42 protein-coding genes, 3 tRNA genes and 1 pseudogene are annotated in these 48379 nt (G+C 70.5%); 5 read left to right on the top strand and 41 right to left on the bottom strand.

Annotation, left to right across the window (positions count from 1 at the left end):
- Positions 1 to 119: 119 nt before the first annotated feature.
- Positions 120 to 305 carry a hypothetical protein gene (locus F8568_RS36685; RefSeq protein WP_151598230.1) on the bottom strand — a complete coding sequence of 62 codons (186 nt, stop codon included), beginning with the start codon at positions 303 to 305 and terminating at the stop codon, positions 120 to 122.
- Positions 306 to 948: 643 nt separating this feature from the next.
- Positions 949 to 1509, bottom strand: a pseudogene (locus F8568_RS36680) (aldo/keto reductase); the annotation flags it as partial.
- A 150-nt stretch (positions 1510 to 1659) separates the two neighbouring features.
- Here F8568_RS36680 and F8568_RS36675 point away from each other — a divergent pair.
- Complete coding sequence (locus F8568_RS36675) at positions 1660 to 2235, top strand: RNA polymerase sigma factor (RefSeq protein WP_151598229.1); 576 nt, start codon at positions 1660 to 1662, stop codon at positions 2233 to 2235.
- The gene (locus tag F8568_RS47210) at positions 2228 to 3433 is read left to right on the top strand and encodes a CU044_5270 family protein (RefSeq protein WP_151598228.1); all 1206 of its coding nucleotides are present in this window, start codon (positions 2228 to 2230) and stop codon (positions 3431 to 3433) included. Before F8568_RS36675 ends, F8568_RS47210 begins: the two co-directional genes overlap by 8 nt.
- 78 nt (positions 3434 to 3511) lie before the next feature.
- Here the strand turns inward: F8568_RS47210 and F8568_RS36670 are convergent, their stop codons facing one another.
- From F8568_RS36670 to F8568_RS36545, 26 genes are all read right to left on the bottom strand, one after another.
- A complete protein-coding gene (locus F8568_RS36670) occupies positions 3512 to 3754 on the bottom strand; it encodes a hypothetical protein (protein WP_151598227.1) in 243 nt (80 codons plus the stop codon).
- Positions 3755 to 3874: 120 nt separating this feature from the next.
- Positions 3875 to 4900, bottom strand: coding sequence for a DNA polymerase IV (locus tag F8568_RS36665; protein ID WP_151598226.1), 1026 nt, complete (start codon positions 4898 to 4900; stop codon positions 3875 to 3877).
- 204 nt (positions 4901 to 5104) lie between these two features.
- Positions 5105 to 8977, bottom strand: a complete 3873-nt coding sequence (locus F8568_RS36660) for a DNA-directed RNA polymerase subunit beta' (protein WP_151598225.1) — start codon at positions 8975 to 8977, stop codon at positions 5105 to 5107.
- A 20-nt stretch (positions 8978 to 8997) separates the two neighbouring features.
- A complete protein-coding gene (rpoB, locus tag F8568_RS36655) occupies positions 8998 to 12465 on the bottom strand; it encodes a DNA-directed RNA polymerase subunit beta (RefSeq protein ID WP_151598224.1) in 3468 nt (1155 codons plus the stop codon).
- Between the two features lie 474 nt (positions 12466 to 12939).
- Entirely contained in the window at positions 12940 to 14007 is a 1068-nt protein-coding gene (locus tag F8568_RS36650) for a hypothetical protein (protein ID WP_151598223.1), read from the bottom strand.
- Positions 14004 to 14492, bottom strand: a complete 489-nt coding sequence (locus tag F8568_RS36645; protein WP_151598222.1) for a hypothetical protein — start codon at positions 14490 to 14492, stop codon at positions 14004 to 14006. The genes F8568_RS36650 and F8568_RS36645 overlap by 4 nt, the downstream gene beginning before the upstream one ends.
- Positions 14493 to 14502: 10 nt before the next feature.
- On the bottom strand, positions 14503 to 15990 hold the full coding sequence (locus F8568_RS36640; protein WP_151598221.1) for an MCE family protein: 1488 nt from the start codon (positions 15988 to 15990) through the stop codon (positions 14503 to 14505).
- Positions 15987 to 17366, bottom strand: a complete 1380-nt coding sequence (locus F8568_RS36635) for an MCE family protein (protein ID WP_151598220.1) — start codon at positions 17364 to 17366, stop codon at positions 15987 to 15989. The genes F8568_RS36640 and F8568_RS36635 overlap by 4 nt, the downstream gene beginning before the upstream one ends.
- On the bottom strand, positions 17363 to 18658 hold the full coding sequence (locus F8568_RS36630; RefSeq protein ID WP_328601181.1) for an MCE family protein: 1296 nt from the start codon (positions 18656 to 18658) through the stop codon (positions 17363 to 17365). The genes F8568_RS36635 and F8568_RS36630 overlap by 4 nt, the downstream gene beginning before the upstream one ends.
- 15 nt (positions 18659 to 18673) lie before the next feature.
- On the bottom strand, positions 18674 to 19756 hold the full coding sequence (locus F8568_RS36625; RefSeq protein WP_151598219.1) for an MCE family protein: 1083 nt from the start codon (positions 19754 to 19756) through the stop codon (positions 18674 to 18676).
- Positions 19757 to 20788: an MCE family protein gene (locus F8568_RS36620; protein WP_151598218.1), complete on the bottom strand. Its 1032-nt coding sequence runs from the start codon at positions 20786 to 20788 to the stop codon at positions 19757 to 19759.
- Complete coding sequence (locus F8568_RS36615) at positions 20785 to 22089, bottom strand: MCE family protein (protein ID WP_236009851.1); 1305 nt, start codon at positions 22087 to 22089, stop codon at positions 20785 to 20787. The genes F8568_RS36620 and F8568_RS36615 overlap by 4 nt, the downstream gene beginning before the upstream one ends.
- A gap of 27 nt (positions 22090 to 22116) precedes the next feature.
- Positions 22117 to 22965: an MlaE family ABC transporter permease gene (locus tag F8568_RS36610; protein ID WP_151598217.1), complete on the bottom strand. Its 849-nt coding sequence runs from the start codon at positions 22963 to 22965 to the stop codon at positions 22117 to 22119.
- The gene (locus F8568_RS36605) at positions 22965 to 23816 is read right to left on the bottom strand and encodes an MlaE family ABC transporter permease (RefSeq protein WP_151598216.1); all 852 of its coding nucleotides are present in this window, start codon (positions 23814 to 23816) and stop codon (positions 22965 to 22967) included. Before F8568_RS36605 ends, F8568_RS36610 begins: the two co-directional genes overlap by 1 nt.
- A complete protein-coding gene (locus F8568_RS36600) occupies positions 23816 to 24934 on the bottom strand; it encodes an ABC transporter ATP-binding protein (protein ID WP_151598215.1) in 1119 nt (372 codons plus the stop codon). The genes F8568_RS36605 and F8568_RS36600 overlap by 1 nt, the downstream gene beginning before the upstream one ends.
- A gap of 599 nt (positions 24935 to 25533) precedes the next feature.
- Positions 25534 to 25926: a 50S ribosomal protein L7/L12 gene (rplL, locus tag F8568_RS36595; RefSeq protein WP_151540396.1), complete on the bottom strand. Its 393-nt coding sequence runs from the start codon at positions 25924 to 25926 to the stop codon at positions 25534 to 25536.
- A 57-nt stretch (positions 25927 to 25983) separates the two neighbouring features.
- The gene (rplJ, locus tag F8568_RS36590; RefSeq protein ID WP_151598214.1) at positions 25984 to 26571 is read right to left on the bottom strand and encodes a 50S ribosomal protein L10; all 588 of its coding nucleotides are present in this window, start codon (positions 26569 to 26571) and stop codon (positions 25984 to 25986) included.
- A gap of 310 nt (positions 26572 to 26881) precedes the next feature.
- Positions 26882 to 27766 carry a LolA-like protein gene (locus F8568_RS36585; RefSeq protein WP_151598213.1) on the bottom strand — a complete coding sequence of 295 codons (885 nt, stop codon included), beginning with the start codon at positions 27764 to 27766 and terminating at the stop codon, positions 26882 to 26884.
- A 120-nt stretch (positions 27767 to 27886) separates the two neighbouring features.
- Positions 27887 to 28738: a LolA-like protein gene (locus F8568_RS36580; protein ID WP_151598212.1), complete on the bottom strand. Its 852-nt coding sequence runs from the start codon at positions 28736 to 28738 to the stop codon at positions 27887 to 27889.
- 199 nt (positions 28739 to 28937) lie between these two features.
- The gene (locus F8568_RS36575; RefSeq protein WP_160573894.1) at positions 28938 to 29816 is read right to left on the bottom strand and encodes a hypothetical protein; all 879 of its coding nucleotides are present in this window, start codon (positions 29814 to 29816) and stop codon (positions 28938 to 28940) included.
- A 150-nt stretch (positions 29817 to 29966) separates the two neighbouring features.
- On the bottom strand, positions 29967 to 31499 hold the full coding sequence (locus F8568_RS36570) for a class I adenylate-forming enzyme family protein (RefSeq protein ID WP_151598211.1): 1533 nt from the start codon (positions 31497 to 31499) through the stop codon (positions 29967 to 29969).
- Between the two features lie 188 nt (positions 31500 to 31687).
- Complete coding sequence (gene rplA / locus F8568_RS36565; protein WP_151598210.1) at positions 31688 to 32404, bottom strand: 50S ribosomal protein L1; 717 nt, start codon at positions 32402 to 32404, stop codon at positions 31688 to 31690.
- 62 nt (positions 32405 to 32466) lie between these two features.
- On the bottom strand, positions 32467 to 32895 hold the full coding sequence (gene rplK, locus F8568_RS36560) for a 50S ribosomal protein L11 (RefSeq protein WP_151598209.1): 429 nt from the start codon (positions 32893 to 32895) through the stop codon (positions 32467 to 32469).
- A gap of 295 nt (positions 32896 to 33190) precedes the next feature.
- Positions 33191 to 34084, bottom strand: coding sequence for a transcription termination/antitermination protein NusG (gene nusG, locus F8568_RS36555; protein ID WP_151598208.1), 894 nt, complete (start codon positions 34082 to 34084; stop codon positions 33191 to 33193).
- A 101-nt stretch (positions 34085 to 34185) separates the two neighbouring features.
- A complete protein-coding gene (gene secE, locus F8568_RS36550; protein ID WP_151598207.1) occupies positions 34186 to 34434 on the bottom strand; it encodes a preprotein translocase subunit SecE in 249 nt (82 codons plus the stop codon).
- A 122-nt stretch (positions 34435 to 34556) separates the two neighbouring features.
- Positions 34557 to 34629: transfer RNA gene (locus F8568_RS36545), tRNA-Trp, on the bottom strand.
- 255 nt (positions 34630 to 34884) lie between these two features.
- On the opposite strand from F8568_RS36545, the gene F8568_RS36540 reads away from it, so the two are divergent.
- On the top strand, positions 34885 to 36090 hold the full coding sequence (locus F8568_RS36540; RefSeq protein WP_151598206.1) for a pyridoxal phosphate-dependent aminotransferase: 1206 nt from the start codon (positions 34885 to 34887) through the stop codon (positions 36088 to 36090).
- A gap of 123 nt (positions 36091 to 36213) precedes the next feature.
- Here F8568_RS36540 and F8568_RS36535 read toward each other — a convergent pair whose 3' ends face one another.
- The 3 genes from F8568_RS36535 to F8568_RS36525 form a co-directional block, all read right to left on the bottom strand.
- Positions 36214 to 36969: a hypothetical protein gene (locus F8568_RS36535; RefSeq protein ID WP_151598205.1), complete on the bottom strand. Its 756-nt coding sequence runs from the start codon at positions 36967 to 36969 to the stop codon at positions 36214 to 36216.
- 3 nt (positions 36970 to 36972) lie between these two features.
- Positions 36973 to 37482 carry a SigE family RNA polymerase sigma factor gene (locus tag F8568_RS36530; protein WP_151598204.1) on the bottom strand — a complete coding sequence of 170 codons (510 nt, stop codon included), beginning with the start codon at positions 37480 to 37482 and terminating at the stop codon, positions 36973 to 36975.
- Between the two features lie 79 nt (positions 37483 to 37561).
- Positions 37562 to 38542 (bottom strand): hypothetical protein, encoded by a 981-nt coding sequence (locus F8568_RS36525; protein WP_151598203.1) that lies wholly within the window; start codon positions 38540 to 38542, stop codon positions 37562 to 37564.
- A 209-nt stretch (positions 38543 to 38751) separates the two neighbouring features.
- On the opposite strand from F8568_RS36525, the gene F8568_RS36520 reads away from it, so the two are divergent.
- Positions 38752 to 39873, top strand: coding sequence for an adenosine deaminase (locus tag F8568_RS36520; RefSeq protein WP_151598202.1), 1122 nt, complete (start codon positions 38752 to 38754; stop codon positions 39871 to 39873).
- Between the two features lie 60 nt (positions 39874 to 39933).
- Here the strand turns inward: F8568_RS36520 and F8568_RS36515 are convergent, their stop codons facing one another.
- The 10 genes from F8568_RS36515 to F8568_RS36470 all read right to left on the bottom strand — a co-directional run bounded on the left by F8568_RS36515 (position 39934) and on the right by F8568_RS36470 (position 47203).
- On the bottom strand, positions 39934 to 41352 hold the full coding sequence (locus F8568_RS36515) for an MFS transporter (protein ID WP_151598201.1): 1419 nt from the start codon (positions 41350 to 41352) through the stop codon (positions 39934 to 39936).
- 63 nt (positions 41353 to 41415) lie between these two features.
- Positions 41416 to 41997 carry a TetR/AcrR family transcriptional regulator gene (locus F8568_RS36510; RefSeq protein ID WP_202125757.1) on the bottom strand — a complete coding sequence of 194 codons (582 nt, stop codon included), beginning with the start codon at positions 41995 to 41997 and terminating at the stop codon, positions 41416 to 41418.
- A 41-nt stretch (positions 41998 to 42038) separates the two neighbouring features.
- Entirely contained in the window at positions 42039 to 42623 is a 585-nt protein-coding gene (locus F8568_RS36505; protein ID WP_328601180.1) for a TMEM165/GDT1 family protein, read from the bottom strand.
- A gap of 231 nt (positions 42624 to 42854) precedes the next feature.
- Positions 42855 to 43922, bottom strand: a complete 1068-nt coding sequence (locus tag F8568_RS36500; RefSeq protein ID WP_151598234.1) for a UDP-N-acetylmuramate dehydrogenase — start codon at positions 43920 to 43922, stop codon at positions 42855 to 42857.
- 75 nt (positions 43923 to 43997) lie between these two features.
- Positions 43998 to 44423 (bottom strand): MaoC family dehydratase, encoded by a 426-nt coding sequence (locus F8568_RS36495; protein ID WP_151598199.1) that lies wholly within the window; start codon positions 44421 to 44423, stop codon positions 43998 to 44000.
- Positions 44423 to 44860 carry a MaoC family dehydratase N-terminal domain-containing protein gene (locus F8568_RS36490; protein WP_151598198.1) on the bottom strand — a complete coding sequence of 146 codons (438 nt, stop codon included), beginning with the start codon at positions 44858 to 44860 and terminating at the stop codon, positions 44423 to 44425. The genes F8568_RS36495 and F8568_RS36490 overlap by 1 nt, the downstream gene beginning before the upstream one ends.
- Positions 44861 to 45231: 371 nt before the next feature.
- Positions 45232 to 45396 carry a 50S ribosomal protein L33 gene (rpmG, locus tag F8568_RS36485; protein ID WP_026404241.1) on the bottom strand — a complete coding sequence of 55 codons (165 nt, stop codon included), beginning with the start codon at positions 45394 to 45396 and terminating at the stop codon, positions 45232 to 45234.
- 116 nt (positions 45397 to 45512) lie between these two features.
- Positions 45513 to 45586 (bottom strand) — tRNA-Met (locus F8568_RS36480).
- 324 nt (positions 45587 to 45910) lie between these two features.
- Positions 45911 to 45983 (bottom strand) — tRNA-Thr (locus F8568_RS36475).
- Between the two features lie 92 nt (positions 45984 to 46075).
- Positions 46076 to 47203, bottom strand: a complete 1128-nt coding sequence (locus F8568_RS36470) for an acyl-CoA dehydrogenase family protein (RefSeq protein WP_151598197.1) — start codon at positions 47201 to 47203, stop codon at positions 46076 to 46078.
- Positions 47204 to 47270: 67 nt separating this feature from the next.
- On the opposite strand from F8568_RS36470, the gene F8568_RS36465 reads away from it, so the two are divergent.
- Positions 47271 to 48305 carry a hypothetical protein gene (locus F8568_RS36465; protein WP_151598196.1) on the top strand — a complete coding sequence of 345 codons (1035 nt, stop codon included), beginning with the start codon at positions 47271 to 47273 and terminating at the stop codon, positions 48303 to 48305.
- Positions 48306 to 48379 lie beyond the last annotated feature (74 nt).

Genomic DNA, 48379 nt, shown 5'->3' with positions numbered 1-48379 from the left:
TGGCTGTTCGTGATCTGGCACTGCTGGCAGGACCGCGTCCCCTACGACCCCGCCCAACACCGAGCCCTCCAGACCCTCCTCAAACAAGATCAACCCACTGCTGCTTGACACAGGGCTACTCATGCCGCGTCCCGCATGGTCTGGTCGTCCTGGTCGTCGGCTTGGTCCCGCTCGGCGGGGAAGCCTTCGGGAGACAGCGCAACCCCGAAGATCGTCCCCACCTGTCGCCACTTGGCATCCGTCCAGCGCGGGGAGCGCTCGGCCTGGCGCCTGCCCCATGCGATGGCTTCCGGACTGGGTTCCAACCCTGGTCGCTCCTTCTCTCGGCGGAAGGAGCGCGCGGTGTACTCCGGGACCCGAAGCACCTGACGGCGGGCATGCTGACGCCAACCCGTTGGTCAGATGCTTCTCGGCGAGTGGCGTATCTGAGAGAAGTTGTAAGGGCTATCCGTTTGTGAGGCTCTTTATCAGCAGGAACGCCTTCCCGCCTGGGCGCCTGTTCCCGGTGCCGGGGCCCATCCGGCTGGCTGCTGCCTGTGCGTAGGTGCGATGTCGTACGGCTGCCTGTTTGGTGTGAGGTCACCTCACGGGGACCTCGGTGCCGGAGCCGACCCGGCATGCCACTTGCCCGTCACGAAGACGCTCGCGCGACTCCGTGATCAAGAGTGCCACGACGCGACGACAACCAAACCTCCACAAGTCCGCGCCCATAGGGCTTTCCGCGCTGTGAGGGGTTGTCCGTGAGTGACCGGTGGCGTCCGGTGGCGTCTGCTGATGACTGCTGATGACTGGCTGGACAAGTGAAAAATGTGATGCAGACCACACAAAGAAAAACGCCCCAGCGAGGGGCGGTCGGGGGTGCAGCGAGGTTGATCGTCCAGGCGGAGGCTCACTCTTCGTGGTCACGACGAATCTCGGGCTTTACCTGCATGAAGTGAAGTACTATTTGTAGTGGTTCTGCATGGTGACGAACTTTGTCCAGCCGTGCTTCTCGGCCACGTGCTGCGCCTTGGCGAACTGCCACGCGAACATGCTGGACGCGCCTATGTACCGCGCCTTGCCCGCGCGCACCACATCGTGGAGGGCCTCCATGGTCTCCTCGATGGGCGTGTCATAGTCCCAGCGGTGGATCTGGTAAAGGTCCACGTAGTCGGTGCCCAGCCGCCGTAGCGAGTCGTCGATCGCCGCCATGATGTGCTTGCGGGACAGGCCCCTGTCGTTGGGCCCGTCCCCCACGGGAAGGCACACCTTGGTGGCGAGGACGTAGTCCTCCCTGCGCGAGAACAGCTTCGCCAGCAGATGGCCGGTGATGATCTCGCTCACACCGCGCGAGTACATGTCCGCTGTGTCGAAGAACGTCACACCGGCCTCGACCGCTCTGCGGACGATCGGCTCCGCGGCCTCCTCGTCCAGCGCCCACGGGCGCTGCGCGGGGTCGCCGTAGCTCATCATGCCGAGGCAGATCCGCGACACCTTCGTGCCGGTCGTCCCGAGCCGCACCTGTTCCATCGTCGTCTCCTCTCGGTCAGCGCCCCTCCACGGTGCACCGCCGCGCGGACGACCACCAAACCCGCGCGGGCGCAACCGAAATTCGGGCTTCGGGATAGAGGAGGGTGTCAGTCCCCCAGAGTCACGGAGACCCACCATGAAGAGACGCCCATGGCGATGGTGAGCCAGGCCCCCGGCGAGCTGGACGACGCCGAGATCGTGGCGGCGTCGCTGCGCACCCCGGAGGCGTTCGGCGAGCTGTTCCGCCGGCACGCGCCGCGGCTGCACGCCTACGTCAAGCGGCGGCTCGGGTCGTCCCTCGCCGACGACGTCGTGTCGGAGGCGTTCGCGACCGCGTTCCGGCAGCGGGCGAGGTTCGACGGCGGCCGCGAGTTCGGCGCGTGGCTGTGGGGCATCGCCGCCAACCTGATCGCCAGGCACCACCGGCAGGAGACGCGCATGTACCGGGCGTTCGCCCGGACCGGCGCCGACCCCGCCGAGGACGGTGTCGCCGAGGCGGCGGGCGACCGCGCGGCGGCCGCCGCGCTCGGGCCCGCGCTGGCGAAGGCGCTCGCCTCGCTGAACGCGCAGGAACGCGACGCCGTCCTGCTGCTGGCGTGGGGCGAGATGTCCTACGCCGAGATCGCGTCCACGCTCGACCTGCCGCTCGGCACCGTCAAGGCCAAGATCCACCGGGCCCGGAAGAAGCTCCGCAAGGTCCTTCCCGAGGAGACGACGCATGAATGAGATCGACGCCCTGCGGCGGATGCGGACCGCGCTGGCCGAGCAGGAGCGCCCGGAGCGCCTCGCCCTTCGTGTGGACTGGCGGAACGACGCCGTCCGGGAACGCCGCCGGCGCGGGTTCAGGGTGCCGCTGCTGGCGGCGGCGACCGCCACGGCCGTCGCCGCCGGGACGGTCGGCGCCATCGCCCTGCGGCCGGGCGACGGCCGCTCGCCCACCCGGGGCGGGGAGCGGACGATCACGCCCGGCAACGCGCTGCTGGTCGCGGCGGCCAACGCGCAGAAGGCGCCGTCCGGGACGTACTGGCACACCAAGACCGTCATGGGCGAGGTCTACGCGGTCGGCGAGAGCACCGCGAACCATTACAAGATCGATTCGAGGCAGGCGACCGAGGTGTGGACCGACGGGAACGGCCTCAGGCGCGGGTCCCACATCGATATGGCCGACGTGCCCCTGACCCCTCAGGACAAGCAGAAGTGGCAGGCGGCGGGCTCGCCGGGATGGGTCGGCGTCCCGAACCCCGAGGGAGGAGGCGGCGAGGTCCATCTGGACGTCGCGAACCGCTACGGCGGACGGTCGCCCTTCCCGCCGTACACCGAGAAGTTCTACGGCATGACGGCCGGTGAGATCGCCGCGCTGCCCACGCGGCCGAAGGCGCTGGAGGACGTCCTGCTGGGCCTCAAGGGCCACTGGCACGCCGTGTCCGAGGACGGCGAGAAGGAGGAGCCGATCCGCGCCCTGCCGGGGCAGGAGCGGATCCGCGCTCTGACCGACGTCGCCGGTGGTCTGCTGTCCACCGCGCCGGCGCCGCCCAGGGTGCGCGCGGCGGTGTTCCGGATGCTCGCGGCCCAGCCCGGCGTCAGGGCCGAGGGCCCGGGGACCGACCCGCTCGGCCGCCCCGGGACGGTGGTGTCGCTGCCGCTGAAGACGACGGCGCCGCTCGGCATGTACACCGCACCCAAGCAGCTCGGCACCTACCGGCGCCAGTTCATCATCGACCCGGCGAACGGGTCCCTGCTGGCCATCCGCGACCTCACGGCGACCCCGCCCAAGGGGAGCAGGCCGTTGCCTCCCGGGGACGACGGCAAGCCGCGCTCGCTGAAGGCGCGGGACATGCCGGACCGGTTCAACCGTCCGGGCGACCTGGTCTCCTACCAGGCGTTCGAGACCGCCGAGTGGACCAACGCGAACCCCCCTCGCTGACCGCCTGAAGGGCCCGTCCTGCTGGACGGGCCCTTCAGGGTGCCGGGAGGGCGGCGGGAGTGCCGCCTCCGCGACGGCTCAGGCGAAGGCGGAGCACTCCACCGTGGCGCGGCGCTCGGTCATGCCCTGCTGGACCGCCGAGGCCACGCACGCGCGCTGCTTGTCGTTGAGCTGGACCTGGCCGCACCTGGTGACGCTGGAGTAGGTGCGGCAGTCCTGGCGCGCGTTCTGGTCATGGGACGGCTGGGCCGCGGAGGCGCTGCCCACTCCGGCGATCCCGACGACCGCGGCGATCAGCGTCCCGATCATGGCCTTCTTCATATGCCTTCTCCCCCGTCGCATGTATCAGGCAGTCGCATGTATCAGGCAACGACGGCGTACCTCCCCGTGCCCCACACCACAAAACCCGACAAACAGGTAAAAAGCCGATATAGCGGCCGGTCAAGCGCGGACGAACTCGGCGCGGACGCCCAGGAGCCGGACCGGGCGGCGTCCGGTGAAGCCGTCGAGCGCGGCGAGGGCGGCCCGCTCGATCTCCGCCCGTCCGGTCGCCGGCGGCTCCAGCGTCCGGCCGTGGGTCTGGGTAATGAACGGCGCATACCGGACCTTCACCACGACGCGGGCGACCTCCCGCCCATCGCCCGCGACCTCGTCGGCGACCTTCCGCGCCAGGCGGGAGACTTCGCGGCGCACATGCCCCCAATCGTCCAGGTCCTGCTGGTACGTCGTCTCCTGGCCGCGGGAGCGCGGGACGTGCGGCGCGTCGCTCACCGCAGAGTCGTCGAGCCCCCGGGCGAGCAGGACGAGCCAGGGGCCGATCGTCGGTCCCATCTCCGCGGCCAGCGCGGCGGGATCGGCCGCCGCGAGTCCGGCGACAGTGGCGATGCCGAGCCCCCTCAGCCGCTTCGCGGTCTTGGCCCCGATCCCCCAGAGCGCGTCGACCGGACGGTCGCCCAGCACGCCGAACCAGGTCTCGTGGGTGATCCGGAAGACCCCGGCCGGCTTCCCGAAGCCGGTCGCCAGCTTCGCCTGCAGCTTGTTCTCCCCGATGCCCACCGAGCATTCGAGCTTCGTCGCCGCCCTGACCCGGTCCTGGATCTCGCGGGCCACCGCTTCGGGGTCGTCGCCGTCCACCGCGAGGAACGCCTCGTCCCAGCCGAGCACCTCGACGACGGCGCCGAGACCCCGCAGCGCCTCCATCACCCGGCGCGAGACGGCTTCGTAGCGTTCCCTGTCCACGGGGAGGAAGACGGCGTCCGGGCACCGGCGCGCCGCCGTCCGCAACGGCAGCCCCGAGTGCACGCCGTGGGCGCGCGCCTCGTAGGACGCCGTGCTGACCACACCGCGCTTCGTCGGATCGCCGTCACCGCCGACGACGACCGGGCGCCCGCGCAGTTCCGGATGGCGCAGCACTTCGACGGCGGCGATGAACTGGTCCAGATCCACATGCAGGACCCACCGAGCCACACGTCCATTGTCACTCGCGCTTTCGTCCCACGCCGCACCACATGGGGAGCCGCCGGGCCGTGTCGGCGCTGCTCGCAGCCGTGCGGCCGCACCGCCGCCGGGAGCGGGCGCGCGCGCAGAGGCCCCTCCCGGAACGGGAGGGGCCTCTGCGGAGCGGGCGTCCGCGGGCCGGGACGCCGCGGGTGCGGCGTCCCGGGACGGACGTCAGCGGTTGTACTGGCCGAAGTCGTACTCCTCCAGCGGCACGGCCTCGCCGGAGCCCTGCCCGAAGGCGTACTCGGCGCCGTCGTCGTAGGAGCCGACGGAGTACACCGCCGCCTTCGCCTCCTCGGTCGGCTCGACCCGGACGTTGCGGTACTGCGGCATGCCGGTACCGGCCGGGATGAGCTTGCCGATGATGACGTTCTCCTTGAGGCCGAGCAGCGGGTCGCTCTTGGCGTGCATCGCGGCCTCGGTCAGCACCCGGGTCGTCTCCTGGAAGGACGCCGCCGACAGCCACGACTCGGTCGCGAGCGAGGCCTTGGTGATGCCCATCAGGACGGGGCGGCCGGCGGCGGGCGTACCGCCCTCGGCCACGACGTTCCGGTTCGTCTCCTCGAAGATCGGACGCTCCACCAGGTCGCCCGGGAGCAGCTCGGTGTCGCCCGACTCGAGGATGTTCACCCGCTTCAGCATCTGGCGGACGATGATCTCGATGTGCTTGTCGTGGATCGACACGCCCTGCGACCGGTAGACCTCCTGGACCTCCTGCACCAGGTGCAGCTGCACCGCGCGGGGGCCGAGGATGCGCAGCACCTCGTGCGGGTTGATCGCGCCCGCGATGAGCTGCTGGCCGACGTCGACGTGCTCGCCCTCCTTGACCAGCAGCCGGGACCGCATGGGCACCTGGTAGCCGATCTCGTCGGAGCCGTCGTCGGGGACGACGACGACCTTGCGGGTCTTCTCCGTCTCGTCGATCTTGATCCGGCCGGCGACCTCGCTGATCGGGGCCACGCCCTTGGGGATGCGGGCCTCGAACAGCTCCTGGACGCGGGGCAGACCGTGCGTGATGTCACCGCCGGCGACGCCGCCGGTGTGGAACGTCCGCATGGTCAGCTGCGTGCCGGGCTCACCGATGGACTGCGCGGCGATGATGCCGACGGCCTCGCCGACGTCCACCCGCTTGCCGGTCGCCAGCGAGCGGCCGTAGCAGGCGGCGCAGACACCGATCTTCGCCTCGCAGACGAGGGCGCTGCGGGTCCGCACCGACTCCACGCCCGCCTCGACCAGCCGGGTCACCACCGCGTCGGACAGGTCGGTGTCGGCCGGGAAGATGACCGTCCCGTCGACCTCGACGTCCTCGGCGATCGTGCGGCCGATCAGCGCGGTCTCCGAGGTGGCCAGCTTGACCAGCGTGCCGTCCGGCAGCTTCTCGGCGACCTCGAACGGGATCGTCCGGTCGGTGCCGCAGTCCACCTCGCGGACGATGACGTCCTGCGCGACGTCCACCAGGCGCCGGGTCAGGTAACCCGAGTCGGCGGTGCGCAGCGCGGTGTCCGCGAGGCCCTTCCGGGCGCCGTGCGTCGAGATGAAGTACTCGACGACCGACAGCCCCTCGCGGAAGGACGACTTGATCGGCCGCGGGATGGTCTCGCCCTTGGGGTTGGAGACCAGGCCGCGCATGCCGGCGATCTGGCGCAGCTGGAGCGGGTTGCCGCGGGCGCCCGACTGGATCATCATCCAGATCGGGTTGGCCTTCGGGAACGCCTTCTCCATGTCCACCGCGACGTCCGCGGTGGCCTTGTTCCAGATCTCGATGAGCTCCTGCTTGCGCTCGTCGTCGGTGATCAGACCGCGGTTGAACTCGCGCTGCACCTTCTCCGCGCGCGCCTCGTAGCCGCTCAGGATGTCCTGCTTGTTGGGCGGCGTGACGACGTCGTCGATGGAGATGGTCACACCGGACCGGGTGGCCCAGTGGAACCCGGTGCTCTTCAGCGCGTCCAGCGCGCCCGCCACCGCGACCTTCGGGTAGGTCTCGGCCAGCTCGTTCACGATCGCCGACAGCTGCTTCTTGCCGATCTCGTCGTCGACGAACGGGAAGTCGTCCGGCAGCGCCTCGTTGAACAGCGCGCGGCCGAGCGTGGTCTCCAGCCGGTACGGCTGGCCGGGCTCGTAGCCCTCGGGCGCCTGCCAGCCGCGCGGCGGCGGGACGTCCTTCAGCCGGATCTGGATCTTGGCCTGCAGGTCCAGCTCGTGCCGGTCGTAGGCCATGATCGCCTCGGCGATCGAGCCGAACGCGCGGCCCTCGCCGTCGGCGCCGTCCTTCTGCGTCGTCAGCCAGTACAGGCCGATGACCATGTCCTGGGTGGGCATGGTGACGGGCTTGCCGTCCGACGGCTTCAGGATGTTGTTGGTCGACAGCATCAGGATCCGCGCCTCGGCCTGCGCCTCGGCGGACAGCGGCAGGTGCACCGCCATCTGGTCGCCGTCGAAGTCCGCGTTGAACGCGGTGCAGACGAGCGGGTGGATCTGGATCGCCTTGCCCTCGACCAGCTGCGGCTCGAACGCCTGGATGCCGAGGCGGTGCAGGGTCGGCGCCCGGTTCAGCAGCACCGGGTGCTCGGTGATGACCTCTTCCAGCACGTCCCACACGACCGGGCGCGCGCGCTCGACCATCCGCTTGGCGGACTTGATGTTCTGCGCGTGGTTGAGGTCGACCAGCCGCTTCATCACGAACGGCTTGAACAGCTCCAGCGCCATCTGCTTGGGCAGGCCGCACTGGTGCAGCTTCAGCTGCGGGCCGACGACGATGACCGAGCGGCCGGAGTAGTCGACGCGCTTGCCCAGCAGGTTCTGCCGGAACCGGCCCTGCTTGCCCTTGAGCATGTCGGACAGCGACTTCAGCGGACGGTTGCCGGGCCCGGTGACCGGGCGGCCGCGGCGGCCGTTGTCGAACAGCGCGTCGACGGCCTCCTGCAGCATCCGCTTCTCGTTGTTGACGATGATCTCGGGCGCGCCGAGGTCGAGCAGGCGCTTGAGCCGGTTGTTGCGGTTGATGACCCGGCGGTACAGGTCGTTCAGGTCGGAGGTCGCGAAGCGGCCGCCGTCCAGCTGCACCATCGGACGCAGGTCCGGCGGGATCACCGGGATGCAGTCCAGCACCATGCCGAGCGGGCTGTTGCGGGTGTTGAGGAACGCCGAGACGACCTTCAGCCGCTTGAGGGCGCGGGCCTTCTTCTGGCCCTTGCCGGTGCGGATGATGTCGCGCAGCTTCTCGGCCTCGGCGTCGAGGTCGAAGTTCTGCAGCCGCGCCTGGATGGCCGCGGCGCCCATGCCGCCCTCGAAGTACTTGCCGAACCGGTCGCGCATCTCGCGGTAGAGCAGCTCGTCGCCCTCCAGGTCCTGGACCTTGAGGTTCTTGAACCGGCTCCACACCTCGTCGAGGCGGTCGAGCTCGCGCTGCGCGCGGTCGCGCAGCTGCTTCATCTCCCGCTCGGCGCCGTCGCGCACCTTGCGCTTCTGGTCGGCCTTCGCGCCGGCCTCCTCCAGCTCCGCCAGGTCGCCCTCCAGCTTCTGCTGGCGGGCCTCGACCTGCGCGTCGCGGGCCTGCTCGATCTGCTGGCGCTCCACGGAGATGTGGGCCTCCAGCGTCGGCAGGTCGCGGTCGCGGCGCTCGGCGTCCACGCTGGTGATCATGTAGGCCGCGAAGTAGATGATCTTCTCGAGATCCTTCGGGGCCAGGTCCAGCAGGTAGCCGAGGCGCGACGGGACGCCCTTGAAGTACCAGATGTGCGTGACGGGCGCGGCCAGCTCGATGTGGCCCATCCGCTCACGGCGCACCTTGGCGCGGGTCACCTCGACGCCGCAGCGCTCGCAGATGATGCCCTTGAACCGGACGCGCTTGTACTTGCCGCAGTAGCACTCCCAGTCCCGGGTCGGGCCGAAGATCTTCTCGCAGAAGAGCCCGTCCTTCTCCGGCTTGAGGGTCCGGTAGTTGATCGTCTCCGGCTTCTTCACCTCGCCGTGGGACCACTGGCGGATGTCGTCGGCGGTCGCCAGGCCGATGCGAAGCTCGTCGAAGAAGTTGACGTCAAGCAACTGTTTTCCCCTTGAGTTGATCAGACCTCTTCGACACTGCTCGGCTCGCGCCGGGACAGGTCGATGCCGAGCTCCTCCGCGGCGCGGAAGACGTCCTCGTCGGTGTCGCGCATCTCGATGGACATGCCGTCGCTGGAGAGCACCTCGACGTTGAGGCAGAGCGACTGCATCTCCTTGATGAGCACCTTGAAGGACTCGGGAATGCCGGGCTCGGGGATGTTCTCGCCCTTGACGATGGCCTCGTACACCTTCACGCGGCCGAGCACGTCGTCGGACTTGATGGTCAGCAGCTCCTGGAGGGCGTAGGCGGCGCCGTACGCCTCCAGCGCCCACACCTCCATCTCACCGAAGCGCTGGCCGCCGAACTGGGCCTTACCGCCGAGCGGCTGCTGGGTGATCATGGAGTAGGGGCCGGTCGAGCGGGCGTGGATCTTGTCGTCGACCAGGTGGAGCAGCTTGAGGATGTAGATGTAGCCGACCGACAGCGCGTCCTTGTAGGGCTCGCCGGTGCGGCCGTCGAACAGCCTCGCCTTGCCGCCGGGGCCCACCATCCGGTTGCCGTCGCGGTTGGGCAGCGTGCTCTCGATCAGCCCGGTGACGTCGGTCTCGCGCGCGCCGTCGAACACCGGCGTCGCGGTGTTCGTCCACGGCGGAGCCTCGTCCGCGCCGATCTCCTTGAGCGCCCGCTTCCACTCGGCGTCGTCGCCCTCGACCTTCCAGCCGCGGGAGGCGACCCAGCCGAGGTGGGTCTCCAGCACCTGGCCGACGTTCATCCGGCCGGGCACGCCCAGCGGGTTGAGCACGATGTCGACCGGCGTCCCGTCCTCCAGGAACGGCATGTCCTCGACCGGGAGGATCTTGGAGATGACGCCCTTGTTGCCGTGCCGGCCGGCCAGCTTGTCGCCGTCGGTGATCTTGCGCTTCTGCGCCACGTACACCCGGACCAGCTCGTTCACGCCGGGCGGGAGCTCGTCGCCCTCGTCGCGGGAGAACACCCGGACGCCGATGACCTTGCCCTCTTCACCGTGCGGCACCTTCAGCGAGGTGTCGCGGACCTCGCGGGCCTTCTCGCCGAAGATCGCGCGCAGCAGCCGCTCCTCGGGGGTCAGCTCCGTCTCGCCCTTCGGCGTGACCTTGCCGACCAGGATGTCGCCGGGGACGACGTCCGCGCCGATGCGGATGATGCCGCGCTCGTCGAGGTCGGCCAGGACCTCCTCGGAGACGTTCGGGATGTCCCGGGTGATCTCCTCGGGGCCGAGCTTGGTGTCGCGGGCGTCGACCTCGTGCTCCTCGATGTGGATCGAGGAGAGGACGTCGTCCTGCACCAGCCGCTGGCTGAGGATGATCGCGTCCTCGTAGTTGTGGCCCTCCCACGGCATGAACGCCACGAGCAGGTTCTTACCGAGCGCCATCTCGCCGTTGTCGGTGCACGGGCCGTCGGCGATGACCTGCCCGAACTCGACCCGCTGGCCCTCGTCCACGATCGGCTTCTGGTTGAAGCAGGTGCCCTGGTTGGAGCGCTTGAACTTGGACACGCGGTAGGTCGTGCGGGTGCCGTCGTCGTTCATGACGGTCACGTAGTCGGCCGAGACCTCCTCGACGACGCCGGCCTTCTCTGCCGTGATCACGTCGCCGGCGTCAGTCGCCGCGCGGTACTCCATGCCGGTGCCGACCAGCGGCGCCTCGCTGCGCAGCAGCGGGACGGACTGGCGCTGCATGTTGGAGCCCATCAGCGCGCGGTTGGCGTCGTCGTGCTCCAGGAACGGGATCATCGCGGTCGCGACCGAGGTCATCTGTCGGGCCGAGACGTCCATGTACTGGACCTCGCGGGCCGGGACGAGCTCGATCTCGCCGCCCTTGCGGCGGACCAGGACGCGCTCGTCCTGGAAGGTGTTGTCCTCGTTGAGCAGGGAGTTGGCCTGCGCGATGACGAAGCGGTCCTCCTCGTCGGCGGTCAGGTAGTCGATCTGCTCGGTGACCCGGCCTTCCTCGACCTTGCGGTACGGGGTCTCGACGAACCCGAACGGGTTGACCCGGCCGAACGCGGCGAGCGAGCCGATCAGGCCGATGTTCGGGCCTTCCGGCGTCTCGATCGGGCACATGCGGCCGTAGTGCGACGGGTGGACGTCGCGGACCTCCATGCCGGCGCGCTCGCGGGACAGGCCGCCGGGGCCGAGGGCGTTCAGGCGGCGCTTGTGCGTCAGCCCGGCCAGCGGGTTGGTCTGGTCCATGAACTGCGACAGCTGGCTGGTGCCGAAGAACTCCTTGATGGAGGCGACGACCGGCCGGATGTTGATCAGCGTCTGCGGCGTGATCGCCTCGACGTCCTGGGTGGTCATCCGCTCGCGGACGACGCGCTCCATGCGGGCCAGGCCCAGCCGGACCTGGTTCTGGATGAGCTCGCCGACCGTGCGCAGGCGCCGGTTGCCGAAGTGGTCGATGTCGTCGACCTCGATCGGCACGGCGACGGCCCCGAGGGTGGCCTCCTCCTCGCCGGCGTGCAGCCGGACGAGGTACTCGATCGTGGCGACGATGTCGTCCTCGGTCAGGGTGCCCTGGCGCATGTCCAGGTCGAGGCCGAGCTTCTTGTTGATCTTGTAGCGGCCGACCTTGGCGACGTCGTACCGCTTGGGGTTGAAGTACAGGTTCTCCAGCAGGGTCTGCGCCGACTCGCGGGTCGGCGGCTCGCCCGGCCGCAGCTTGCGGTAGATGTCGAGGAGCGCGTCGTCCTGGCCGGAGGTGTGGTCCTTCTCCAGGGTGACGTTGATCGACTCGTAGGCGCCGAAGTGCTCGCGGATGCGGGCCTCATCCCAGCCGAGGGCCTTGAGCAGCACGGTGACCGGCTGCTTGCGCTTGCGGTCGATGCGCACGCCGACGTTGTCGCGCTTGTCGATCTCGAACTCGAGCCAGGCGCCGCGGCTCGGGATGACCCGGCAGCCGTAGATGTCCTTGTCGGACGCCTTGTCGAGGGCGCGGTCGAAGTACACGCCGGGCGAGCGGGTCAGCTGCGAGACCACGACGCGCTCGGTGCCGTTGATGATGAAGGTGCCCTTCGGGGTCATGAGCGGGAAGTCGCCCATGAAGACCGTCTGGCTCTTGATCTCACCGGTGGTGTTGTTGATGAACTCCGCCGTGACGAACAGCGGGGCGGAGTAGGTCATGTCCTTGTCCTTGCACTCCTCGACGGAGTACTTGGGCGGCTCGAACCGGTGGTCGCGGAACGACAGGGACATGGTCCCGGAGAAGTCCTCGATCGGACTGATCTCTTCGAAGATCTCCTCCAGCCCCGACTGGGTCGGGACGCTCTTACTTCCGGCCTTCTGGGCCGCCTCGACCCGGGCCTTCCACCTCTCATTGCCCAGCAGCCAGTCAACGGAGTTGGTCTGCAGAGCAAGGAGGTCCGGGACTTCGAGCGGCTCCTTGATGCGCGCGAAGGAGACGCGGTTCGGACCGGTTGCGGTATTCGAGGCGTTGCGCGAGGCTGCCAAGAGTGGTCCTTCCGAGGGCTCGCGGCGTAACTGACGACACGCACGCCAGACGATCCACGTCCAAGACCCGTGCGTTAGGGTCCAAAACGGACCCGCTCGGGAGTGCTCTCACACGTGGATAGTCAGAGGGCAGCGCAAAGGGGCAGTGTAGCCGACTGGTACACCGCTCGCAACTCTAGCGCCGCAGTATGCATCACGTTGCCATGGAGCATCGCCCCTCAGGGCCGCGCAGTCAAGAGCGGACTTGGACTTTTCGGGCTCTGACCTGCAGTGAGGAAGGCCATAGTTTAGGGGCCTGCGCAGCCCGTCGCGAAGCACCGGCACCTCGGGCACCGGCGCGCCCTCGGGCCCCGCCCGCCGCACCCCCGGGCACCCACGGGGGCGGCCACCCGGCGCTGGGGGGCCGCCCGAGGCTCCGTTCGCTCCGTTCGCTCCGTTCAGGTGCCGGCGGGGCCGCCGGCGGACGCCGTGCCGTCAGGAGATGACGTCGACCCTCTCGGCCAGCCACTTGCCGTGGACCTTGACCATGGTCATCTTCAGCCGCAGCGACTCCGGGAGCTGCTGCGTCTTGTCGTTCTTGGTGGCGGACGAGCGGTCGGCGTAGACCAGCGCCACGACCTTGTCGGGGGTCGCGCTGATCGCGCCCGTCTTCATCACCGTGGTCGTCCCGACGAGCTGCTGCGCGGTCGCCTGCGCCTTGAAGGACGGGATCTGCTTGACGTAGTCGTCGTGCAGCTTGCCCGTCGTCATCGCGGCGGCGGCCTTCGTGTCGGTGTCGATCGTCCGGTAGTCGTAGGACGACAGCTCCTGGGCGGCCTTGGACGCGGCCCACAGGCCGTTCTTGCGGGCGTCGTCGGTGGCGCTCTGCTTCTGCTGCTTGAGGAACAGCAGCGTCGACGCGGTGCCGAACGCCAGGACCAGGACGACCAGCACGGCGAGGAGGGCGAACCCGCCGGTGCCGAAGCGGCGGCGGGGCTCGTCGTCCTCGTCGTCCTCGTCCTCGTCGTCCTCGTCGTCTTCGTCGTCTTCGTCGTCGGCCTCCGCCTTGGAGTCCTCGTCGGTGTCGTCCTCGGTCGCGGGCTTCACGCCCGTCTCGACCTCGTCGACGTCGGCGGATGCCTCAGTGGGCGCTGAGTCGTCCACTGAGGGCTCGTCATCCTCAGGGGCGACTTCGGGAGCCTTCTTGGTGCGACGGGGCTTCACAGCCGTTTTGACGGCGCTCTGCGCCTTCGCGGGAGCCTCGTCGGCGTCCTCGACGCCCTCCGCGTCGTCGATGGTGTCCTCCGCGTCGTCGGCGGCGGCCGCCGCGTCGGCGGCGATCTGCGCCAGCCGCGCGGCCTCGCGGGCGCGCTCGGCCGCCTCCTCGGCGAGGCGCGCCGCCTCAGCGGCCTCCTCGGCCTTGGCGGCCTGCTCGGCGGCCGTGCGGGTGCGGCCCTCCCCGCCGCCCTTGCCCGACGCGCCGTTCTTGCCGGCGGCGCCGTCCTTGCGGGGGCCCTTGCCCTTCTCCGGTGCGGAGCGCTTGCCCCGGCCGAGCATGGTCACGGGACCACCTCCAGATCGGAAACGAGCCAGCGGTCACCGACCCGGCTGAGTTCCATCAGGTACCGGTAGGCGCGCGGGGCACCGTCCTTCACCTTGGGGTTGGTGACGGTCCCGTTGAGGGAGACCATCACCTCGGCGGAGTCGCCGTCCATGGACACGACCCCCGCCTCGACCTGGCTGACGGTCGACTTCGCCTGCGTCTGGCTCAGCGTGCCGAGCAGCGTCTTGGACTGCGAGGACAGCTTGTTCTTCAGGTTGCCGGTGGTGCCCGCGACGATCCGGTCGAGGTCCTTCTGCGCCGACGAGGCGCTGATCGTCATCAGGTTGACGCCCATCTGGCGGGCCGACTGCGTCGCCTTGGCGCGCTGGTCGGCGGCGTCCTCGCCGTGGTACACGCGGACGGAGTAGACGCCGGTGAATACGGCGAGGGCGGCGGCGAGCACGCCGAGGACGAGCGTGGCGATCTGCGGCGAGAGGCGTCTCATCGGCCCCGCCTCACTGGCTCAGGGGTCCGAGCATGAGCCACTTCCACGAGGAATCTCCCAACTCACGATTGCCGGCGGTCCGTGGCATGACGTACTTCTTGCCGTCCGGGCCGTAGACCGCGCCCGTCGACGGATCGTATCCAGCGAATTCCACTGAATTGGCCGGATACGACAGGTACAGCCGACCATTCGACAGCTCGCCGGTCGGGGCGGCCGCGGCAGCGGCGGCCTTGCCGTTCGCGGAGCCGTCGCCGGAGCTCCCGCCCTTGCCCTTCGCCTCGGACGAGCCGGAGCCGGAACCCGAGCCCGTCCCGTTCGCGCCGCCCGCGGGGAACCCCGCGCCGGCGGTGGCGCCCGGGGGCAGCTGCGGGACGGGCGTGAGCTCGTCCTGCGGGAAGTTGCGGGCGCCGCGCACGGCGGTGGACGCGTTGTGCGGCGCCTTGCAGCCGACGTTCAGCGGCGGGTTGCGCAGCGAGGTGTCCTGCGGCCAGCGGTGCTTCACGCCCTCGTAGCCCTTGGTGCACGCGGGCGGCGAGCTGAAGTTCAGGTCGAGGCCGAGGTGCTGGGTGCCGTCGCCGGGGGTGACGGTGAACGCGCCCGCCACCTCGACCGGGTAGAGGATGAACAGCGACCGCAGGCCCGCCTGCCGGGAGGTGAGGACCTGCCCGGTGGTGGACAGGTTCGCCAGCAGCGTCGGCAGCGTCGGGGCCAGCTGGTCGATGGCCTTGTGGGTCTGGTCGACGGCGGCCGGGGCGTTGTCGATCGTCTTGCGCAGGGCCGGGTCGTCCTTGCGCAGCGAGGCGGTGAAGTCGTTGAGGTTGCGGGCGAAGCCGCGGATGTTGGCGGCCTCGCTGCGCTGGGTGTCCAGCACCGTCACGCTGTTGTCGAGCAGCTGCTTGGTGTCGGGGTAGGCCTGGTTCGCGGTCTGCAGCAGCCGGTGCGTGTCGTCCAGGATCGACTGCAGGTCCGACGCGGAGCCGTTGAACGCCTTGTCCAGCTCGTCGACGATGGTGCCGAGATCCTTGGTGTTCACCGACCCGACGAGCTGGTCGACGTTGCGCAGCAGCTCCTCGGTGCGGACCGGCAGCGAGGTCATGCTCGCCGGGATGGTGTACGGGCTGCCCTGGTCGAGGTAGGGGCCGGTCTTCTTGGTCGGCTCCAGGTCGATGTACTGCTCGCCGACCGCGGACCGGTTCGCGACGATCGCCTTGGTTCCGTCGCGCGGGATCCGCTTGCCGCGGTCGAGCTGCAGCTTGACCCTGATGCCGTCCTTGGTGAGCGACATCGGGCCGACCCGGCCGACGGGGACGCCGCGGTAGGTGACCTCCGCGTTGGTGAACACGCCGCCGGAGTCGGTGAGGTCGACGTAGGCGGTGTACTGCTTGCCGAGCACCTGCCGGCCGACGCCGATGTAGTTCACCAGCACGATCGTCACGCCGACGATCGTGATCACCGCGAAGGCGATCAGCTGGATGATGACGCCGCGCTTGAGGATCACCAGAGGCCCCCCATCAGGGTCCGCAGACCGTCGTCGCCCGGGGCCGGGGCCAGCGCACCGGTCTTCGTGCCGCCGGCGCCCGCGGTCCCGGTCTTCTTGGCGCCCTTGGTCGGCGTCGGCGTGGGCGTGGTCGCGCCGGGCAGGCCCGGCAGCCCGCCGGTGCCGCCGCCGGACGACTGCGGCAGCGAACCGAGCGGCGAGTCGGGAAGGGTCACGTTGGGCACCTGCAGCATGTTGCGCATCTGCTTGCCGCTGCCGAGCTGGCTCTCCAGGTCGGTGCCGCCGAGCAGGTTCTGGGCGAGGTCGTTGAAGTCGAGGTCGACGGTGAGCTTCACGTTGCCGTAGTCGCCCTGGATGACGTTGGCGAAGGTCGGCGGGAACGGGAAGGTGATCAGCGACTGCAGCGCGTTCGGCAGGTCGGAGCCGGCCTTGTTCAGGTTGGCGAGGATCTTGTTCAGGTCCTTCAGGTTCGCCACGAGGTTCGCCTGCGACTTGTCGATCACGTCGGTGGTGGTGCGGCTGAGCTTGTCCAGCGCGACCAGCATCTTCGTCAGGTCGGCCCGGTTGCGCTTGAGGATCGTGATGGCCGGGCCGGTCTCGTCGATCGTGTCGGTGATCGTCTTGCGCTCGTCGGACAGCTTGCCGGTGAGCCGGTCGAGGCTGTCCAGCGCCCGGGTGATCGCGGCGCGGTTGGTGTCCAGCGTCCCGGCGAAGGTGTCGACCTGCTGCAGCACCGCGCGGATGGAGCCCTCGCGACCGCTCATCGCGGCCTGCAGCTCGTGGCTGATCGTGGCGACCTGCTGGATGCCGCCGCCGTTCAGCAGCATCGACATCGCCGACAGCACCTCTTCGATCTCGGTGCCCTGACTGGTGCGCGCCAGCGGGATCACGTCGCCGGACCCGAGCCGCCCGGTCGGCGCCTCCGTCGTCGGCGGCGACAGCTGGACGAACTTCTCGCCGAGCAGGCTCGTCTGGCTGATGGTCGCGGTCGCGTTGTCGGGCAGGTTCACGTCGCCGCGGACCTTGACGGTGACGACGGCGTGCCAGCCGGCGCTGCCGCCCGCGAGGTCGACCTTGGTGACCTTGCCGACGGACACGTCGTTGACCTTCACCACCGACTGCGGCACGAGGTCCAGCACGTTCGCGAACTCGATCTTCACGGTGCGGGGGTTCGAGCCGAGGTCGGGGCCGCCGGGCAGCGGCAGCGACGAGACGCCGTTGAACGAGCAGCCCGACAGCGCCGTGACGCCCGCGAGGGCGGCGGCGCCGAGCAGCTTCGTGCGCCGCGGCAGCGCCCGGCCCTTGCCCGCCGCGCCGGCCCTGCCAGCGGTGCCGGTCGCGGCCGTCGTAGCGCGCCTGCGGGGTGTCCTGCTCATCCGGCACCTCCGGGCAGCAGCGAGGTGATGCTCTTCGGGGCGTGCGCGTTCGCCGTGCTCGTCCCGGTCGTCTTCGAGGTCTTGGACGTCTTGGACGTCCCGGTGCTCTTCGACCCGCCGCGGCCACCCGGACCGTAGGCGTCCGGCGGGATCGGTACGGGGTCGTAGTGCGTGGTCAGCGCCGTGATCCAGGACAGGTCCAGGCTGACCCCGGCGAGCGCCTTGCCGATGCCGTTGTACGGCTTGACGAAGTCCAGGCACTGCTTGGCGGGCGTCCCGACCGAGTACGCCAGCGAGCACACCCAGTCGGCCAGGTCGTTGAACTGGCGGAAGTTGTCGCGGGTGTGGATCGTGCCGCTGATCGGGTCGTAGGCGCGGGCCAGGTTGTTGATGGCGAGCGGGCCCGCGGTCAGCACCTCGGCGAGCGCGTCCTTCTCCTTCACCAGCACGCCGGTGACCTGCGCGAGCTGCCGCACGTTCGACGACAGCTCGGTGCGGTTGTCCTTGATGAACTTCTGCACGTTCCGCAGCGTCGGGGCGAGGGTGTTGAGGGCCGCGCTCAGCTCCTCCTTCTCCCCGTCCAGCTGCCCTGACACCCCGTTCAGATGGGTGCTGAACGACCGGATCTGCTGGTCGTTGGCCTTCATCGTGTCGGTGATGACCCGCAGGTTCTTGATCGTCGTGGCGATGTCGCCGCGGTCGGTGCTGAGCGTGCTCAGCATCTGCGAGGTGTCGGCGATCGTCTGCCGGATGTCGTCGCCCTGCCCCTGCAGGTTCGCCGCGCCGACCTGCAGCAGCCGCGACAGCGATCCCTGCTGCTTGTCGGGGGTGGTGGCGTTGGCGCCCTGCGGGCCGAGGGCCTTGGTGAGGTCGTTCAGGCTGCCGCTGACCTCGTCCACCTCGACCGGCACCTGGGTGCGGCTGGTCATCAGCGTCGCGCCGTCCGCCAGCACGGGCCCGCCGGTGTAGGCGGGGGTCAGCTGGATGTAGCGGTCGGCGACCAGCGTCTGGTTGACGATGACGGCCTTGGCGTCCGCCGGGACCTTGTACTTGGCGTCCCACTTCAGCTCGACCTTCACCGCGTCGCCGACCGGCTTGACGCTGGTGACCTCGCCGACGGGGATGCCGAGGATGCGGACCTCGGCGCCCTTGTAGAGGCCGACGGTCTTGGTGAAGTACGCCGTCATGTGCCGCTGCTTGGGTTCCTGCAGGAGCAGGACGAGCGCGGCCGCAAGCACCGCGACGGCGAGGATCGCGCCGCCCAGGCGGAGTATCAAAGCGGAGTTACGCACGAGGGACCTGCCTGCTCACGGGAGGAAGGGCAACGGGTTGTCGCTGTTGTTGCCGGTACCGGTCTGGCCGCTCTTCTTGTTCTGGCCGCCGCCCTGGGTCGTGGTGCCCGTCCCGGTGCCCGTGCTCTTCGGGGCGTCCTGGATCGAGGCGGGGATCGGGATGAGGTTCTGGATGTAGGAGTCGAACCAGCGGCCAGTGCCGACGACGTCGGAGAACTGCCGGGCGTACGGCGCGAACAGCTGGATCGTCCGGTCCAGGTTGTCCTGGTTCTTCAGCAGGACCCTGTTGACCTTGGTGAGGTTGTCCAGCATCGGCTTCAGCTGCGCCTGGTTCTCGCTGATCAGCGCGTTCACCTGCTGCGACAGCGTGACCGTGTTGACCAGCAGCTGGTGGATCACCGCGCGGCGGGCCTGCACCGCCTGGAGCACCTTGTCGCCGTCCTGGACGAGCTTCGCGAAGTCCTGGTTGCGGTCGGCCAGCAGTTGCGAGACGTCCTTGGCCTTGCCGGCCAGCTCATGCAGCTGGTCGTCGCGGGACGCGACGGTGTCCGACAGCCGCCGCAGCCCCTGCAGGGACGCCTTCACCTCCGGCGGGGAGTTCTTGAAGGTGTCCGACAGGGTGTCGAAGGACTTGGCGAGCTGCACCGTGTCGATGTCGTTGACCCGCTGGCTCAGCTCGCTGATCGCCGGGACGACCTCGAACGGCGTGTGCGTGTACTGCACCGGGATGTTGCGGCCGAGCTTGCCGGTGCCGCGCGGGGTGAGCGCGAGGAAGTGCTGGCCGAGCAGCGTCTTGATCTTGATGTCGGCTTCCGTGCGGTCGCCGAGCTTCACGCCCTTGTCCACCTCGAAGGTGACCTTCACGCGGCCGTGGTCGAGGTCGAGGCCGGTGACCTTGCCGACCTTGACGCCGGCGATCCGGACCTCCTCCCCCGACTTCAGCCCCGCCGCCTCCTTGAACGTGGCGGTGTGCTCCGTGCCGCCGTTGACGAACGGGATGTTCCCGAGGTTCATCGCCAGCACGAGCGCCAGCACGATCACCGCGAACCCGGCGAGGGCGATGGGGACCGGGTTGCGCTCCCGGAACGGGATCCTCATCTACTTGCACCTCGCGTTCTCGTTCACGATCGCCGGCGTCTGGTAGACCGGTCCGCCCGGCAGCCGCACCCGCGCGTCGAGGCCGCAGATGTACATGTTGAACCAGGAGCCGTACTGGGAGATGCTGACCAGCTTCTGCAGCGTCTTCGGCGAGCCCTTCAGGGCCGAGTCGAGCTGGCCGCTGTTGGCGTCCAGGGTTCCGGTGAGCTGCTTCAGCCCGGCGATGTCGCTCTCGATCCCCGGCCGGGACTGCTTCAGCAGGCCCGCGGTCGTCCCGGTCAGCTGGTTGATCGCCGACACCGAGTCGAAGATCGCCTGCCGGTCGCCGGACACTCCGCTGACGAACCCGCGCAGGTCGGTGATCAGCTGCTCGACCTGCTGGTGCCGGTCGTCGATGGTGCCGAGCACGCTGTTCAGGTTGTCGATCACGTCGCCGATCACCTGGTCGCGGTCGGCGAGGGTGTTGGTCAGCGACGCCACGTGCGACAGCAGGCTGTTGACCGTCCCGCCCTCGCCCTGCAGCACCTGGACGATCTGGGTGGCGAGGGTGTTGACGTCCTTCGGCTCCAGCGCCTGGAACAGCGGGTGGAACCCGTTGAACAGCGCGGTCAGGTCGAGCGCCGGCTGGGTCTGCGCGACCGGGATGGTGCCGCCCGCCTTCAGGTAGGTGTTGGCCTGCCCGGCGCCGTCGCTCAGCGACAGGTACCGCTGCCCCATCAGGTTGCGGTAGCGGATCTGCGCCTGCGTGGACGCCGGCAGCCCCGCCTCGAACACGCCGCTCTTCTGGATGCTGAACGTCACCTGGGCCAGGTTGCCGTGGTAAAGCTTGATGCCCTTCACCTGGCCGACCCGGACGCCCGCGACGCGCACGTCGTCGTTGTCGAGCAGCCCGGTCGCGTCGGTGAAGATCGCCTTGTACTCGCGGGACGGCCCGAACCGGGCGTTGGAGATCGTCATCGCCAGCACGCCGGTGGCGAGCGCGGTGAGCACCACGAAGATGCCGAGCTTGACCGCGGCGCTGGTCGTCCTCACTTGATCGTCACCACCGATCCGCGCAGCAGCGGCCCGTACATCAGCGAGGCGACGTCGGAGACCTGGTCGGCGGGGGTCCGGGTCATCGGCCCCACAATGTTCTTGATCTTGTCGTTCTCGCTCATCGAGCCCGGGTCGACGAACACGTCGGAGATGCCGCGGCCGCGCGAGCCGCCACCGCCGTTCGGGTCATCGGGGTTCTTCCACCACAGGTCGTCCTGGGTGCCGTCCAGCGCCAGGTAGTCCGGCGAGGGCACCTTCGGGTTCGGCAGCCCGTAGCAGCGCGGGTTCCGCTGGTCCTTGGCCTCGGGCAGGTCCAGCGGGTACTTGTAGCCCGGCCGCGGCTTGACGATCTCGACGGTCAGGTTGAAGGTCTTGGACCCGTTGCCGCCCGCCACCCGCTCGGCCTCCGGCTGCAGCTTCACCAGCCCGGCGAACACGCACGGCAGCGACGGCGAGTACCGGGCGATCAGCGACAGCCCGGTGCGGCTGGCGATGTTCACCCCGACGATCTTCGGCGCGTTCTGCGTCATGAACGCGTCGCCGTCCTGCGCGAGCGCGGTCGTCGCCGGGATCAGCTGCTCGATCGTCGCCTTCTTGTCGGTGATCGTGCGGCTGGTCACGTTGATGTTGCGCAGCGTCTGCAGCAGGTCCGGCGCGGCCTGGTCGTAGACGTCGGACACGTCGGCGAGGCTGTGCAGGTCGTGCACCAGCGTCGGCAGCTCCGGGTTGACCTTCTTCAGCAGCGTGTTCGCCTCGTCGATGTCCTGGCCGATCTGGTCGCCGCGGCCCTGCAGCGCCGTCGCCAGCGCGTTCAGCGTGGTGTTCAGCTCCGCGGGCTTCACCGCCTGCAGCAGCGGAAGCAGGTCGTCCAGCACCTTGTTGATCTCGACGGCCTGCTGGGAGCGGTCCTGCTGGATCGTCATCCCGGCGCGCAGGCCCCGCGGGCCCGGCTGCTGCGGGATCTCCAGGTCGACGTACTTCTCGCCGAACAGCGTCTTCGGCAGCAGCCGCGCCTGCACGTTGTCCGGGATCAGCTTGGCCTTGCCCGGGTCCAGCGCGAGGTCGAGCGTCGCTCCGCTGCCGGTGACGTGGGTGCCGCGGACCTCGCCGACGATGATGCCGCGGACCTTCACGTCCGCGTGCGGCAGCAGCTGCAGCCCGGCCCGCTCCGTCGCGACCTTGACGTTCGTCACCGGGGTGAACCACTTGTTGTAGAACGCCACGGTCAGCGCCAGCAGCAGCACGATCACCAGGACCATCGCCAGCCCGAGCACGCGGTAGCGCATGCGTTCGCTCATGACCGGTTCCTCTCGATCACAGCCCGGTCACCCCGCGATCCGGACGCCGGTGCTGGTGCCCCAGATGGCCATGCCGAGCAGCAGGTCCGCCACGTTGATCACCACGATGCTGGTGCGGACCGCGCGGCCCACCGCGATGCCGACGCCGGCGGGGCCGCCGCTGGCGTTGTAGCCGTAGTAGCAGTGGATCAGCATCACCAGCACCGAGAAGATGATCACCTTGCCGAACGACCAGTAGATGTCGTGCGGCGGCAGGAACAGGTGGAAGTAGTGGTCGTAGGTGCCGGACGACTGGCCGTAGAACATCGTCACGATCACCCGCGTCGCGCCGTAGGAGGCGAGCAGGCCCACCACGTACAGCGGGATCACCGCGACCATCCCCGCGATCATCCGGGTGGTGACCAGGAACGGCATCGACGGGACCGCCATCACCTCGAGCGCGTCGATCTCGTCGGAGATCCGCATCGCGCCGAGCTGCGCGGTGAACCCGCAGCCGACCGTCGCCGACAGCGCGAGCGCCGACACCAGCGGCGCGATCTCGCGGGTGTTGAAGTAGGAGGCGATGAAGCCGGTGAACGCGGCGGTGCCGATCTGGTCGAGGGACTCGTAGCCCTCCAGGCCGACCTGGCTGCCGGTGAAGAACGTCATGAACCCGACGATCACCACCGAGCCGCCGATCACCGCGAGCCCGCCGGTGCCGAGGCTCACCTCGGCCAGCAGCCGCAGCACCTCGGTCCGGTAGCGGCGCAGCACCCGGAACGTCCACGCGAACGCGCGGACGTAGAACGACATCTGGTGGCCGAAGTCGTCCAGCCGCTCCAGGGGCGCGTTCACCGCCCGGTTGACGGCCCTGCCCGCCTTGGTAGGGGCCGCCATCACATGCCCTTCGCCGGAACGAACTGGGTGTACAGCGTCGAGATGATGAAGTTCTCGACGAACAGCAGCATGAAGGTGATGACGACGGTCTGGTTGACCGCGTCGCCGACGCCCTTCGGGCCGCCCTTGGCGTTCAGGCCCTTGTAGGCCGCGACGAGCCCGGCGGTGATGCCGAACACGAACGCCTTGATCTCCGCCTGCACGAGGTCGGGTAGCTGCGCGATCGCGTTGAACGAGGCGAGGTAGGCGCCCGGCGTGCCGTCCTGCAGCACGACGTTGAAGAAGTAGCCGCCGAGCAGGCCGACCACCGACACCAGGCCGTTCAGGAACAGCGCGACGAACGCGCACGCGAGGGTGCGCGGCACCACGAGGCGCTGCAGCGGGTTGATGCCGAGCACCTCCATGGCGTCGATCTCCTCGCGGATCTTGCGGGAGCCGATGTCGGCGCACATCGCCGACCCCGCGGCGCCCGCGACCAGCAGCGAGGTGACCAGCGGGCTGGCCTCGCGGACGATCGCGACCACCGCGGTCGCACCGGTGTAGGACTGCGCGCCGAGCTGCCGGATGAGCCCGCCGACCTGCAGCGACAGCACGCCGCCGAACGGGATGGCGACCAGCATCGTGGGGACGACGGTGACGCTGACGATGAACCAGGCCTGCTCGATGAACTCGCGCCATTGGAAGGGCGGGCGGAACAGCTGCCGCGCCGTGTCCAGGCACAGGGCGAAGAACCGGCCGGGTTCCCGGATCGCGACGTTGGCCGCGCCGTCCCCGATCTTGCGGAGCGTGCCGGAGGAGCCTCCGGCCCGCCTGCCCCCTCGCTGGTCCGCGCCGATACCAGGGGTGGACATCAGTACGCCGCACCTCCGGGCGCGCCGGGCGGCGGGTTGCCGGGGAACATGCCGGGGCCGCCCGGGCCGGCGGGCGGCGGGCCCGCGGGCGGCGGTCCGCCCGGGGCCGCCGGGGCGGCGGCCGCGCCGGCGGACATGGACGCCACGTACCGCGGCCACTCCTCCACCCAGTTGCGGCCGAGGTCGTCGATGAACGACCCGGGCGGCGGCGTGACGCCGTGCGCGGCGCACCAGGCGCCGGGGGCGTGCATGCCGGCCCGCAGCATCCCGTTGCTGGGCATCTGCTGCGGCGGGATGGGGGGCAGCTTGCCGGAGTCCAGGCCCATCTTCGACTCGGCCTCGAGCTCGGAGGCGTCCTTCTCCTCCGACATGCCGATCGGGCCGATCTTGCTGGCGTTGAGGAACTGCCGGACGACCGGCTCCTCGCTGGACAGCAGCATCTCCCGCGGCCCGAACATCGCCAGGTGCCGCTGGTACAGCAGGCCGATGTTGTCGGGGATGGTGCGGGCGGTGTTGATGTCGTGGGTGACGATCAGGAACGTCGCGTTGAGCTGCGCGTTCAGGTCGATGAACACCTGGTTCAGGAACGCGGTGCGGACCGGGTCGAGGCCGGAGTCCGGCTCGTCGATCAGCAGGATCTCGGGGTCCAGCACGAGGGCGCGGGCGAGGCCGGCGCGCTTTTTCATACCGCCGGAGATCTCGCCGGGCAGCTTGTACTCGGCGCCGAGGAGGCCGACCATCTCCATCTTCTCGAGGACGATGCGCTTGACCTCGGACTCGGACTTCTTGGTGTGCTCGCGCAGCGGGAAGGCGATGTTGTCGAACAGGTTCATCGAGCCGAACAGCGCGCCGTCCTGGAACAGCACGCCGAACAGCTTGCGGGTCTCGTAGAGCTGCGACTCGGGCAGGTAGGGAAGGTCCTTGTCGCCGATCCAGATGTGGCCGCGGTTCGGCTTGAGCAGGCCGACGAGGGACTTCAGGAACACCGACTTGCCGGTACCGGACGGGCCCAGAAGAACGGAGATCTCACCTGCGGGGATGGTCAGCGACACGTCCTGCCAGATCACCTGGCGGCCGAAGGACTTGGTCAGGCCCTCGACTCTGATCTCGACGCCCACTCGTCACCTTTCGTCCAGGCCGGGGGGAATCCCGAACCAATGAGCGAGTAGCACTCTGGCTCTGTCTGCCCGTCACACCTCGTGTCCGTCTCGTTGCTACCGCCCGGTAGCCGTGACGGGTGCCACTACCGTAGCGGCCCCCCGTCCAAATGGAAGGGGTTCCGCCCCAGATCAGCGGCAAAATCCGACGTCGTAAGACAATCGTTACTTACAGGGCCCTATGAGACTAGTGGTCCAAGAACCGGCGCCTCAAGCGGGGGGTGCGGCAGCGCACTGCGACCACCGGCCGGGACAGGAGCGGCCGGGTGTGGCCACAGCGCCAGAACGGGACGCTACGCCGCCCGCCGACTACCGCACAACCCGCCCCGGCACACGCTTTTCCCGGACCCTTTATCACTCGCCCACAGGAAAATCGGCCCGGAACGGGTTCTCCCTTGCACGTCCGCGACAACCCCGTCCGGTCCCTGCGCCGGCGGCACCTCGTCCACCTGCACAGGCGCCCGGCACGACGAAAGAAGAGGCGGCCGCCCCACCCGCAGGTGGGACGGCCGCCTCGAAAGAGCAGCGGAGCCGCGCGGCCCCGGACGCTCCGGAGCGCCTTACTTGACGGTGACCGTCGCGCCGGCCTTCTCCAGGGCCTCCTTGGCCTTGTCGGCCGTCTCCTTGTTGACCTTCTCGAGCAGCGGCTTCGGCGCGCCGTCGACCAGGTCCTTGGCCTCCTTGAGGCCGAGGCTCGTCAGCGTGCGAACCTCCTTGATGACCTGGATCTTCTTGTCGCCGGCGCCCTCGAGGATGACGTCGAACTCGTCCTGCGCGGCGGCCTCCTCGCCACCGCCGGCGGCACCGGCGGCGGGGGCGGCGGCCACGGCCGCGACGGGCGCGGCGGCCTTGACGTCGAAGACGTCCTCGAACTGCTTCACGAAGTCGGACAGCTCGAGGAGGGTCATCTCCTTGAACGCGTCGAGCAGCTCGTCGGTGCTGAGCTTCGCCATGATGTTTCCTCCGCTATGGCTTAACGATCTGGGGTCTTACGGGGAACCGCGGGGTGCCTACTCGGCGGGTGCCTCGTCGGCGGCCTCGGCGGCCGGCGCGTCGGCGGGGGCCTCGGCGGTCTCGCCGCCGGCCTCGCGCTTGGCGCGCAGCGCCTCGGCGAGCTGGGCCGCCTGCGTCGGCAGGGCGTTGAAGAGCGCGGCCGCGTTGGCCATGGAGCCCTTCATCGCGCCGGCCAGCTTGGCCAGCAGGACCTCGCGGGACTCGAGGTCCGCCAGCCGGGTGATCTCCGCGGCGTCCATCGACTTGCCGTCGATGAAGCCGCCCTTGATCACCAGCAGCGGGTTGGCCTTGGCGAAGTCACGCAGGCCCTTGGCGGCCTCGACCACGTCGCCGCGGACGAACGCGATGGCCGACGGGCCTTCGAGCAGGTCGCGGAACTGCTCGTCGACACCGGCCTCGTTCGCGGCTCGCTTGGTCAGCGTGTTCTTCACCACGGCGAACTTCGCGGTCTCGCCGAGGTTGGTGCGCAGCTCCTTCAGCTGCGCCACCGTCAGCCCGCGGTACTCGGTCAGCACGGCGCCGTTGGAGCTCTCGAACTCGCTCTTGAGCTCGGCGATCGCCGCGGCCTTCTCGGCCTTGGCCATGTGGCCTCCTTCCGATTACCTGGGTGGTCACGATCCGCGCCCGGCCCTCGCGGGTCGGGCACCGATCCACCAAAAAACGCCCCGGCGCAGGTGTGCACGGGGCGTCATGCCAGGCCCGGGAAGGCCAAGCGGAAGGCTCACGTCTCACCTACGCAGGCCGCCCGAACGGATCGGGACCTTCGGCCGTCCCTCAGGGAACGGCGACCGGCGGTCTTCGGCAGACAACAGAGTACGTGCCGGAGCGGCGCGAGGCCAAATCGGCGGAGGGCCGCGCCGGTCGCCGGCGCGGCCCTCCGTGCGGCGTTCCCGGTCAGGCGCCCGGGGTGAGGCCGGTGCCCATGCCCTTCATCAGCGCGCCGAAGTCGGTGACCTCGCTCACCGGCGGCGCGGTGACCTGCACCGGCTTGCCGAAGTCGCGGTAGCTGGTGGTGATCGTCATGACGCCGGCGGCCGTCTGGCCGGTCTTCATCGTCATCTTGCGGGGCAGCTGCTGCCCGTCGACCCACAGGTCGAAGTGCATGTCGCCGTTCATGCCGGACTTCGCCAGGCTCTTCTCGTAGGCCTGCCGCTGGTCGGCGGGGAGCTTGGCGACCGCGTCCGCCATCCGGTAGGTGCCGGTGAAGTGCGTGGTCTGGACGCCGTTCACCGTCTCCTTGCCGACCTCGCGGGCGTCCTTCGACGCCGTCAGCATCTTGGTGTTCTGCACCGGGTCCATCTGCTGCGACTGCTGGAGCAGCTGGTCCATGTTCAGGCCGGACTTCGCGCCGACCTCGGCCAGCGACATCTTCACCCAGGTCTTCGCGGACGCGCCGCCGCCGAGCTGCGCCAGCTGCGGGATCTTCATGTAGATGGTGCGGTCGACCAGGACCTCCTTGATGCCGCCCATCGACTTGCCGCCGACCGACATGGAGTCGAAGTTCATGCTGAACGCCAGGTCGGGCTTCGTCCGGTACTGCATCGTGCCGGACATGTCGATGTCGCCGGTGGCGGAGCCGGTCGACGTCATCGACATGTCGGCCTGGAAGGAGTTGATCTGGCCGGTCTTCTGGGCCGTCTTGCCGAGCACCTGCGCGGCGGTCAGCTTGATGTTCTTACCGGCGTTGTCCACCTTGTTGCCGGCGTCGCCCAGACAGCCGGTCAGCGCGAGGGCGAGGCCGGCGGCGGCCGCCGTGCCCGCGGCGAAGCGTCGGATCATGGGGGGAATCTCCTCGGTCTGCGTCGTGGTGCCCGGACGCTCGGACCGGACTCTGATTGAGACGCAGAGGAGACTAGTGGGGTTCAATCCGCCCCGTGATGCCCGGTGTGCCGCGAGACGTCAGTTGCCGCCGAGCAGGGAGCCGAGCGACACGGTGCCGACCTGGTCGGACGGCGGCGGGTTGACCCCGAACGACTTGCCGTAGTCGCTGTAGAGCACCGTCACCGAGCCGCTGTCGCCCTGTTTGTCGGACGCCTTGGACACGAGCTTGCGGGGCAGGTTGCTCCCGTCCGTCCACAGATCGAAGTTGATCTTGCCGTTGGCGTGGTCCTTCGGCAGCCAGCCGTCGACCTTCGCGCGGGTCTGCGCGTCGAGCCGGTTCAGCGCGTCCTGGACGGTGACCGTGCCGGCGTAGTGCACGGTCTTCACGCCGTCGATCGTCTCGGTGCCGACCCGGTGGGCGTCCTTGGAGCCGGTGAACATCTTGGTCTGCTCGGCCGGGTTGACCTTCTCGACCTGGTTCACGAGGCCCTGCACGTCGAAGCCGGTGCGCTGGGACACCTGGTTCACGTCGATCTTCACCCACGGCTTGCCGCCGCTGACGAACTGGGCGAGCTGCGGCACCTTGGCGTACAGCGTGTTGTCGGTGAAGATCGCCTGGCCCTTGGCGCCCGGGACGGTCTGCCCGTTGTGGGTCACGTCGTCGAGCTGCGCGCTGAACTTCAGCGTCGGCTTGAGCCGGAACTGGCCGGTCGCGTGGATCTTCCCGGAGTCCGAGCCGGAGCCGGTGACGGTCAGGTCGGCCTTGAAGGTGTCCGACTGCGCGGTCTTCTGTGAGGATTTCAGCAGCGCCTCGTTGGCGCTCAGCTTCATGTTCGCGTTCGAGCCCGACCCGTCCCCGTTGCACCCGGACAGGAGGAGCGCGGCGCCCACGGCGGTGCCTCCGGCGGCCACTACCAGTCGTCGGTTCATGAGGATTCGGCCTCCCTTGTCGCCCTGCTGGTGTTCCCCAGTCTGTCGGGGCGCTAACGGCGCTACATCCCCCGGTGGTACGAACGGCACCCACTGCGGTACGACCATCGGCGTACCCCGCACATGGCCGAACGGACGTGTTCCAGAGCGCGCGCGGCGGGCGACCCCGGAAGCGTGTCAGCGGCGTTTCGGGAGCGTGTCAGCGGTAGGAGCCGAACGTCATCGAGCCGTCGAAGGTGCCGTCGGGCGCCTTCGCGGACAGCCCGATCGACGCGGGCCTGTCCTGCGCGCCCGACCACAGGTCGAGGGAGACGCCGACGTCGTCGGGGATCGCCTTGCGGACCTCATCCGCGGCCTCCTTCGGCAGCAGCCCGTACACGCTGCCCATCAGCGCCTGCGCGAGGTAGTGGGTGCGGCCGCTCGCGTCCGGGCCGGTCACCACGTTGCCGGGCACGCTCCGGATGATGTAGGTGAACTGCCGCGGGTCGGAGCCGGTCCGCAGCTTCTCCAACTGCGCGGCGCTGAGCTTGGACTTCGTCCACTTCTCGCCGTCGAACCCGGACAGCGTGGCGCCGCTGATGACCACCTTCTGGGTGATCTTGCTGAGCGTGCCGTCCTTCATCGTCTGGGTGACGCCGACCGCGTTCATCGAGAACGACGGCCACAGGCTGATCTTCGCCGTCTCGTTCGCCACCTTGTAGTCGCCGCCCGTCCCGAACGTCACCTTCACGCTCGTCTTGCGGACGAACGACTTCAGCTCGGGGCCCGGCTTCGGCGACGGGTTCGCGGCGGTGCCGCCCGTTCCGGCCGCCGGCGCGCCCGGCGTGCCGGCGCCCGCGCCGCCGCCGGTCCCGGTGCCCGAGCCCGGGACGCCGGACGCGGACGGCGTGACCGCACCGGACGCCGCGCTGTTCGGGTTCGCCGGGTCCGCCTGCGCCAGCTGCGCGCTCGGCGGCAGGTCGCCGGAGTCCTTGGACGCCATGACGCCCGTCTTCACCGCCATCAGGATCGCGGTGGGCACGACGGCCACGGCCGTGACGGCGGAGACGGCGATGATCCGGTCGGTTCGGCGCTTCACGGGGACGATTGAACACCAAGCACACCAATCACAACAAAACAATCCGTCCAATAGTTCTGGCCTGATCCGGCCGGAGCTCGAGGTATCCCGCAGGTCAGCTACATGATCGCGACTGAGCGCGCCGGGACCGTCCCGCTGCGCGACCGCGCCTCAGCCTCCGGCCAGCCGGTCCCGGAGCACCGCCTTGCGGACCTTGCCGGTGCCGGTGCGGGGCAGCGCGTCGACGTACTCGATCCGGCGCGGCGCCTTGAACCCGGCCAGCCTCGCCCGGCACGCGCCGATCAGCTCCTCGTCCGCCGGCCGCGCGCCGTCCGGCACGATCACCGCGCACACCGACTGGCCCCAGCGCGGGTCCGGCAGCCCCACGACGGCGACCTCCCCGACACCCGGGACCGTGCGCAGCACGTCCTCCACCTCCCGGGACGAGACGTTCTCGCCCCCGGTGACGATCACGTCCTTGAGGCGGTCGACCAGGTACAGGTACCCGTCCTCGTCGACGCGGCCGACGTCGCCGGTCCGGAACCAGTCCCCCGCGAAGGCCTCCGCGGTGGCGTGCGGGTCGTCCCAGTAACCGGGCGTCACCTGCGCGCCCCGCACGACGACCTCGCCGAGCGCGCCCGCCGGCACCGGCGACCCGTCCTCGCCGATCACCCCGATCTCGACGCCCTGCGCCGCACGTCCCGCCGACGCCGCCAGCCCGGGCCTCGACGCGATGGCGGCACGGTGGTCGTCCGGGGACAGGAACGTCGCGTTCCCGGACAGCTCCGTCATGCCGAAACCCTGGTTGAGGTCGCAGCCGAGCACGTCGTGCACGCGGCGCAGCAGCGGAACCGGCATCGGCGCCGACCCGTACGACACCACCCGCAGGGCGCCGCGCAACACCTCCAGCGCGGCCGGGTCGTCCGCCAGGTGCGCGAGCAGGTCCTCCAGCATCGTCGGCGCCAGCGACACGTTCGTCACGCCGTGCCGCCGCGCCGCCTCCACCAGGTCCGCTGGACGGAACCGGCGCATCACCACGGCATGCCGCCGGAACAGGTGGTGCAGCATCACCTGGTACCCGGCCACATGGCACAGCGGGAACGGCGTGCAGAACACATCGCCCGGACGGACCGGACGCCCCGACGCCGACACCCGCAGGCCCGCGAGCAGGCTCCCGTGCGTCAGCCGCACCCCCTTGGGGCGGCCCGTCGTCCCGCTGGTGAACATCAGCCACGCGACCTCGTCCGCGCTCGCCTCCGTGCGGGCCGGTCGCCGCGGCGCGTCCCAGGGCAGCTCGGTCACGGGAACCAGCGGTGGGCCCTCGCGCAGGTCCCCCTCGGCGGCCAGCCGGTCGAGCAGATCCGGCTCACCGACGACGAGCGCCGCGCCGCTGCGCGCGATCTGATCGGCCCACTCGCGCGGGTGCAGCCGCTGGTTGAGCGGCACGAGGATCCGGCCGTCCAGCGGAACCCCGTAATAAGCGACCACGTACTCCAGCCTGTTGTGCGCCAGCAGCGCTACGCGCGCCCCCTGCGGACACCGCTCGCTCAGGTAGCCGCTCAGCGCGTCCGTGCGCGCGCGCAGTTCCCGGAACGACCACGTCGTTCCGTTTACCGACAGCGCCGGAGCGTCGGGGGCGTCCTCCGCCGCAGCGTCGAGCACGTCGTAGAGCCGGTGGAGGTCTCCGCGCGGCGATCCGCCCATCACGTCCCTCTCCTCGAGATCCGGCGACGCAATCTACCGGCCGGGCGCGCCCGCCCCGCCCGCCGATGCCGCTCAGCGGAACGCCCCCGGAAACGCGGCAGGGCGCCTCCCGAAGGAGACGCCCTGCCGTTTCGCCCGTCCTCCCCAGGGGGGCGACCCCCTGGGGAGGACGGGCGGGAAAGCCGTGATCAGGCCTCTTCGAGCTCCGCGGTGAGGTTGCGGACCGCGTTCGGGTCGACGGGGATGCTCGGCCCCATCGACGTCGTCAGCGCGGCCTTCTTCACGTACCGGCCCTTCGCCGCGGACGGCTTGAGCCGCTGGATCTCCTCGACCGCCGCCGCGTAGTTCTCCACCAGCTGGCGCTCGTCGAACGACGCCTTGCCGATGATGAAGTGCAGGTTCGCGTGCCGGTCCACCCGGAACTCGATCTTGCCGCCCTTGATGTCGGTGACGGCCTTCGCCACGTCCATCGTCACCGTGCCGGTCTTCGGGTTCGGCATCAGGCCGCGCGGGCCGAGCACCCGGCCGAGGCGGCCGACCTTGCCCATCTGGTCCGGCGTCGCGACGACCGCGTCGAACTCCAGGAAGCCGCCCTGGATCCGCTCGATCATGTCGTCGGACCCGACCAGGTCGGCGCCGGCCTCGCGGGCCTCCTCCGCCTTCGCGCCGCCCGCGAACACCAGCACGCGGGCCGTCTTGCCGGTGCCGTGCGGCAGGTTGACGGTGCCGCGCACCATCTGGTCCGCCTTGCGCGGGTCGACCCCGAGCCGCAGCGCGACCTCGACGGTCGCGTCGAACTTGGTGACGCTGGTCTCCTTGGCCAGCTTGACGGCCTCGGCCGGGCTGTACAGCCGCTCCCGGTCGATCTTCTCGGCCGCCGCGCGGTAGCCCTTGCTGCGCTTCATGCTCGTTCCTCCAACGGAACTCGTGGTACGGACCGCGCCCGGCCCTGCCACTGGACGGTGAACTACTTGACCTCGATGCCCATCGACCGCGCGGTGCCCGCGACGATCTTCTCCGCGGCCGCCAGGTCCTTGGCGTTGAGGTCGGGCATCTTGGTCGTGGCGATCTCGCGGATCTGGTCCGCGGTGACCGAGCCGACCTTGGTCTTGTGCGGCTCGCCGCTGCCCTTCTCGACACCGGCGGCCTTCAGGATGAGCTGCGCGGCCGGCGGCGTCTTGGTGACGAACGTGAACGACCGGTCCTCGTAGATGGTGATCTCTACGGGGATGACGTTGCCGCGCTGGGACTCCGTGGCAGCGTTGTACTGCTTGCAGAAGTCCATGATGTTGACGCCGTGCGGACCGAGCGCGGTGCCCACCGGCGGCGCCGGCGTGGCCTGACCCGCCTGCAACTGGACCTTCACCAGGGCGGCCACTTTTTTCTTCGGAGGCATGTCTCTCCTCTGTGTTCCGTTTCGCTGTGGTCCCGACTCCCGGTTCTCCGGGCAACGCGGCGGGCGGAACATGACCGCCGTGTTGAGACCTTGGCCGACCCCGCATCCCCCGCGTGCGCGGTGAGCAACGCCGCACCTTGACGAGCGCAGCGACCTCGGGGTCATCCCCGCATGCGCGGGGCCGATCGATGCCCCTCGCCCGGAGGCGAGACGAGCACCGGGCCACCCCCGCGGAGGCGAGGGCGACCCGTCAAGACTACGTGCTGATCAGACCGCGCCGGACGGGCGGCGGCGGTCAGATCTTGGAGACCTGGTTGAAGCTGAGCTCCACCGGGGTCTCCCGGCCGAAGATCGAGACCAGCACCTTGAGCTTCTGCTGCTCGGCGTTGATCTCGTTCACGGTCGCGGGGAGGGTGGCGAACGGGCCGTCCATGACGGTGACCGACTCGCCGACCTCGAAGTCGACGGTGGCGGCGACCTTGGCCTGCTCCTTGGCCTTGGCGACACCCTCCTCCGGCTCGGGGGCCAGCAGGTTGGCGACCTCGTCCAGGCTCAGCGGGGACGGCTTGTTCAGCAGGCCGACGAACCCGGTCACGCCCGGCGTGTTGCGGACCGCGGCCCACGACTCGTCGGTCAGCTCCATCCGGACGAGGATGTAGCCCGGCAGGACCTTCTCGTTGACCTTCTGCCGCTTGCCGCCCTTGATCTCGGTCACCTCGTGCTGGGGGACCTCGATCTGGAAGATGTAGTCCTCCATGTTGAGGGTCTGGGTGCGGGTCTCGATGTTGGTCTTGACCCGGTTCTCGTACCCCGCGTAGGAGTGCACGACGTACCAGTCGCCAGGCTGGAGGCGCAGCTGCATCTTGAAGTCGGCGTACGGGTCGGCGGGCGGCTCCGCCGCGGCCTCCTCGTCCTCGCCGGCCTCCTCGTCCGCGCCCTCCTCGCCGGCGGGCACGTCGGCGGCGTCCGCGCCCTCGACGGCCTCGGCGAGGTCGGCGGCGTCCGCGGCGGCGTCGGGCGCGACGCCCTCGCCCTCGAGCTTCTCGTCCGCGGGCTCGGCCTCGCCGGCGGCGACGGCGGCCTCGGCCGCGTCCTCGGCGGGCGCGGCCGCCTGGCCGGCCGCAGCAGCCGCGGCGGACTGGGCCTCGTCAACGGCCTCGTCGTAGGGCGGCTGTGAGGGCTCGGACACGGTGACTCTCTCTCCGGACGGTCTGCGGTGATGGATATACGGTGCTGGCTTGCGGGTGGTGCGGCCGGACCGGGCGGCGGTGGCCGCGCGGCGGACCGGGCTCAGCCGAAGATCTCGTAGATCCCCTTCTGCAGGCCGTAGTCGAACCCGGACACGATCGCGACCATGATCAGCACGAACACCAGGGACACGGTGGTGTAGGTGACGAGTTCGCGGCGGGTCGGCCAGATGACCTTGCGCAGCTCGGCGATGACCTGGCGCACGAACAGCGCCGGGGTGGTCCGCCTGGGGGCGGACTTCCCCTTGCCTTCGTCCTTGGCCGCGGCCTCGCCGCGCATCTCAGTCGCCATTGCCGCCGTTCACCTCATAGGTCGTGTTCCAACCACCCAGTGGTTGTCGCGCGGACCCGCGCCGCGGGACGCCACGGCGGGCGCCGTGGCGCGGCCGACACCGGTGCGCGCACCGCACCTCGCAGGGCAGGAGGGACTCGAACCCCCAACCGCCGGTTTTGGAGACCGGAGCTCTACCAATTGAGCCACTGCCCTTCATTCTCCGGCTAAGGAGAACACCCGGCCGCGGGACCGGGTCGGTGCCGTGCCCCAGCTTACGACCTCTTGGGCATGCCCGTGTGCGGACAGGATCGTATACCGGTGACGCGTCACTAGGGAGGTGAGTCTACGTCCCCGAGCGCCCCGCGTCGAACCGGACGGCGCGCGAACCCCCGCGCACGCCGTGGACCCCGTGCCACCGGCCCTGATATATCGCTCGGGTCATGGCCTCGCTTCTGTAACGATAGGGATATGAGCATCGACCGTCCTCGCATCTCCAAGCGCATCGGCGCTATATCCGAGTCCGCGACGCTGGCCGTGGACGCCAAGGCCAAGGCCCTGAAGGCGGCGGGCCGCCCGGTCATCGGGTTCGGCGCGGGCGAGCCCGACTTCCCGACGCCGGACTACATCGTCGAGGCGGCGGTGACCGCCTGCCGGGTGCCGCGCTTCCACAAGTACACCCCGGCGGGCGGGCTGCCCGAGCTGCGCGCCGCCATCGCCGAGAAGACCGAGCGGGACTCCGGCTACAAGGTCGAGGCGTCGCAGGTCCTGGTGACCAACGGCGGCAAGCAGGCGGTGTACGAGGCGTTCGCGGCGCTGCTGGACCCGGGTGACGAGGTGCTCGTCCCGACCCCGTACTGGACGACCTACCCCGAGTCGATCAAGCTGGCGGGCGGCGTGCCGGTGGACGTGGTCGCCGACGAGACCACCGGCTACAAGGTGAGCGTCGAGCAGCTGGAGGCGGCCCGCACCGACCGGACGAAGGTGCTGCTGTTCGTCTCCCCGTCCAACCCGACCGGCGCGGTGTACTCCCGCGGCGAGATCGAGGCGATCGGCCGGTGGGCCGACGAGCACGGCCTCTGGGTGATCACCGACGAGATCTACGAGCACCTGGTGTACGGGGACGCCGAGTTCCACTCGATGCCCGTCGTGGTGCCGGAGCTCGCCGACCGCACGCTGGTGCTGAACGGCGTGGCGAAGACGTACGCGATGACGGGCTGGCGGGTGGGCTGGCTGATCGGTCCCGCGGACGTGGTGAAGGCCGCCGCGAACATGCAGTCGCACGCGACGTCGAACGTGGCGAACGTCTCGCAGGCCGCGGCGCTCGCCGCGGTGACCGGCGACCTGTCGGCCGTCGCGGAGATGCGCAAGGCGTTCGACCGGCGCCGCCAGACGATCGTGAGGATGCTGAACGAGATCCCCGGCGTGGTCTGCCCGGAGCCGGAGGGCGCGTTCTACGCCTACCCGTCGGTCAAGGCGCTGCTCGGCAAGGAGATCCGCGGCAAGCGCCCGGAGACGTCGGTGGAGCTGGCGTCGCTGATCCTGGAGGAGGCCGAGGTCGCGCTGGTGCCCGGCGAGGCGTTCGGCACCCCCGGCTACTTCCGCCTCTCCTACGCCCTGGGCGACGACGACCTGGTAGAAGGCGTCTCCCGGGTAGCCAAGCTCCTCTCCGAGTGATCCGGCTCGAATGAGAAGGCCCCGAGGCTCTCGCCTCGGGGCCTTCTCATTCGAGGACGCTCCGGCGGGGGTGTCCTGGCGGCCCCTCTCCGCCATTCGAGGACGGCCCCGCCGGAGCGTGGTCTAGGGGCGGACGCCGTCGGCGATCCGCATGAGCTGGTCCTTCGCGGTGCCGGCGGCGGTGACGGTGACGCCGGTGCCGGGCTTGGCGATCCAGGAGACCTGGCGGCCGGAGCCGGGGCGGTCGCCGGCGAGCGCGGGCATGCCGCGGACGGTGGTGCGGGTGGGGACGCCGCCGACGGGGGCGAGGTCGGTGAGGCCGATGCCGCTGCCCTTGACGAGGGCGATCTGCACCCAGCCGGACGTCCCGCCCCATTTGCAAGTGGTGGTGCGGCGCTTGGCGTCGCCGGTGACCGTGCAGGGGCCGGTGGCGGTGAGGCCGCCCGGCAGGTAGGTGACCCAGTCCGGGAGCTTCACCGCGGGGCCGGGGCCGCCGGGCCGCTCGTCTCCCCCGCCGGCGCCGCCGCCGGGCCGCGGGCGCGCGGACGGCTTCGGCGTTGATCCCGCCTCGGGCCTCCCCTCTGGCGACGGGGACGCGGGGAGGCCCGAGGCGGGCCGCCGTTCCGGCTGCTCGAGGATCGCCGGCCCGCCCGAGGGGCGGGAGGTGGCGGACTCTCCGGCAGGTGTGGCCCGGAACGACTGGTAGGTGGGCACCAGGGCGAGCGCGGCGACGGACGCGGCGGCGACGCCGACGGTGGCGCGGATCCGGTTGGCGCGGCGCCGGTGGCGGCGCCGCACGTCGGCCACGAGCGAGGGCGGCGCGGCGGTCCCGGCCACCTGCTCGGCCATGGCCGCGCGGAGTTCGCTCTCGAGGTCCATCGTTCAGCTCCCCATTGGCGCCAGGTTCGCGCCGAGTCGCTCCCGGAGTCTGGCGAGCCCCCGGGAGGCCTGGCTCTTGACGGTGCCGACGGAGCAGCCGAGCACCCGTGCGGTCTCCGCCTCCGAGAGGTCCTCCCAGAAGCGCAGCACGAGCACCGCCCGCTGCCGGGCGCCGAGCCTGCGCAGTTCGTCCATGAGCGTCCCCCTCAGCTCGACGGCGTGGGTACCCGCGAGCGTCGGCGTCTCGGGCGGCCTCGCCATGTGGATCTCCCGCAGCACCTTCCAGCGCCGGGACCGGCTGATCACCAGGTTGACCAGGATCCGGCGCACGTAGGGCTCGGGGTCGGTGTCGGCGTCCAGCCGTCCCCAGTGCCGGTACGCCTTTTCCAGCGCGGTCTGCAGGATGTCCTCGGCGTCCTGCCGGGCACCGCACATCAGCGAGGCGGTGCGCAGCAGGGCATCGCCGCGTTCCGCCACGAACTCAACGAACGACTCGTCGTCTCGACGCCCCACTGTTCTCCGTCCGGGTGGAGGGGATCCCGCGTCCTGGGCGGACGGCCCCGCACCTGGCCGTCCGCCCGGGTCCTTGTTTCTACTGCGCCTGCCGCAGGGCGGTGGCGACGTCCTTCGGCCCGCCGGCGAGGACGGGGCTGCCGTTGACGAACAGCGAGTAGCCGCTCGGGTCGAACACCAGGACCCCGCCGCCGCGCGGCCCCTGGTAGGCGGCGACGCCGTCGACGGTGAGCGGGGTGCCGCCCTCGGGCAGCTTCAGCGCCTGCCGGAGCTGATTCTGCGTCATTCCGGCGGGCGTCTTCAGCGTTTCGACGGTGAGCCACCGGCCGGCCTTGCCGGTCCACTTCTGCGTGACGGCGCAGATGTTCAGCTTCTTGAGGTCGGCGGTGCCGGGGGTGGCGGCGCTGTACTTGAGGCCCTTGGCGAGCATGACGGTCTTCTCGACGGGCCCGCCGATCTTCACGGCGGGGGCGAGGGTGCGGCAGTCGAGGGCGGGGACGGCGGGCACCGCGGGCTTGCCGGGGACGCGCGCGGACGGCTTGGCGGCCGGAACGCCGCCCTTGGGCAGCGGCTTGGCGGACGGCGCGCAGGCCGGCAACTCGGGCTTGCCGGACGGGAGCGCGGTCGGCCGGCTGCCGGGGGCGGCAACACCGGGGACACCGGGGTTCGGGACGGCGACCGTGGGCTTGGCGGCGGCCGCCTTCTTCTTGAGGGCGTCGGTCTGCTTGCGGAGCTTCTCCGTGCCGGGCAGCTTGCCTTCGGGCAGCTTGCCGGTCGTCGGGAGGCCGGCGGTCGGCAGGTCGCCCGGCTTGGGCAGGGCGCCGGTCTTCGGGAGCTTGCCCGTGGGGAGCTTGCCGGTCTTGGGGAGCTGCGTCGGCAGGCAGGTCGGCGCGGTCTTCGGCGCGGCGTCGACGACCCGGTGCGCGGCCGGCAGCTTCGAGTCGCCGGACTGGAGGCCCGCGTTGTGGTGGGAGCCGGTCATGGCCCACGTGGCGCCGCCGCCCACGGCCACGGTCCCGATGGCGCCCGCCGCGATCAGTGCGGCCTTCAGCGTGATCATCGTCTGTGTCCCTCTCTGCCCGTCCGTTGTTCTCCTCTTGCGCCCCTCGTATACGCGCGACCACGGAGCGGGGTTGCACGCGGGTTCCGAGTTTTTTCGGTGATGTCCACGGGCGGGGATGGCCGCCAGGTGCCATGCGGGGTAGTCCGGTGTGATGATCCTGGTGGGGCAGGGGTTCAGCGGGACGCGCCATCCGGCAACATTGGTCCATGGAGGCCCGTACCGTGTCACCCAGCCCGGCCCAGGACCGTTCCCCGCGAGGGAATGTGGAGCCGGCCCCCGCCGAACCCGCCGCCGCGCGGCCCGGCTCGGCCCGTCCGGACGTGGCCCTGCTCCCCAAGGCGCACCTGCATCTGCACTTCACCGGGTCGATGCGGCATTCGACGCTGGTGGAGCTGGCCGCCGAGCACGGCGTCCACCTGCCGGACGCCCTGGTGGAGGACTGGCCGCCGAAGCTGCACGCGACCGACGAGCGCGGCTGGTTCCGGTTCCAGCGGCTGTACGACATCGCCCGTTCCGTCCTGCGGACGCCCGACGACCTGCGGCGGCTGCTGCGGGAGACGGCGCAGGACGAGGCGGCCGAGGGGTCGGGCTGGCTGGAGATCCAGGTCGATCCGAGCGGGTACGCGGCGAAGTTCGGCGGGCTGACGCCGACCGTCGAGCTGGTGCTGGACGCGGCGCGCGAGGCGGGCGAGGCGGCCGGCGTCGGGATCGGCGTGGTGATCGCCGCGAACCGGACCCGGCACCCCCTGGACGCCAAGACGCTCGCGCGGCTCGCCGTCCGGTACGCCGGGCAGGGCGTGGTGGGGTTCGGGCTGTCCAACGACGAGCGGCGCGGCCGGGCCTACGACTTCGAGGGCGCGTTCCGGATCGCCAAGCGGGGCGGGCTGCTGTCGGACCCGCACGGCGGCGAGCTGCTCGGCCCGGCGAGCGTCCGGGAGTGCCTGGAGACGCTGGACGCCGACCGGATCGGGCACGGGGTGCGTGCGGTGGAGGATCCGCGGCTGCTGGAGCGCATCGTGGACCGGGGCGTGACGCTGGAGGTGTGCCCGGCGTCGAACGTGAGCCTGGGGGTGGCGGCGACGCCGGCGGACGTCCCGGTGCGGCGGCTGTTCGAGGCGGGCGCGTCGATCGCGCTGGGCGCCGACGACCCGCTGCTGTTCGGGTCGCGCCTCGCCCGCCAGTACGACCTGGTCCGGGACGTGCACGGCTTCTCCGACGCCGAGCTGGCGGAGCTGGCACGGCAGTCGGTGCGCGCGTCGGCCGCTCCCGACGACGTCCGCAAGCACCTTTTGAACGGCATCGACGCCTGGGGCGCTGAGGTCTTCTGAGGAATGGCGCGGCGCGCGGTGGGGCGTCCTGAGGTCGTCCCGCCGCGCGCCGGGTGCGGGTCAGGAGCTGGTTTCGGCGGGTTCGGAAGCCTTGACCGGGACCGGTTCGGCGGTGGCCGGGAGGTGGGCGGGGATCAGGAGGGCGGCGACGGTTCCGGCGCCGAGGGCGGCGGCACCGAGCCACAGCGCGGGCTGGAGGCCGTCGGTGAACGCCTGCGGGGTGGTGAAGTCGCCCTGCGCGGCGAAGACGGCGCCGAGGACCGCGACGCCGAGGACGGTGCCGAGCTGGCGCAGCGAGTTGCTCACGCCGGACGCGACGCCGGACAGCTCGGGCGGCGCGAAGCCGAGGACGGCGCGGGCGAGCGGCGGGAAGAACAGCGCCATGCCGATCCCGGCGAGGACGAACGCGGGCACCATCGCGCCGTAGCCCACGCCGGGCGAGAGGACGGCGGCGAGCCAGGCCAGGGCGGCGGTCTGCAGCGCGAGCCCGATCGCGAGGACGTACCGGATGCCGAGGCGGGCGATGAGCGGCGGGGTGAGCGGGGCGACGAGCAGCGGCATGCCGGTCCACGGCAGGGAGCGGACGCCGGCGCCGAGCGGGCTCATGTGCTGGATGCCCTGCATGAACTGGATGAGCAGGAACGTCGCGCCGAACATGCCGAACGACATGGCGAGGGCGAGGCCGTTGACGATACTGAAGCCGCGGCTGCGGAACATCCGCAGCGGGAGCATCGGTTCGGCGGTGCGCGCCTCGTAGGCGACGAAGGCGGCGACGAGGACGGCGCCGGCGATGAGGGAGCCGAGGACCTGGGCGCTGGTCCAGCCGTGCTCGTTGGCGCGGACGAGCCCGAGGACGAGGCCGAGGACGCCGCCGGCGATCAGGACGGTGCCGGGCAGGTCGAGGCGCTTGGCGGCGCCGCGGCTCTCGGTGAGGAACCCGGGGGCGAGGGCGAGCAGCACCGCGCCGACCGGGACGTTGATCCAGAAGATCCACTGCCAGGTGGCGGCCTGGGTGACGGCGCCGCCGAGGACGGGGCCGAGCGCGACGCCGAGGCCGCTCATCATGCTCCAGGCGGCGAGCGCGACGCTACGGCGGGCGGGCGGCACGGCGGCGGCGAGGAGGGTGAGGGTGAGCGGCATGACGATCGCGCCGCCGGCGCCCTGGACGGCGCGGGCGGCGATGAGCGTGCCGATGTCCGGGGCGAGCGCGGCGGCGGCGGACGCGGCGGTGAAGACGGCGAGGCCGCCGATGAACAGCCGGCGGCGTCCCCACCGGTCGGCGATCGCGGCGGCGGGCAGCAGCAGGACCGCGAAGGTGAGGGTGTAGGCGTTGACCGTCCATTCGAGGCCTTCGAGGCCGGTGCCGAGGTCGGTGCGGATGTCGGGGAGCGCGTTGGTGACGATGAGGTTGTCGAGCGCCACCATGAACAGCGCGATGCCGGTGACGATGAAGGTGCGGACGGGATGCGGCGTCTTCATTAGTTATCACTCACTAACTCGGGCGGGTAAAAAAAATCGGCGTCGGTCCGGACGGCCGGCCGCTCACCGGCCGTCCGGATCGAGGGCATCGGCGCCCCGCAGCCCCTCGGACCAGGCTTCCAGCGACGCGGGCAGATCGTCGCCGGGGACGTACGGGACCTGGAACGCGGTCAGCACGTTCACCAGCGTGCCGACCGCCATGAACCGGACGACCTCCTCCGGCGGCGCGCCGCTCAGGTCGCCGACCAGCCGGAACAGCCGCGCCCACCGGTGGTGGCCGAGGCGGGCCAGCTCGTCCTCACCGACCGCGGCGCCGTAGATCTTGAGCTGGAAGCGCAGCAGCGTCGGGTCCTCGCGCAGGAGCCGGCGGTAGGCCTCGGCCATCGCGGTCATCGCCTCCTTGCCGTGCAGGCCGCCCGCGGCGTCCCGCAGGACGGTCTCGATGTCGGCGAAGCAGCGGTCGGCGGCGGCGAGGAACAGGGCGCGCTTGGTCGGGAACAGCCGGAACATGTAGGGCTGGGAGACGCCGACGCGCTCGGCGATGGCCGCGGTGGACGTGCCGTCGTAGCCGCCGCTCGCGAACTCGGCCATCGCAGCCTTGATCGCCAGCTCGCGGCGCTCGTCGGCGCTCATCCTCGGGCCCATGGAGAGTAAGTTAGTGTCTGATAACTAACTTCGTCAAGAGCTCAGCCGCCGGCGCCCTCGACCAGCAGCAGGGCGCCGAACACCGCGAACCCCGCCGCCGCGCCGTACTTGATGACCCGCTCGGGCAGCCGCTTGCCCAGCGCCTGCCCGACCACGATGGCGAGGGCGTCCGCCGCTACCATCCCGATCGTCGAGCCGAGCCAGATGCCGGTCAGCCCGAGGAACCCGCCGTGGTCGGCGGCGAGGGTGATCGTCGCCAGCATCGTCTTGTCGCCCAGCTCGGCGAGGAAGAACGCCGTGCCGACGGCCAGGATCGCCGAGCCGCTCGCCTTGCGGGCCTTGTCGCGCTCCTCGTCGTCCAGCTCGTCGCCGCGCAGCGTCCACATCGCGAAGCCGAGGAACGCCAGCCCGGCGAGCACCGAGATCGGCCGGGTCGGCAGCGCGGCGCCGAGCACCGCGCCGACCACGACGCTCGCCAGGTGTACCAGCGCGGTCGCGGCGGTGATGCCGATCAGCACGGGCATCGCGCGGAAGCGCGTCGCGAACGTCATGGCCATGAGCTGGCTCTTGTCGCCGAGCTCCGCGACGAAGATGACGGCCAGGCTGATGATGAATGCGGTGACCACGGGTCCCTCTCGCTCGGATGCCGGGCGGAGGGCGGGGGGAGCCGTTTCGGGCGTGCGACCTCGACCCGGCATGACTGCCGGGCCGAAGGTCTCGTCCGCCTCCTGCGGAGGCCCGCGCGACCGGGCGCCGTCCGCGGCGCCAGCATGTCGATCACGCGATTGGGACTACTCCCCCTCGACGCGAGCAGGCTATCAAGCGCCCCACCTGCGACGTCAAAACGAGGCCGGGGCTCAGAGGGCGACGCCGACCATGACGGGCTCGTTCACCAGCTCCACGCCGAACGCGTCGCGGACGCCCGCGCGGACCTCGCGGGCCAGCGCCAGCAGGTCCGCGGTGGACGCGCCGCCCGGGTTCGTCAGCGCGAGCGTGTGCTTGGTGGAGATGCGCACCGGGCCGCGCGCGTGGCCCTTCGCGAACCCCGCCTTGTCGATCAGCCAGGCGGCGGACGTCTTGGTCCGCCCGTCCGGTTCCGGGTAGCGCGGGAAGGCCGCGTCCGGGCCGAGCCGCTCGGCGACGCGGCGCTCCAGCCCGGCGAGCTGCTCCGAGGTGAGGATCGGGTTGGTGAAGAACGAGCCGGCGCTGCGCGAGTCGGGGTCGGCGGCGTCCAGCACCATGCCCTTGCCGCGCCGCAGCTCCAGGACGGCGTCGCGCGCCTCCTTCAGCGACACCCGCTCGCCCGGCCGCACGCCGAGGCGCCTCGCCAGCTCGGCGTACGCGATCGGCTGCGACTCCTCCGTCTCGCGCAGCGCGTACGTCACGTCCAGCACCACGTACCGGTCATTGCCCTTGAACACGCTGTGCCGGTAGGTGAAGCGGCACGCGTCGCGGTCGAGGGTCACGCACGCGCGCGCCCGCCGGTCGTACGCGCGGACCTCCACGATCGTCTCGCTGACGTCCTGCCCGTACGCGCCGACGTTCTGGATCGGGGTCGCGCCGACCCGCCCAGGGATTCCGGACAGGCACTCGACGCCGGCGAGACCGTCCGAGACGCAGCGCGCGACGAACGGGTCCCAGTCCTCGCCGGCCCGCACCCGGACCAGGACGGTATCGCCGTCGCCGGCGGTGCGCTCGACGCCGCGGGCCCCGACGTGCACCACGGTCCCCGGGAACCCGGCGTCCGCGACCACGAGGTTGCTGCCGCCGCCGAGCACCAGCACCGGCTCGCCCGCGTCGTCGGCCTTGCGGACCGCCGCGACCAGTTCCGCCTCCGTCGTCGCCTCGACGAAGCGCCGCGCCGGGCCGCCCAGCCGCAGCGTGGTGTACCCGGCCAGGTTCACCTCTTCCGCGAACACCGCCACCGTGCCGTCCCCTCCCCGTCCCTGCACGTCCGTGCGCACCGGCCGGACGCCCGGCCGGTGCGTGCCCGGCGGGCCTCAGGCGAGCCGGACGACGGCCTTGGCGCGCGTGAGGACCTTCTGGTCGTTCGACCTGGCGGTGAGCGCCACGACGACCTTGTTGTCGTCGAGCTTCTCCTCCACCTTGCCGCTGATCTCCAGGGTCGCGCCGCCCTCGTCGGGCACCACGACCGGCGAGGAGAACCGTACCCCGTAGTCCACCACGGCTCCCGGGTCCCCGGCCCAGTCGGTCACGAACCGGCCGCCCTGCGCCATCGTGAACATGCCGTGCGCGATGACGTCCGGCAGCCCGACGGACTTGGCGAAGCTCTCCCGCCAGTGGATCGGGTTGAAGTCGCCGGACGCGCCCGCGTACATCACCAGGTTGGCGCGGTCGATCGGGTAGGTCCGCGCCGGGATCTCGGTGCCGACCTCGACGTCGGCGTAGTTCACCTTCGCGGTCATCAGGCCCCCCGCTCCACGATCGTGTTGTAGGTCTTGCAGATCAGCTCGCCCTCGACGGTCTTCACGTCCGTCTCGACGACCATCTTCTCGTTGTTGCCGATCGACTTGATCTCGGTGATCGTCGAGGTGCAGGTCACCACGTCGCCGGCGCGCACCGGGCGGGTGTACTCGAACCGCTGCTCGCCGTGCACGACCATCGCGTAGTTGAGGCCGAGGTCGGGGTCGGCGAGACCGGGGTTGCCCAGCGACACCACGATCGGGAACGTCGGCGGGGCGATGACGTCGGGGTGGCCCGCCGCCTTCGCGGCCTCGCGGTCGCGGTAGATCGGGTTGCCGTCGCCGATGGCGTCCGCGAACTCGCGGATCTTCACGCGGCTGACCTCGTACGGCTCGCTGGGCGGGAAGCTCCGCCCGATGAAGTCGCGGTTGAGTGCCATGCAGTCCGTCCCTCCAGGTCCCGGCGGGGTCGCGCGGCCGCGGCGCCCTCGTCGGAGCACGATTGCAACGTCTCGACGGGACCGTAACAGAATGACGTTCAGCCCGCCCCCGCGGGTCTCACCGCGGGGGCGGGCTGATCGATGTCAGGGCAAGCGCCAAGAAGTTGTCGTGCCGTGGACGATGCGGCGAGCCGCGGCGTCCGGACCCGGGTTAGCGGGTCTCCCGGTGCGGACGGTGGGTCCTGGCCCTCAATGAGCGCAGCGGGGCAGTACTTCCCGTCCGGACCCGGGTTAGCGGGTCTCCCGGTGCGGACGGTGGGTCCTGGCCCTCAATGAGCGCAGCGGGGCAGTACTTCCCGTCCGAACCCCGGCTAGCGGGTCTCCCGGTGCGGACGGTGGGTCCGGCAGTTGGGGCAGTACTTCTTGATCTCGAGGCGGTCCGGGTCGTTGCGCCGGTTCTTCCGCGTGATGTAGTTGCGGTGCTTGCACTCCTGGCAGGCCAGCGTGATCTTCGGCCGTACGTCGGTGGCAGCCACGATGGAGTGCCTTTCTGAGCTAGGAACATGGACTACGCATCCCGGACGCCCCGGAAGGGCGACCGGAGATTCGACCCAGCCCTGCTCACCCCCGCGGGGGTGAGAGAGATGGGTAGTAGCGAGGGCCGGACTTGAACCGGCGACACAGCGATTATGAGCCGCTTGCTCTGCCTGACTGAGCTACCCCGCCGTGCTGGTCGGTGTGGACCGGATTGCAAGGATACCGGATGCTCACCTGACCTCGGAAACGCGAATTCCCGGATCGAGGATCGGGGAACCGGCGTTCCGTGGGCCCGCGGGCCGCTCCCCAGAGTACCCGGTGGATGTGGGTGACCCGGCGAACGCCCTGCTGGAACCGGTGGGACGGTATCACAGGGCCCCGATTGGAGCGAATCGGTCCGCGCCCGCCCGTCCCGGCGCGCGGGGAGGTTCTTCCCCCGCCCGCGGCGGGGCGCGGGCCTGGAACGACGAAGGCCGCCGTCCGATCGTCCGGATGGCGGCCGTGGTGCCGTTGAGCCCCTTTACGGAATCGAACCGTAGACCTTCTCCTTACCATGGAGACGCTCTGCCGACTGAGCTAAAGGGGCTTGCGTCGTTCGCGCAGGGAAAACGATACACGGACTCGGGACCGCGCGCGAACTGGATTCCCCCGGGCGCCGCTGGCAGGCGTCTTCGCAGGTCAGCGCAGCAAGCTCCGGGCGATGACGAGCTGCTGGATCTGGCTGGTGCCCTCGTAGATGCGGAACAGCCGGACGTCGCGGAAGAACCGTTCGACGGAGACGCCGCGCATGTAGCCCATGCCGCCGAAGACCTGGACGCCGCGGTCGGCGACGCGTCCGACCATCTCGGAGCAGAAGTACTTGGCGCAGGACGGGCCGAGCTTGGTGTCCTCGCCGGCGTCGTAGGCGCGGGCGGCCTCCAGCACCATGGACCGTCCGGCGTACAGCTCGGCCTGGGAGTCGGCGATGAGGCCCTGGATGAGCTGGTACTCGCCGATGGCGCCGCCGCCCTGGTGGCGGGTCTTGGCGTACTCGACGGTGTCGTCGAGGATGCGCTGGGCGAGGCCGACGCAGAGGGCGGCGATGCTGAGGCGCCCGTGGGCGAGGGACGCCATGGCGGTGCGGAACCCGGTGCCCTCCGTCCCGACCATCGCTGTCGCGGGGACGCGGACGCCGTCGAAGAACACCTCGGCGGTGTGGGCGCCGCGCTGGCCCATCTTCTGGTCGGCGGGGCCGACGCTGAGGCCGGCGGTGCCGCTCTCGACGAGGAAGGTGGAGATGCCGCGGGAGCCGGGGCCGCCGGTCCGGGCGAAGACCATGAAGACGTCGGCCTCGGGGGCGTTGGTGATGAACCGCTTGGCGCCGTTGATGACGTAGTCGTCGCCGTAGCGGGTCGCGGAGGTGGTCAGCGTGCTCGGGTCGGATCCGGCCTCGGCCTCGGTGAGCGCGAACGCGCCGACGATCTCGCCGGACGCGAGGCGCGGCAGCCACGCGGCCTTCTGCTCGTCGGTGCCGGAGTGCACCAGGACCTGCCCGGCGATGCCGTTGCTGGTGCCGAACATGGAGCGGAACGCGGGGCTGGTGTAGCCGAGCTCGAAGACGAGCCGGACCTCCTCGCTCAGCGACAGGCCGAGCCCGCCGTACTGCTCGGGCAGGGCGTACCCGAACAGGCCCATGTCCCGGGACGTCCGCCGCAGCGGCTCCGGGATCGCGTCGGTCTCCTCGATCTCCTCCTCTCGGGGGACGACCTCGTCGCGGACGAAGCTGCGGACGGCCTTGAGCACGTCGGCGAAATCCTGTGACTCCATGCCGACATTCTAGAATCAGATTCCACAATGTTCGCCCGGCGGCCCCGCTGTGCCAGGGTGATCACCTATGAGTGCGGCGCTCCACCAGGTCGTCGACGAGATCGTCCGCGCGGCGATCGTCGAGGACCGGTCCTTCGGTGATCTCCTCCCCCGGCTGATGCGGGAGGCGCAGACGGCCTCCGTCGAGGCGAAGGCGGCGGCGCTGCCCCGGATGGCGGAGGGCATCGCCGAGGCGCCGGTGAACCTCGGCGGGTGGCTCGCGGTCGTGTCCGGCGCCTGGATCGAGGACGGCGCCGACCCCGACCCGGTCGGCCGCGCCGTCGTCCACCGGCTCACCGAGGCCACCGCGGCGGCGCTCGCGTTCGGCAACGCCTGGACGGAGGCGACGGGCGGGAAGCCGCCCGACATGCAGGAGGAGCAGCCCTCCCAGCAGGTCTTCGACACCGTCAAGCCGGTGCTCGGCGACGGCACGGTGACCGCGATGATGTCGTGGTTCGCGCTGCCGCAGTTCGCGATGGCGTCCAGCACCGTCCTGCAGACGTCCCCCGCCACCCGCACCGGCCTGGACGACCGCGACTTCCGCGCGTTCGCCGCCGGCAAGGCCGCCGAGCACCTCCCGCACATGGACCACGTCCAGGCGCTGCTGCGGGTGCTGGACGGCGAGCGGATCCTCGTCCTGGACCGCGCCACCCGGCGGGGCTGGACGGTCACCATCGGCGGCATCGGCGACAACTTCCAGCTGCACGTCCTGCTCGCAGGCGCCCTCATCGGGCGTCCCGGCTGCATGCCCGGCACCCCGCCGCCGCCCGAGATCGTCGCGTGCTTCCTGGACGCGGACGTCCCGCCGGGCCCGCCGATCGTCTCCAGCCCGTGGAACCTCGTCGACGCCCACGGCGAGTGGATCTACAACGAGGGCGTGCCCGCCGACGTCCCGGCCGTCAACGGCACCCGCGTCGTCGTCCTCGACCCGCCGTCCTACGAGCGCACCTTCCCCGCCGGACGCCGCTTCCCGCGCATGCCCGCAACCCTCCGCGTCGACGGCATGCACCTCCCCGAAGACCTGACGGCGTGGTGGCCGCACATCGCCCCACCAACCCGTTGAGTTGTGGGGGGGGGGGGGGGGGGGGAGCGGGCGAAAACACGCCCCACCCCACACAAAGACACACAAACCGCGGA

Source organism: Actinomadura physcomitrii (assembly GCF_008923205.2).
Classification (GTDB): domain Bacteria; phylum Actinomycetota; class Actinomycetes; order Streptosporangiales; family Streptosporangiaceae; genus Spirillospora; species Spirillospora physcomitrii.
This window is presented reverse-complemented; position numbering and strand designations above follow the sequence as displayed.

Bases quoted from the DNA above. Each gene is read 5' to 3' on its own strand.
- F8568_RS36675 (WP_151598229.1), top strand. From the start codon at position 1,660: ATGGCGATGGTGAGCCAGGCCCCCGGCGAGCTGGACGACGCCGAGATC.
- F8568_RS47210 (WP_151598228.1), top strand. From the start codon at position 2,228: ATGAATGAGATCGACGCCCTGCGGCGGATGCGGACCGCGCTGGCCGAG.
- F8568_RS36670 (WP_151598227.1), bottom strand. From the start codon at position 3,754: ATGAAGAAGGCCATGATCGGGACGCTGATCGCCGCGGTCGTCGGGATC.
- F8568_RS36645 (WP_151598222.1), bottom strand. From the start codon at position 14,492: ATGAGACGCCTCTCGCCGCAGATCGCCACGCTCGTCCTCGGCGTGCTC.
- F8568_RS36635 (WP_151598220.1), bottom strand. From the start codon at position 17,366: ATGAGCAGGACACCCCGCAGGCGCGCTACGACGGCCGCGACCGGCACC.
- F8568_RS36625 (WP_151598219.1), bottom strand. From the start codon at position 19,756: ATGAGGATCCCGTTCCGGGAGCGCAACCCGGTCCCCATCGCCCTCGCC.
- F8568_RS36615 (WP_236009851.1), bottom strand. From the start codon at position 22,089: ATGAGCGAACGCATGCGCTACCGCGTGCTCGGGCTGGCGATGGTCCTG.
- F8568_RS36610 (WP_151598217.1), bottom strand. From the start codon at position 22,965: ATGGCGGCCCCTACCAAGGCGGGCAGGGCCGTCAACCGGGCGGTGAAC.
- F8568_RS36605 (WP_151598216.1), bottom strand. From the start codon at position 23,816: ATGTCCACCCCTGGTATCGGCGCGGACCAGCGAGGGGGCAGGCGGGCC.
- rplL (WP_151540396.1), bottom strand. From the start codon at position 25,926: ATGGCGAAGCTCAGCACCGACGAGCTGCTCGACGCGTTCAAGGAGATG.
- rplJ (WP_151598214.1), bottom strand. From the start codon at position 26,571: ATGGCCAAGGCCGAGAAGGCCGCGGCGATCGCCGAGCTCAAGAGCGAG.
- F8568_RS36585 (WP_151598213.1), bottom strand. From the start codon at position 27,766: ATGATCCGACGCTTCGCCGCGGGCACGGCGGCCGCCGCCGGCCTCGCC.
- F8568_RS36580 (WP_151598212.1), bottom strand. From the start codon at position 28,738: ATGAACCGACGACTGGTAGTGGCCGCCGGAGGCACCGCCGTGGGCGCC.
- F8568_RS36570 (WP_151598211.1), bottom strand. From the start codon at position 31,499: ATGGGCGGATCGCCGCGCGGAGACCTCCACCGGCTCTACGACGTGCTC.
- rplA (WP_151598210.1), bottom strand. From the start codon at position 32,404: ATGAAGCGCAGCAAGGGCTACCGCGCGGCGGCCGAGAAGATCGACCGG.
- rplK (WP_151598209.1), bottom strand. From the start codon at position 32,895: ATGCCTCCGAAGAAAAAAGTGGCCGCCCTGGTGAAGGTCCAGTTGCAG.
- secE (WP_151598207.1), bottom strand. From the start codon at position 34,434: ATGGCGACTGAGATGCGCGGCGAGGCCGCGGCCAAGGACGAAGGCAAG.
- F8568_RS36540 (WP_151598206.1), top strand. From the start codon at position 34,885: ATGAGCATCGACCGTCCTCGCATCTCCAAGCGCATCGGCGCTATATCC.
- F8568_RS36535 (WP_151598205.1), bottom strand. From the start codon at position 36,969: ATGGACCTCGAGAGCGAACTCCGCGCGGCCATGGCCGAGCAGGTGGCC.
- F8568_RS36525 (WP_151598203.1), bottom strand. From the start codon at position 38,542: ATGATCACGCTGAAGGCCGCACTGATCGCGGCGGGCGCCATCGGGACC.
- F8568_RS36520 (WP_151598202.1), top strand. From the start codon at position 38,752: ATGGAGGCCCGTACCGTGTCACCCAGCCCGGCCCAGGACCGTTCCCCG.
- F8568_RS36515 (WP_151598201.1), bottom strand. From the start codon at position 41,352: ATGAAGACGCCGCATCCCGTCCGCACCTTCATCGTCACCGGCATCGCG.
- F8568_RS36510 (WP_202125757.1), bottom strand. From the start codon at position 41,997: ATGGGCCCGAGGATGAGCGCCGACGAGCGCCGCGAGCTGGCGATCAAG.
- F8568_RS36495 (WP_151598199.1), bottom strand. From the start codon at position 44,423: ATGACCGCGAAGGTGAACTACGCCGACGTCGAGGTCGGCACCGAGATC.
- F8568_RS36490 (WP_151598198.1), bottom strand. From the start codon at position 44,860: ATGGCACTCAACCGCGACTTCATCGGGCGGAGCTTCCCGCCCAGCGAG.
- F8568_RS36470 (WP_151598197.1), bottom strand. From the start codon at position 47,203: ATGGAGTCACAGGATTTCGCCGACGTGCTCAAGGCCGTCCGCAGCTTC.
- F8568_RS36465 (WP_151598196.1), top strand. From the start codon at position 47,271: ATGAGTGCGGCGCTCCACCAGGTCGTCGACGAGATCGTCCGCGCGGCG.